Here is a 56,716-nt window from a genome sequence, read left to right on the forward strand (position 1 = left end):
GTACCAATGGTTGGCGTATTGGCTGCCATGGTGAAGGAAGCAGTGTTACATTGCTTGATACTATCCGGACCTGCATTGGCGGTGGTCGGAGTCTGGTAATTTACCAGGAAGATCTTATCTGAAACAGAGCAGACACCATTGGTAACTACCCAGAACAAGGTTGCAGTATCACCTGCTGCCAGTGTAACAGTTGCATTTACTTTATGAATATCAGCTGCTGCAATGCTTGCCTTGCTGCCACTTAACAGTGTCCAGGTACCTACTGCGGTAGAAGGTACAACTGCAGCTGCTGCCATGGTGAAGGTAGCGTTGTTACATTGTTTGATGGTATCTACACCTGCATCAACACCGCTTGGGTTGACGTAGTTGATCAATACGATATCGTCTTTGGAAGAACATGTACCATTCGTAACGGTCCATGTCAGTACAGCGGTAGTACCTACCGGTACGGTGATCACTGCATTTACCTTGCTGCTGTCGGTAGTAGCGAAGGTAGCAGTACCACTCTTCACAGACCACTTACCTGTACCGATGGTAGGCGCGGTTGCTGCCATCGTGAAGGAAGCAGTGTTACACTGTTTAATAGTATCTACACCTGCATCAGCGGTAGTTGGTGTAGCGTAGTTATACAGTTTGATATAGTCAGAAGAAGAACAAAGGCCATTTGTCACTGTCCAGATCAGGGTCGCTGTATCACCTGCGGCCATGGTAACGGTCGCATTGGTAGCGTTGAACTGACCGGCTGTGATAGTAGCCTTGCTACCTGCAAAGGTTGACCAGGTACCGGTAGCGCTAGCCGGAGAAGCAGCGGTAGCACTCATCGTAAAGGTATTGGTCGCACACTGCTGGATGTAGGCCGGACCTGCATCAGCTGCCACAGGCTGCATGTAGTTGGTCAGCGTTACTGCACTTGAGTCAGCGCAGACACCGTTGGTGATTACCCAGCGTAAGGTAGCTGTCTGACCGGCTGGTACTTTTACTGTTGCGGTGTTACCTGATGGCGTACCAACAAAGGTAGCATTGTTGCTACGGATATACCAGGTACCTGTCGCTCCTGTCATTGGTGCAGAACCGGTGACTGTAAAGATGCTGTCATTACAATGTGACTGGTTAGATCCTGCAGAAGTGGATGTTGGCTGAACATAGTTGATCAGCACAATATTGTCGGAAGATGAACAACCCGTATTAGAGATATTCCATTTCAGTACCACAGTCTGACCCGCAGTTACATTGAATGTAGCAGTCGGGTTAGTCAGCTGTGCACTGGTAATAGTATAAGAAGCAGGAGAAACCACACTCCACCATCCGGTAGCACCGGATACGGAAGGAGCGTTTGCGGACATTACAAAAGCAGCGGTGTTACACTGTTTAATAGTATCCGGACCTGCGTTGGCAGCTGCAGGAGCTACGTTGTTTACAATCCATACGGTATCCGTGCTGGAACATACTCCATTGGTGATGGTCCAGAACAGGTAGGTGCTGTCGCCTGTTGGCAGGTTCACAGTCGTAGCCGGGTTGGTAATGCTTGTGATAGTGGCTGTAGAACCGGCTGGTTTGGTCCAGATACCAGTACCTGTAGTAGCTGTATTAGCTGCCATGGTAAAGGTTGGTGTCGCACACTGGTGAATATCAGCGCCTGCATTCGCCTTGGTTGGCGTTGCGTAGTTCACCAGTTTCACATTGTCTGAAGAAGTACAGGTGCCATTGGTGATCGTCCAGGTAGCCACTACACTGTCTCCCACAGGAACTGTGATAGTAGTGGTTGGGCTGGTTGGAGCCGCTATGGTAGCTGTAGCTTTGGACACTGTCCAGATACCTGTACCAATGGTAGGCGTATTAGCTGCCATGGTGAAGGTATTGGTTGCACACTGCTTGATAGAGTCCGGACCGGCATTCGCGGTAGTCGGTGTCTGGTAATTGACCAGGAAGATCTTATCTGAAACGGAGCAGACACCATTGGTAACTACCCAGAACAGTGTTGCAGTATCACCTGCTGCCAGTGTAACTGTTGCATTTACTTTATGAATATCAGCTGCTGCAATGCTTGCCTTGCTGCCACTTAACAGGGTCCAGGTACCTACTGCGGTAGCAGGTACAACTGCAGCTGCGGCCATGGTGAAGGTAGCGTTGTTACATTGTTTGATTGTATCCACACCTGCATCAACACCGGTTGGGTTGATGTAGTTAATTAATACGATATCGTCTGTAGAAGAACATGTACCATTCGTAACAGTCCATGTCAGCACAGCGGTAGTACCTACAGGTACAGTGATGACTGCATTTACTTTGCTGCTGTCGGTAGTAGCGAAGGTAGCAGTACCACTCTTCACAGACCACTTACCGGTACCGATGGTCGGCGCAGTTGCCGCCATGGTGAAGGATGCAGTGTTACATTGTTTAATGGTATCAACACCTGCATTTGCAGTAGTAGGTGTAGCGTAGTTATAGAGTTTTACGTAGTCGGATGAAGAACAGGTACCGTTTGTCACGGTCCAGATCAGGGTCGCAGTATCACCAACAGCTAAAGTAACAGTAGCATTCGGATTGTTGGTCATGCCTGCAGTGATGGTTGCTTTACTGCCGCTAAATCTTGACCAGGTACCGGTAGCGGTAGCCGGAGAAGCAGCGGTAGCACTCATCGTGAAAGTATTGGTTGCACACTGCTGAATCATAGCCGGACCAGCATCAGCTGCTACCGGTTGCATATTATTCGTCAGTACAACTGAGGAAGAAGTCGTACAAGCGCCGTTGGTGATAGTCCATGTCAGCGTTGCAGTCTTTCCTGCCAATACAAATATTTTAGCTGTTGCGCTTGCAGAATCGGTAGTAGGGATGGTAGCAGTACCACTGGTCACTGTCCATTTACCTGCACCTACAGAAGCAGCGTTAGCAGCCATTATGAACAGGGAGTCATTACAATGTGTCTGTGCAGGACCTGCATTGGAAGTAGCAGGAGCTGTATAAACAGTGACAGTACCACTTGCACAGGCAGTCACACCACACTGGCCACTGCTTTCTACTCTTACATAATAAGTAGTAGTTGCAGTAACAGGAACGGTGATAGAAGCACCGGTACCGATGGAAGTACCTGTACCACAACCGCCTGCATACCATACATATTGGCCAGCATTGGTACCATCTGCATTTTTACCCAGGGAACCACCCACTGCTGTGAGGGTTGCTGAACCGCTGGTACAAATGCTTGGAGAACTAACTGTCACACTTGTAGGAGCAGTAGGAGGTGTTTCAACGTTTACCCTGATGGTAGTAGAGTTGGCACAACCGCCATTGTCGCTTCTGAAGCTGACAGTAAATGTATATGAACCATTGGTTACACCGGTTGGTATCGGTACAGTGATCGGCCATGAAGTGATCTGCGTTTCAGGAACAGCAGTAAAGCCAGGCATGGTACCGCTTACCCTGTAGTAAGTAGGATTACCTGTAGTAGATACAGTATCCATTTCGAAATAACCAAGCGTATTACAAACGGTATCTGGTTTGAGCACCATGGTTGGTGGCGCTGTATAATGTAATACTACAGTATCTGAGTTGGTACCGCAGGATGATGCATTCTTGATAGTCCATGCAAGTTGTACATCCTGGTACGCACCGCTCGTAATTCTTACGGTAGTATTATAGGCGTGAATATCATCGATGGTAACACCTGTTGGTGTTCCTACCACTGTCCAGGTACCAGTTTCAGCGAATTCACCTGTCAGCGATACATCTGGTTCATTACCCTGCATGGTGAATACATTGTTCGTAGCACAAAGGGTTGTATCCGGACCAGCATAAGCTTTGGTAGCACCAGTGATGAGTGTGAGGGTATCATAACCATAGCCCACACAACTACTGTTGGTTGAAGCAGTCACCATCCATTGCAGGTAAGCAGTAATACCAGGCGTGGCCAGGTTAATAACTGCATTCGGATTTCTCCGGTTCGTTACAAACGTAACATACCTGGAAAAGTCGATTACTGTGCTCGTATCTCCTGACATTCCCGGACCAGAAACGCCGGTCACTGTCCAGTAGCCGGTGGTACCTGCAATCGCAGTACGCGTCATAGTAAAATTACCGTTATCGCTCACCCCATCTTCCACACAACGGGTTACATGCTTACCAGCAGGTGGTGAAGGCACTTCCGTAATGTGTACAGTAATTGGTGCCGATGTAACGGTACAGGTATTATTTGTAACGACGACTATCCATGAGCTGTCTGCCAGGGACTCTGTATTGAACGTAATGGATGTCTGGTCATTGTATTCAGTATACAGTGTACCGGTTGCAACACTGGTACCTCTGTACCATCTGATCGTATTATTATTAGCAGGAGGATTAGGAGCCAGTCCATCCGCGATGCTCAGGGTCACCCTGTTACCAAGACACAATGCTGTATCAGAAGCCGCGATCTGCACAATTGGCTTATCGTCTTTTCCGATGAAGGCACTATTGGAATCGATACAGGTTTTACCTTCCACACCATAAGTAATATAACCATACACTTTGATGGTGGTATCACTGATGACCTTAATGGACCTGTCAGGTGTTTGGGTACCCGTACCCAGGTCACTCCAGGTAAAGTAATCGTAACCTCCGGATGCTTGTAGTATTACATTATCACCCTCACAGACCTGTGCCTTCGTAAGGTTGAGCACCGGCATCGGCAGGATGGTGATCTTGACCGATGATGAGGGGGCCGCACAGGTTGCAGCCGAGCTTCCGCTTTCAAAAATTCTGACACGGAACAGGTAATCGGCAGATACCTCTTTGGTACCTTTCAGTTCACCACTTTTAATAACCAGGGTATCCTTGGTGGCAGTGCCGTAAGGAACGTTGAACCAGGTAACACCACCATCGTCAGACATTTCCCACTGGTAAGCCGGGTTGGTAAAATAGTTGGTAGGTGTATATGACGAAACGAGGGTCGTAGCAACGCCCTCGCACAATACTTCTTTCAGGGTACTGGTAGAACCCAGGATGCCGGCAGTGATAATGGGACTACAGTACGAGAACTGGATATCATCCACTGCAATATCGTTACCACAACCACCGGGGAAATTGTTAATGATTCGTACAATTACGTCCGTAACGCCGGAAGGCACGGTGAAGGTACCACCGAACCTTTGCCATGTAGCTTTTGCGAAGTTGGGAGAAACGGCGTAAGTTCTGAAGCTGGCTAAGACCTGACTTGTATTGGCCGCATTCAGGATCTGGAAGGTCACCCCTGCGTAAATGAACCCTGACGCACAGGTACTTGTCATTACCTGGGAGCTATCCGCGTTAATGAACCATGCACTGAAGTTATAAACAGAACCACGGCACAGTCCATCTACTTCCTTTTGGAAAAAGGTGGAAGGGGAAATACCGGAGTTTGCTACCAGCATACCACCACGGGTAGTACCCGTATGGTCATTGGTAGTGATCCAGTCCCCTTTCAGGTGAGTTGTATTAGAGATCGCATAATAATTATCTGCCGGGTCACCGGATCCTGAATAAATATAGGTGATTGCAGAACTGGGAGAATAGGCCTTTCGGGAAGCATTGGTCGGCAAGGTGCCGAAGTCCTCGGTGAAACCAGGCATTTCCGCATCGCCACCACTACAAGTTGAGATCGTACAATTCACTACATAGAGACTACGTGTTGTAGTCTGCGTACTGTAGGTTGTTTTACCACCACTCGTGCTCGCGTAGGTAATAGACAATTGAAAGGTATACTTACCGGGGGTGAGGAACTGCAATGTAAGCAGGTTCGTCTGGTTCAGCAAAGTATCCTTTATAGACGATGTCCTTTGAGAATACAGAATGTTGTAATCAGCATTCGTATTATTAGGAGTCGTAATCTTCCAGTTAACTTTTGAAGCATTACCCTTCTCAAGCTGGGCGTTCATGCTGGTAAACTTGATCTGGTCCGCAGTACTACTATTTGTAGACATACAGACCGTATCCGGCATGTTCACCCACCAATTTTGGGCCTGAGCGACACCAGTAAAAAGCAACAAACAGCCGCATAATAGGATTAGAATCTTCTTCATCTTCGTACTTTTTAGAAAAAAACTATCAGAGTTCATCAGTTTCAGGCTGTTGTAACCCAATTAGCGTTTCCATAGTTTTGAGGGCGATAGTCCATCCTATTATGTCTGCAGATGGCAAGCCGGTGTTTGTAAATGTGTTTCATAGGCCAAAATGATAATTATATACGAACGAGCAAATATAAAATAAGTTTGATATATTTTATTATTTTATAATCGATAAAAGGTACTTGTAATTGATAATCAGCGTTATACAAGTTTTTAACAAATTGATAACAAACGTCAGATAGACACTAGGGAAACACTAAAAGCCTTATAAGTCAATAACTTATAAGGCTTTTTTAAAATGCAACAATTTTTATAATATTTCCGTTAGGAGATGGGAAATATGCCTTTTTGGCGGAAAAAATGGGTTTATTGTGGTAGTATATTATCAATTTAAATTACTGCCTTATTGCCTGATTGATTCTTGCACGATATTGTGCATCCTGGTAATTCCTCTTTTGTCGTCGTTACAGGATGCATACCCAATTTAATCCGCTTTCTGGGCTATTCCTGCAAATGCATGGAACAACAGGTACAAACTAATGGTACAATTTTTCATTACAATATGATTTTATTAAATATTTTTAGCATCCATAAAACCCTATTATGAGAAGATTTCTATTGATTGGCATGTTAACCGTGCAGGCATGTGTACATACGCCCACCCGGGAAGCCGGCACTGAGGTCCTAACAGATACGACCCAGGCGCAAGCGGTAACGGGTGATTCTACCGCTTCGGATGCACCGGATGATTATCCGCATGATCCAACTACTGACAGTGCTAAGATTTCCGGCGACTTTAACGGGGATGGGAAAAAGGAATATGCCTGGGCGGTTATTTCGAAAGTCGGCCATGGCAATCCTATGGAAAACGGGGTGCCTGATGAACTGTCGCTTCAGTTTTCTGATCCGTCTATACCATCATTCACCATTGGCTGCTGCGAAGTAAGGCTGATCAATGAGGGCGACCTGAATCATGACGGCGCGGACGAAATCAGCACTTTCCAGGCACCGATGAATGGGAATACCTATGACTGGACGACCTATACATTTAAAGATTATGCCTGGAAACCGTTGTTTGATTCATTCCTGATACCTACGGGGGGTGATGCGGTAGCAGATGAGGAGTTGGAGAACAGGGTTTTCATGGAGAATGACAGTGTTTTTTATTATGATACGGACTATAATGATGAAAGCTTTAAACTGATAAAAAAGCCTGTTCAGGTGAAGCTATAAGAGTTCTGGCATAATTGTTTTGCTACTTTTCACATGTATCCACTCCAAAACAGTCAGGACCTACAACCGCTCATCGACGACATCGGCAAGCGCCCTATCGTTATGCTCGGTGAAGCCACTCATGGCACCCATGAGTATTACACCTGGCGTACCGCCATTTCCAAACGCTTAATTAAGGATAAACAATTCCGCTTCATTGCCGTTGAAGGTGACTGGCCGGATTGCTATCTCATCAACAGGTATGTAAAAGGCTATGAAAACGATATCCAGGCTGTGCTCCGCCAGTTTGACCGTTGGCCTGCCTGGATGTGGGCGAACTGGGAAATTGTCGCGCTGGCTGAATGGCTGAGAGAGTACAACGCCTCGCTGCCGGATGCAGAGAAAGTTGGTTTTTACGGTCTGGATGTATACAGTCTCTGGGAATCTATGAAGATCATGATGGATTATCTCAAAGAAGAAGATCCGCAGGCGGCCCAATATGTAAAACAGGCAATCACCTGTTTTGAGCCCTTCAATGAAGATGAACAAAAATACGCCCGCCAATCCCTCGGCAGGCATTGTCGTGATGAAGTGCTGGCTTTGCTAAGGCAGATCCGGTTCCGGGTGCAGCACCTGGATAGTGACCTGGAAGCCGGCTTTAACACCGAACAGAATGCACTGATTGCCGTGAATGCTGAACGGTATTACAGAAGTATGATCAGTTTTGATAATCAGAGCTGGAATATCAGGGATCTGCACATGATGGAAACGCTAAACCGCCTGCTGGGCTTCTATGGAAAGAAAGGAATTGTCTGGGCGCACAATACACATGTTGGCGATGCCCGTGCGACTAATATGCACAAAGAAGGTATGATAAACATCGGGCAACTGGCAAGGGATCAGTATGGCGCTGAAAATGTATACCTGGCTGGCTTTGCAGGCTATAAAGGAAAAGTGATTGCAGGAGATGAATGGGGTGCTCCCATGCAGGAAATGATTGTGCCGCCGGCAATGGAAGGGAGTATTGAAGAGATCCTGCACAGTGAATTTGGGAGAAATGGATTGCTCCTTTTTGAAGATAATAAATACAGGGATAAAATAGGACACCGGGCTATCGGCGTAGTCTATAACCCTGAAAGAGAACGCCGGGGAAATTATGTGCCTTCTTTCATGGCCCACAGATATGATGCCCTGCTTTATTTTGACGATACGACTGCCGTACATCCGCTTCGTCAGGAACCGCATAATGAAAAGGTGCCGGAGACCTATCCTTTTGGGATTTAACATTTTTTCATCCTCAAAAATTAAATGTTGAAGTACATTTAATCTATGATCCTTCGCCTCCTCCAATCCTTTATTGCCTATCTTGTCCTTTCTGCAGCTACCTTCCTGATGCTGCGCATGGTCATTGATTACTCCAGCTTTCGCAGCGATATTCATTTTCTGCAATTCAAACAGGCATACATACAGATCCCTTTGTGGAAAGCGGCTTTCTACATTCATGTGTTTTCAAGTATCCTTGCACTTGCAGCCGGGTTTACACAGTTCTCCGACCACTTTCTGCAGCACTACAAAAGGCTCCATAAACTGATAGGCAACATCTACGTGATAGATATATTGATCATTAATTTCCCTGCAGGCCTGATTATGGGCGTGTATGCGAATGGATTGTGGCCATCAAAACTGGCGTTTATCCTGCTGGATTGCCTGTGGTTTTATTTTACTTATAAGGCACTGATCACTATAAAGAAAGGAGATGTTGCGGCGCACAAAAGATTCATGATCCGCAGTTATGCACTGACCTTTTCGGCCATCACTTTACGGACCTGGAAAATAATTTTATTCCATGCCTTCCATCCTGACCCACTGACGTTGTATATGATAGACGCATGGATGGGATTTGTGCCCAACCTGCTCTTTGCGGAATGGTGGATCTATCGCTGCAGGGTAAGATTGATTAACAACAGGTAGATGATCACACCCAGGACGACAAAATAACCTAACAATAATGAGAAAAACTGGTAGAGGTCCGGCCGCTTCCATCCTGCCGCCTTCACTTTGCGGAAAATAACACGGGATATAAAGTATGCCGGGATAAGCGGGGATAGCAATAAAAGGATCAGTATTACATAATTCATACAGGTAGCTTATTCATGCTAATATTAGGATTTTTTACGTTAACAATCGTTACAAATCCTCATCCTCTGATGAAATATAACTCCACGCGAGATCCAGATTGTCCAGCATCTCATCGAAAAGATCTGCATCACCCGTGCCGATGAATGCCCCGGTACAATTGCCACCTTTATCGAAAGATAAACTGATCATCGATTCATAATCACGGGTAAAGACCCTTTGCGTAGCATGAGATATCTCTTTGATTTCCTCGTAGGTATTTTGTATATAATCCACCGTTTCCCCGGGCACTGCTTCAAAAGAATTGGCGTTGAACGCAAGGCCCCCCAGGACCCCGTTGTATACCGCCATCAATAGCAAAAATGCATCTGTTGCAGCACATTCCAGGTGCCAGTCAGGCTGCATCTCATCTCCTGAATAATTTCCATATACAGGCGGATTGGGCAAGCCCAGGTCGGCCCTCTTAATACCCCAAAATACCACACCCTGATTTTCCTCGTAAAAGACCAGGTAATCATCCTGTGAAAAACCGATTTCCCCTCCCGGCTTCAAAAGCCTGTTATGTGAATAATTGATGGCTTCCTGTTTACCTAAACTGAGATAATATTCTTTCAAAATTTCAGGGAGGGGCTGATCTATTTCATGGGCTTCAAAGCCCAGCTGTTCCTGCGCGCCAATGCCATATAAATGCCTGATCTTATCGAAATATGTCATCATGGGTCTTTCTTTATTGTTGCTAATATCCTAATTTTATGCATTATGACCCTGACAATTTCCGGATATTCGACCGCCTTATTTGCTACCTGGTATTTTATTGAAGAATTAGGTTTACTGTTTGACTGTGGAGATGGTATGATAGCTGCCATGTTGCAAAAGAGCAGGAAGATTGAGCATATATTTCTCTCACATCCTGACAGGGATCACATCACAGGACTGCTCCAGGTCAATCAGCTCAATGCCAGGGAGGGTTTTCCCATTATCAGTTATCCCAGGGACTCTAATTCATTCCCGGCACTCAGAGATTTTTCTGTAAAATTTGATCCGCATGTACGTGGTACTGTCTGGCAGCCCCTGGCGGACAAAGATCGTGTATGGATAAAGAAAGATATCTACGTGGAGGCGCTGCGCAACAATCATGTTCCCGCAGCTGAGCATGTGATCAAGAGTTTAGGGTTCAGGGTAGTACAGGTAAAATACAAACTGAAAGCGGAATATCTGTCACTTCCTCCATTGGAGATAAAGAAAGCGATCGATACCCTGGGCAGGGAAGCGACGCACAACCAGGTAGAGACAATCCTGTTGTGCTATACCGGCGATACGCCTGCGGAGAACTTTGCGTATTGGAACAATGCAAAGATCCTGATTCATGAAGCGACATTCCTGGATGATGAGATGGAGATGCAATCACATAGGAACAAGCACAGTAAACTGGAGGATGTAATCAGGGGTGTAAAAGATATCCATGTAGAGACCCTGATCCTGGGACACTTTTCTTCGAGATATTCCAGGGAACAAATCGATAGCAGTATCGTTGCACTATGCCAGAAATATGAGCTGAGGATTCCTGTTTACAGGGTATTGCCGGGTCAGACGGTTTTTGATATTTTGTCAAACAAGCCGCTTACAGTCTGAGAAAATACAGGAAGGCAGATCAGTCTCCATAAAAATGCGGGACTGCCGATCATTCCATAAAAAATCAATCCCTGAACTTTACTGAACCCTTCCGGCTCCCCCAAAAATAAATCCCTTATCAATCCGTAGACGAACCTACGATTCCAACATACCATCTCTTTACTGGGTTGTAAACCGTCCAGAAATAAGTACCCCACCATTCCTTGCCCGAGTCAAAGAAATTAGAGCAATCCGTACTCCAGGCATAGATTTCCAGCTGGTGAAGATCGTCGAAGAAAAAGTTGATGAAGTCAAGTACATACTCCCCCTTCTTCAGGATACTTCTATCAAACTTCATGGAATAAGGCGGCTCAATTAAGGCATAGATAAAGGCACCATGCACCCCATCATCCGGACGGGTATGCATATATAAAATATCGGCGGGGGTCTCCTCCCCGTCATAATAAAAGTAGGAATTCAAGGTCTCGTTGCCCAGCTCTCCACGAACGATAGGTTTTAGTTTTTCGACATCAAAGCAGGGTCCCAGGAAGGTTTCCAGGTCAATCTTTGTACCACTTTCGTCCAGCATTTTGTAGTCGATCACCGGCAGGGAAGGGAAATTCTCCCGCTGGCCTTTGGGTGCCACCTTGTTGATGTGCAGGTTCCAATTATAAATGATCTTTGCCATGGTTTGACGGGCAACCATCATATGCGCCTCATACTCTTCAGGCACTTTACCCTCATAATTGGCTGATATTGAATACACAAATATCCCTAAGACACCTCCCAGTTCATCATGCTCAATAATTTTTTCCCTTACACGGGGATCGTTTACTTCCTGAATGTTAACAACCATAAGTAAATTTAGCTATTTATTATCTTTGTACACTGTTTCAATCCTGATTTATGGAGATTAAAAATTTATCGTTGACCATATCAGCGGCTCCCGGGGCCGTTTCCGCCATATGCACTCTCCCGGATAAGCCTATATGTATCCTGACACTGGCACATGGTGCCGGCGCAAATATGCATCATGCTTTTATGGAAGCACTGGCTACAGCGCTGGCAGGTGCAGGAATTGCAACGCTAAGATTTAATTTCCCGTTTACCGAACAACAAAAGAAACGACCTGATTCCCCGGCAGTTGCGCAACAGGCCATAGCGGCGGCGATTGATAAGGCCAGGGAATTGTATCCTTCCCTCCCATTGTTCGTAGCCGGCAAATCCTTTGGCGGACGCATGTCTTCTCAATATCTCTCTGTCAATCATAGGAAGGATGTCACAGGTCTCATCTTTTATGGTTTTCCCTTGCATGCCGCCGGCAAACCTTCTACCGACAGGGCAGCACATTTACAGGATGTAAAAGTACCTATGCTTTTCCTTCAGGGCAGCAAAGATACGCTGGCTACCTGGGATCTGATTGAATCTGTATGCCAATCATTAAAAAAAGCGACCCTTGTAAAGTTGGAGGGCGCAGACCACTCTTTTAAAGCCGGCAGGCACAAAGATATGATCCCTGTGCTTATGGAGGCAACGAAGGATTGGGTGAAAAAGAAAATTAAATGAGCACTATCTCCAAATGACAAGAAATATGGATTTGTTCTAAACATTTTATTTAATTGGGACAAATGTCCCGGTTTCGGATAAAAAAGATAATAGTTTTGCTTTTATGATAAAATAATAAGATTATATCATAAAGATCAGCGCACCTGGCGCAAGCGATAAATTTCACTACGCTCACTGATACACTTAGCAAAACTACTTCCGGAACAGCATGCAATCATTGAATAAAAATCTTGTTTTAGCCATTGCATCCATGGGGATATTTGTAGAAGCCCTCGATATTGCAATTGTGAACCTGGCATTGCCGAAAATTGAAGCGGACCTTGGATTGACGAATGATTCCGGGTACAAAATTCAAAGTATTTATATCCTTATTTATGGGAGTTTCCTGATTTTAGGAGGTAAATTATCCGACTACCTGGGCAGGAAAACCATCTTCATAGCAGGTTGTGCGATCTTCCTGTTTACTTCCCTGGGTGCAGGCCTGACTCATACTCTCAATCACCTGATCCTCTTCAGGGCATTGCAGGGACTGGGTGCAGCGCTGCTGATGCCTTCTGCATTTTCTATCGTCAATTACTATTTTACCGAGCCACATGAGCGGGGAAAAGCCATGGGTATCTTTGGATCCTTTGCCGCTACCGGCTCTGCAGGTGGTGTATCTGTAGGAGGTATTATTGCAAATTACTTGGGCTGGTCCTGGGTATTCCTCATCAATGTGCCTATCCTGTTGGTGATCCTGGTAATTGCTTATATCTACCTGGAGAAGGATGTAAGGACTACCAACGCTAAACTGCCTGATTTTCCCGCTGCTATTGCATTGGTATTGGGTATGCTTTGCCTGTCGAAAATTACGGAAGGGAGTTATGTGATGATAGCTATCCTGGGATTACTAATTGCTTCCTGGTTCCTTTATTATAGGCTGAAAACACAAGCCAATCCCCTGTTGGATCTTAAGGTATTGCTGCTGGCATCCCTGCGGAAAGGTACCTTGTTATTCTTCTTACTGGGAGCCTTGTTTACCGGGTATTTATTCCTGATGAGTTTTCTGGTACAGCAAAACTTTCATTTCACAGCGGCGCAATCAGGCTTTTTGATGATGCCTTTCAATATCATTTCGATGTTGTTAGGGAGATTCGGCCTGCCTGCATTGTCAAAGAAATTCACTCCTAAGACGATCGCAATAGGCGGAGCGGCGGGCATGCTCATAGGATCAATAGCATTGGTACTTGCAGTGCAGGTGCATAGTTTGTTCTTTTTATTATTTGGCGGTGCCTGTATTGCGGGTATTGGTATGACGCTTTGTTATACCGGGTATACTGTTATTGCCATGGAGCATGTGCCATCCGAACATTTGGGTATTGCGGCCAGCCTGATTAACACGGCTTACTTTGTAGGCGGTGGTATTGGGTTACCGCTGATCTCCCTTTTTATGTCCCATACATCAGCCACACTGGATAGCCGGCCAATATGGATCTTATGTATTGTGGCACTGTTTTCTATCTCGAGATTATTGTACAGTAAAAAACTGGTGTAACAAAGGATAAAATATCCGGGGTTCAATACGGGTAATTAACGCAGCATATTTTTGTATTGGTAATGCTCTCTCCGTTAAAAGTACTTTAATACACCCTTATTCTGCCAGGTTTATTTTCTCTTTTATTTTAATCAGCTCACCCAACAACAATATTTCCTTTGCCGCTGCTGCTATGCCATGCTTCTCTGCCAGTCTGAAGAGCTCAAAATTTAAGGTATCTATTTCTGTTTGCCGCCCCTTTTGGATATCCTGCAAGGTTGAAATAGATTGCCCATCTGAAGCGATGCTTATATTGATCAGACCTGTTTCTATTTCCTGCTGACTAAGCTGTACCCCCACCCTGGCTGCAATCGTGATACCTGATTGTATGAGGTTTTGTGCCAAATGAAAAGCGGCTGATTCTCTTTGAAAAACGCCGTTGTCTATCTCCAACAGGGGACAAATGGAATTAAACACCGTATTCATAATCGCTTTTTTCCAGATCACCGTTTGGATATCCGGTGTTGCTTTAAAAGGGAAATAAGGTGTATTTATCTGCTCAATGATGGCATGCAGTGTAGCCGTGTCACCTTTTATTACGCCTACAGGTGAATCTGTAACCGGCCTGAATCTAACATCTCCATTGTCAAGAACCAGACTGGTAGAGAATAATACACACCTGTAAATATGATCGTAATTGTTTTCCAGGAAAGGCGCTTCTACATTCAGGCCATTCTGAAGTATAACTATCGGGGACTGACCTGATTTTTCCTGTAGAGACAATGACAGTTCTTTATTCCCGAATGACTTGGTGGTCAGGATAACCAGGCCCTTCATCTTATCAAGGGAATTGAGTGTAACAACCGGGATCTTTTGCTGTAGTTTTGTGCCATCCGGCAGTGCAATCACCACCTCCTCTTCCGTTCTGCTCCCATCATTGATACGGCCACGGACCACACTAACATCCTTTCCCTGCAATGAGAAAAATACAGCCAGCGCCTTGCCAATTGCACCAAAGCCGACAATGTATATTTTGTTATCCTGCATATGCATCTGTATTGAAACAGGAAGTTACTAAATAGTTTTATTATGATGCTGTACTACCTGGAAATGCGGAATCTGTACCTGTTTTATAGTGCCGTTCTTCGCTTTCTTTGCTGCATCAAAATGAATAACAGATGAATTCAGGTAACACCGCTCCGTCATTATCCTTAGTCGTGATCTTATCACTCGGCACCTTTATTATATTCTTTCAGGGCTTTATGGTTGCGCCCATTTTACCGGAGCTTTCTTCTCTTTTCCAGGTATCTGTGCGCCATGTAAGTTTTATTGAACCTGCCTATCTTTTAAGTTATGGTATTTCAACTTTAATCTATGCACCCTTATCAGATAACTACGGGCGCTTCCCGGTGATTCTATTCTCAATCACCGGCTTTATCCTGCTCACGGCCTGTACGGGCTTTTCAAATTCTGTAGATCAAATGATCATCTTCAGGTTGCTGACAGGCCTCATTGCCGGTGGGGTGGCACCCACTACGATTGGCTGGATCAGTGACCAATTTCCTTATCAAACGCGTGGACATGCTTTAGGAATTTTCTTTGGTTTCATGGCCGGTGGTACGGCATTGGGATCCAGCGCCGGCGCATTGTTAACTGCTTTTGTTGGCTGGAGAATGTTGTTCTGGATGGTCGCTCTTACCGGATTTGTCATACTGGGTATTCTTCTTGCCAAACAGCATTACTTTAGCCAGGAGACGGGAGAGCATAAGGCAGATGTACGTAAAATGTTGCGTTCTTTCAGAGACATCCTGGTTGTGCCCCGTGGCTGGCGCACGTATTTATTCGTGCTTTTTAACTCGATGTTTCATAGTGGCGTATTTGCCTGGACAGGTTATTTCTTTTTCAAAAATTACCAGCTGAGTGAGAAGGGAGTTGGTTTCGCATTATTAGGGTATGGTATTCCCGGTTTATTTCTTGGCCCCTATCTGGGCAAACTGGCGGATAAGTATGGCAGAAACAGGATTATTCCAATAGGCATTACCGTAAGTGCCTGCTCCGCCATTCTGTTGGGCATGAATTATCCACTTCTGGCAGCCTGTGTTCTCGTGGCAAGTTTATCATTGGGCTTTGACTTAACACATCCACTCTTTGCGGCAATTGTTACTACATTTTCTAATCAAAAAGGAGTGGCGATCGGGCTGTTTGCTTTTGTAATGTTCAGCGGTTATGGCCTTGGAAGCCTGGTTTTTAGCCTGATTGCAGATTGGGGATTGAATAAAAGTTTCATTGCATTTGGGGGAGTGGCAGCATTGGGCGCACTGCTCTCGGTATTTGCATTTAAGAACGAAAAATAAGCCGGAAGCCAATGGCTTCCGGGCCTGTTATTTATAAGGTCACTCTCGCACCGCCCATCAGCCATCTTCCCGGCATCTGAGCACCTGTGAGGTCCGCATAATTTTTATTGAAGATATTGTCTGCTTCGACTGACAGACTCAGTTTATTCTTTATCACAAATACATCTGCTTTCACACTTGCTACGAAATATTCTTTGGTGACTACACCATTGATACCGGCTACTGACTGTGGGTCTCTCACTTTATAGAGCCCATTCACACTTACACCGAATAACTGGTTGCGGTAAGATAACATACCATTCAGCAGGAAACGTGCATGGGATGCAATATAGAATGACTGTTGCCCTTCCCGGATATCAGAATATAACCAGGTGGCACCTGCGGTGGCACTTACCGTGTGCTTCTCCCTGTAGGTCCTGGTAAACTGGATGTCTGTCTCCACACCGCTGGTCACCATTTTAGAAATGTTGGTCGCGAGGGAATAGGTACCTGTAGGTGAAAGATTGTGCTTATAAGGCATGTTAGCATACGAAGTGGTAGTCCAGTCAATCAGGTCATTGTACCTGCGCTGGAATAAGGTAGATGATACACGGAAGTATTTTCCAAAATAATCCGCACCAGCTTCATAGCTGAAGGAGCTTTCTGCTTTCAGGTCCGGGTTACCGATCTTACCACTTGTAACCAGTGTTTTGTTATTGTTGTTGTATCGTTCAGTGAAGTCTGCATTACGGATGGTTTTGCCTGCACTTCCACGAATCTGGAACTGACCAGTTTTATAACTGGCATTCAGCTGAGGTACCAGTTCTGCGCCACTGCGCTCATCCCAGTCCAAACGCAGCGCAGGACTCAGTGTCAGGGCATTCCAGACTGTTGCGGACATGGAAGCGAAACCTGCTGCCTGGTTCACAGTATGGTTACCACGGTCATTGGATACGATGCTTTTTTGCTGGAACTGACCACCTGCCACGAAGCTGATATTTTGATTGAATGTATGCTCATATACGGCGAGGGACTGATACAGCTTACTACGGTTATCGTTTGCAATGGAGACAGGATTGTATACGTAGTGGTCATTCATATTTTTATACCCTGCCATCAGGCTGAATGCATCTTTGTTTTTGCGGTATTGCAGGTTCAGTTGCTGCCACCAGGTTGAGAGCTTTTCGCTGGCGGTATCACTTGCATAAGTTGTATAAAAATTTTGTGCGGCAAACTTCCTGTCATCGTAACTCAGGCGATAAGAGAGTTTCCAGTTATCACTCAGTTTATAGCTGGCGGAACCGGAGAGGGTGTGCAGATGAAAGTATCCATCAATACCACGCTGTGGCTGACCATCGGCATTATTAGTCTGACCGCCGATATTTACAGCAAGTCTGTCTGTCGTATAGTAAGCATTCGCGTTGGCATTGAATAAGCCATATGCTCCACCGGTAGCCCCTGCAGTGATCTTAGTGGAGGGGTCGCTATGGGTATTGTGAGCAAAAGTCTTCGTGATGATGTGGATCACGCCACCTACTGCATCGGAGCCATAGATAGCGGAAGAAGCACCTTTCAGCACTTCAATATGATCGATTTCAGCTGGATTGATAGGAATATAACTGCTAAAGTGGCCGGTATTCGGGTCGTTGACCCGCATACCATCGAGGATGACTAATACCTGCTGGAAGGTACCGCCACGGATCACGATGTCGCTGCCAGCGCCCATTGGGCCTTTGGCCTGCACTTCTACACCCGGGATGTAGCGGAGCACTTCATCTATTGAGTGGACAGGCATTTTGGCAATGTCCGCTCCTTTTAGTACAAATAAGTTCCGGCCCGTCTTTGAACTTAATACCGGATTTACCGTAGCAGTAACGGTTACAGCGTCCAGTTCATTTATTTTATCCTGTGCCGGCAGCGTCATTGCATACAGGATGCTGGCGGCCATAGGTAATGCTAATTTTGGAAACATTAGGTATGGTTTACTGATTGGCCGGCAAAGGTACAGTAAAAAAAATTACTCATTTCACTCCTGATTGAATACCGGCCTGTTGGAATAGTTTTTCCAGGAGATCCAGTTTCTGATCACACATATCGCCCAAGGACATTTTCTTCCAATCGCTGAGGGTTGTATTTTTACATTCGAAACAGATCTCTATAAATTCCAGGGGTTTTCCTTTCTGATCGCGGAATATGATGGCGTTGTGTGGATCGTAGCAATCTTCTGTTTTGTAGCCCCTGGGCGGATAAGCATAGCCGTAGTTGTATAAAATACTGGTGAGTGAATCTATCTGCACGGGAGTCAGTGTTTTCGTTTCTAAAATGGGCATCTTCACAAAGTCCTTATCGACATAAAAATCCCTGCCATCCTCCGACATCCGGAGCATTCCGTCATAACCAATCATCTGAACCTGTGCTGCGACATTAAAGGGATATTTTTTCATTCTGGCAGCAAAGGAAAGGTTATTTTTCTTTACGCATTTTTGCCCAAAAGAAAGCATAGACAATAATAGGACAGGGATAAGGAGGATTTGTTTCATAGCGATAAAATTACCGCAATTGTTCCATCAGAAAAAATGGCATCGGTAAACCCTGACCCATCGCATTTGCATGCGCTGCCAGCAGGCCCAGGTCCTTCATGGGGATGTTGGAAACGAATGCCCCTGCGCCGGCCGGTGCCTGTAAGATCCTGGCACTATAGCTCTGGTAAAGCGGACTTTTAAATAACGATTGATTAAACATCTCCCACATTGCTTCCACAGGAAGACCACTTGCCCTGGCAATGGCCGTACATTCGCGTATAGCTTCTCCGGCAGCGATGATGAGGAAATTGCCACAGAGTTTGACCAGGTTGGCAGCGGCTATTTCTTCGCCAAAATCCCATACCGTCCCCCCACTATTTTCGAGGATCGTCCTGACCTGTTCTTTTACAGCAGCTGCTCCTGATACGGCATAGTTCAGTTGCCTGGCTACAGCAGCCTCAGGCCGGCCAAATACGGGAGCAGAAATGTAGTAGATTCCTTTTTCAGCATGTTGGTGTTGAAGGGTGCGGGCCAGTTCAGTCGAAATCGTGCTAAGACAAACGTGGACCTGAGGTGGACTTAGATGGTTCAATAATTCCCCTGAAATTTCCTTTACTGCCGCATCATCGAATACGATGGATAAAACAATGTCGCAGGCTTCGGCCAGCCCGGCTATAGCAGTACAAACCTTAGCCCCTTTTTCCGCCAGTGGTGCAGCCTTTGAAGCAGTGCGGTTATACACGTACAGTTCATAACCTGTAGCCAGCAGGTTCTCCGCAATGGGCAGACCTAAAAGGCCTAAGCCAATAAAACCTATCTTCATATCATTTGATTTTAATACAAAGCTATAGGTCTCAGCAGGCAGGCTGTTAAAACTATTCAAACGTAAAGTTAAGAAATTCAAACTTATCGGAAATAGCCTGGCGTGACACCAGTGTATTTCTTAAAGAAATTATTGAAGTAAGTGAGGTATTCGAAGCCCAGGCAATAGGCGATGTCGGCTATATTCCAGTTGGTATTGATCAGTAAAACCTTTGCCTCATCAATGATGCGGCCCGTGATATGGTCGGTAGTTGTTTTCCCCGTCACTTCCTTCACCGCCCTGTTCAGGGTATTGACATGTACGGAAAGGTGTGTGGCATAGTCGCTGGCCGTTCTGAGCTGTAAGATCCTTTGCGGATGTTCAATTGGGAACTGCCTGTCGAGCAGGGTCAGGAACAGGGAGGCGGTACGGGCCGCAGCCGCTTTTTTGTAGGGGAAGCAGGTAGTGGCCGGCTTTATTTTCATGGCTTCATGCAGGAGCAACATGAGGTGGTGCCGTGCCAGGTCAAATTTATGGGGGTAGTCAGAATCCAGCTCCCGCATCATGTTCCTGTAAATGCCTGAGATGTATTCCTGCTGCACCTGGTCCACGAAAAAAACCGGGTCGGCACCGATCCGGAACAAAGGCGATTCCCTTGCAGACCAGTTTTTCAGATACTCCGGCGAGAACAGGCAGAAATACCCTTCCTGCTTTGAAGACAGGGGTTCAAATGCATAAGGCACCAGCGGATTTGAGAAAATCAGGGAGGGCCTGTCGATTTCGATCTCCCTGTCGGCATAATAAAGCCTCACATTGCCCAAAATAAGCCCGATTTTGCAATAGTTACGCCTGTTATAAGGTTTGGGCCTGACAACGAAGGTACTTCTGTCAAAAACGGCTATTTGATCCGCTGGATCGACGGAAGAGAAATGCGTAGTAATTGAATCGAGGCTTTGCATGATTTAAATTTACGGAAATCAGGAGATTATTTTCTGCAATAGAACCAGGTCCAGCCATTGCCCTTTCTTACGGCCTACCTCTTTTATCTTTCCTATTCGATCAAAACCCATCTTCTCATGGAAGACGACACTCCCCTGGTTAGAGGAATCGATGACAGCTACAAATGTGTGGAAGCCCCGCTCCCTGCCATCGGCCAGCAATGTTTCCAGTAATTGTCTGCCTAATCCCCTGCCATGGAAACCGGGATGAACATAGAGACCATGTTCCGCTGAATGTGCATAGGCATTCCGCTCCCGAAACTGGCTGTAAGCACCATAGCCGACCACCTGTCCTTCTTCCTCTACAACGTAGACAGGCAGGCCCAGTTTTGCCTTCTTTTGCAGCCATTCTTCCAGGAAGGCTAAAGATTTTGGTTCATAATCATAGTTATAAGTAGTATGCAGGATATAATAGTTCCAAATCTCCCTGATGGCACTTAAGTCTGCTATCGCAGCTTGTCTGATCATGTTTTTTCTTTAAATGTAATAAGATTTCTTTTAGGCTACAATAATGTGAAATTAGGCTACAGCTACTTTCCGGCTTCTCCGGAGCTTTGCATTATCAAATTGAAACATCATGAAAATTGTATTGACCGGTTCACTGGGAAACATCGGAAAACATCTCAGCGCCGCATTGACAAAGAAGGGGCATGCGGTAACTGTCATCAGCAGTCAGGCGGAAAGAGCAAAAGACATCGAAGCATTAGGTGCCATACCAGCCATCGGCAGTATGTTCGATGCAGAGTTCTTAACCAGGACATTTCAGGGAGCAGACATCGTCTACCTCATGGAAACGATGGAGGCTGCCGGAGATATGTTTGACAAAAGCGTAGATTTTATCGCCACCATCAGCCAGATAGGTCACAACTACAGGCAGGCGGTAGAACAGGCTGGTATTAAAAAAGTCATCCACCTTAGCAGCATTGGTGCTCACCTGGAAAAAGGCAATGGTATCCTCCTGTTCCACCACAGGGTAGAAGGCATCCTGCATACATTGCCCGCTGATGTGGCTATCAAATTTATGCGTCCTGTAGGATTTTATACCAACCTATATTCCTTCATCAACAGCATCAAAAATACAGGTGCCATTATCTCCAATTATGGCGGTGATAAAAAGGAGCCATGGGTACACCCATTGGATATTGCGGCTACTATAGCAGAAGAGGTGGATATGCCATTCGAAGGCAGGAAAATTCGCTACATTGCAAGCGATGAGGTATCTCCGAATGAAATTGCAGCAGCACTGGGTACAGCCATTGGCCGTCCTGACCTGCAATGGAAAGTAATCCCTGATGAGGAACTGCTGGCCAAATGGTTGAGCATAGGGTTTAACAAACAGGTAGCAGATGGCTTTATTGAAATGCAGGCCAGCCAGGGCAGCGGTTTCTTATACGATGACTACTACCGTCATCAGCCTGTATTGGGCAAGGTAAAACTGGCAGATTTTGCAAAGGAGTTTGCAGCAGCATTTGAACAGGAATAAAAAATTGAGGATGTCTCAAAAGGAAATTCTCTTTTTTGAGACATCCTCAACTATCAAGCACATCGTATGGCAAATACAATCACACAGCGCATAAAGACTATCAGTGAATTTCACCAGCTGCGGGGGCTGCCCAAACCGGAGCATCCCCTGATCAGCGTGGTGGAATATAGTGCCATCAAGCGACCTGCGGACATCAGTGAAAAGAACTGGGTACTTGATTTTTACCAGGTATCCCTCAAGCGCGGTATCAATGCCAAATTGAAATACGGCCAGCAGGAATATGATTTTGACGAAGGGGTCATGTTTTTCATAGCTCCCAACCAGGTATTCAGGATTGAAGTGGAGGAAAATCCGGGTGCCAAACGGGCCGGATGGATGCTCCTGGTGCATCCTGATTTTCTCTGGAACACCCCGCTGGCAAGCAATATCAGGCAATATGAGTTTTTTGAATATGCAGTGAATGAAGCCTTGTTCCTGTCTGACAAGGAAGAAAAGATCATGAATGGCGTGGTACAGAATATCAGGAATGAATACCATTCCAATATCGATAAATTCTCCCAGGGCATTATTATTGCGCAGATCGACACCTTGCTGAACTATTCCGAGCGATTTTATAACAGGCAGTTTCTGACCCGGAAGATCAGCAACCACCAGGTGTTAGGCCAAATGGAGCAATTGCTGAAGGCTAATTTTGAAGCAGCGAAAGGGATCCCCACAGTGCAGTACCTGGCTGATGCCCTGCATGTATCCCCCAAATACCTGAGCGGACTGCTGAAAACGTTGACAGGCCTGACGGCACAGCAGCATATCCATGAAAAGCTGATTGAGATAGCGAAGGAAAAATTGTCTACCACGAAATTATCGGTAAGCGAGATAGCGTATGAATTGGGGTTTGAACACTCACAATCTTTTAGTAAGTTTTTTAAAACCAAGACAAGGCTTACGCCATTACAGTTCCGGGAGGCATTCAATTGACCTGAAGTTACGGTGATGATGTAGGGCAATGGCATGAACAGGAAGATAAAATTTGTGCAACTATAAAACGCTTTTGAAGCGTCTCCCTGCTATGCATGGAGACGCTTCAAAATGATACTCCCCGTTGTTTTCCTGGATTCCAGGTCCTTGTGTGCCCGCGCCGCATCTGCCAGGTCATACACCAAAGGATGTAAGTCAATTACCCCTTTCCTGATCAGGTCAAACACTTCATTCAGGGCAGTCCCACTCTTATCCTGGTAGGCAGGATAATTATTCAGTACAGCTGTTACAAAATGAATATGCCGCTCTTCCATCCAGTGATGATCCAATTCAGGCATGCCTGAAGGCCATCCGTATAATACCGCGCTGCCACCGGGTTTCAGGAGCTCCAGTGATTTGTAAAAAGTATCCCTGCCCGTGCCGTCGTACACCACATCTACCTTGTCAGTCATTTCCTCCGTTTGCAGGTCAATCACCCGCTCATACCCCCGCTGCAATGCCAGTGTTTTCTTGGCAGCACTGCCTACTGTGCCGATGACCGTGGCACCCAATGACCTGGCCCAGGCACTGAGTATGGAACCTACCCCTCCCGTCATGGCATGAATTAATACCAGCTCCCCGGCTTTTACCGGGTGACTGGATTTTAATAACATATGGGCTGTAAGACCTTTTACCATAACTGCAGCAGCCTGGTCGAAAGTGATATCATCCGGTAAACTGAACAGTTCCTTTTCATGTAGTATTCTCTTCTCAGCATAGGCACCAAAAGGACCATAGTAGGCCACCCTATCCCCGGCTTTGAAGTGCTTCACTTCTGCCCCGACCTGTTCTATTATGCCCGCGGCTTCTACCCCAACAGGTGCAGGATAAGCATTTACAGGAAAGGTACCGTTCCTGAAAAACACATCCAGGTAGTTGACTCCAATTGCGTGTTGCAGAATCAATACATCCTGTGGGCCCAGGGCAGGTAATTCTACAGACTTGTATTCCAATACATCCGGTGCTGAGATTTGAACAACATTTGTTTGCATAAGTTTCTTTTGCCTGCAAAGCTAGGGTCCCGGTTATCAGAACGGAGGCCACTTCCTGCGAGGGAAGTGTTTCCCTTACAGGAAGTATGCTATCTTTGCTGTATGGAAAACAGGCACATATCGGAGGAATGTAAAAGGCATTTTAAAGCCATCCGCGATACCCAGGAGATCCTGAGCGGGAAATGGAAAATGCTGATCATGGCAATGCTGGGAACAGGTAAAAAACGCTACCTGGAACTACAAAGGCTGCTGGAAGGGATTGGTCCGAAGATGCTGTCGAAAGAATTGCAGGACCTGGAAATCAATGGGCTCATCAGTCGTACAGTGATGCAAACAAAACCTGTTACCGTGGAATATGCGCTGACTGATTATGGCCGCTCACTGAAACCGATTATGGATGATATGGCGACATGGGGGAAAAGTCACCGTGACCGGGTGATCAAAGATCTGACTAATCAGTAATTTCAATCCATACAGGCGCATGATCGCTGGTTTTTTCCCAGGCACGAACGTGTTTATCTACTCCACCTGCTGACAAACGTTTTGCCAGGTCAGGAGATAATAAGAAATGATCCATCCGGATGCCGGCATTCCGTTTAAAAGCATTTGCAAAATAATCCCAGTACGTAAAGATTTTCTCATCAGGATAGAGCATCCTGATGGCATCTATCCAGCCTTGTTTTAATAATTTCTGAAAGGCGGCACGTGGTTCAGGAAAGAATACTGCATCATTCACCCAGCGCTCCGGTTTATGGGCATCCATGTCCGTCGGCACCGTATTATAATCGCCTACCAGGACCACAGGCACGCCCTTTTTTATCAATCGCCTTGCTTTGCTGAGCAACCTTTTATACCAGGTCATCTTATAGTCGAATTTCGGACCGGGTGCAGGGTTGCCGTTGGGCAAATAAAGACAGCAGATAATCACGCCGTTGATCTTCGCTTCAATATACCTGCTTTGTACATCTTCAGGATCACCGGGAAGTCCCTTGTCTATTGCTTCTATATGGTAGTCTTTCCGGGTCAGGATCGCCACGCCATTCCAGCTCTTTTGTCCATGCCAGATGGCAGTGTAGCCAATGGCTTTCAGACTATCTTCGGGGAACTTTTCATCAGGTGACTTCAATTCCTGCAGACATACGATATCGGGCTGCGACTCCCGGAGCCATTTAATCAGTACCGGCAGGCGGCCATTGACTCCATTCACATTGTAAGTAGCTATCTTCATAACGATTACCCCAGGATGACCGGCAATTTTTCTACAGCATATTCCACAGCTTCCACCGGCGATGTAAAGCGCTTTGCAGCACCATTTTCATCATTAAATACTTTACCGGGTTCATGTTCTTCCAGGCTATAGGAGACAGTAAAATACTCTGTAGGTATTACATCCGGCTCTCCTTCCTGTGTCGCAATAAATAAATATACATCCTGATTGTTGACCTGGATTTTCTCTGTCATAAATTTCGTTTTATCATACCACCCGCATAATTGTGCCAGATAAAATCTTTTCCACAAAACTTTCCTTCCCGTATAAAAATGTGTATACTTGGGCACATTGTTTTAAAAGTGTACTATGGAGTCGACCTCAACAGAAACATTCAGCATAAATTTGCCGCCAATTTATGAGTTTATCCGTATCGCCTGGGAAAGTATTACCGCAGAACACAGGAAAGACGATGATTATCTCTCCTTTGTAACAGTGGCACTGGAAGAGCTTAGTTTTTATAATAAATTCGAAGGGGAAGACCTCCTCTCCCGTTTCCGGGCAGGCTGCCTGGAGCAGCGTGGGGCCGTAACAGTAATAGGGGATAAAACATTGCAGGTTGCAGGTCTTAGCGCCGCCATCAGAACGGTGCATGCACCGGATGGCTATTTCTATTATTTTGGCCTGGTGATCATCAACGATACATTCGGATATTCCATAATCGGGGATTGCGATACTGTGTCCAAAGATTACTATGAACCAATCTTTGACGATACCTTTCAAAGCCTTCAATACTTTGGCAACCCGGTAGCTGCCATGGAAAAGCAAAAGGCCGGGATCGATTCGGCTCTCAATAAGTATCAAACACCTGCTGCGCCGGAACCTGCGGCAACAACATCCGAACCCTTTGAAGTACCTGCAGATGGACGGGAATACTGGCAGATTGGCACACATACTTTTGCATTGACAGGGGAATGTGAATGCAGTATTTCCGATGGAGACGGTGCCTTGTATGTGAAGATCGAAGCAAAAGCACCCCATCATATAGAAGGGCTAACCGACGATTATAGCCAGGGAAAAGTATACCTGCAATTTTATTTTAAAGGGATTTACAATGCAGGTGTACCTACGGGGAAATTCATCTTCGTGGAGGAAAGAGAAAATACATATCTCTCCTACCTCTGGAAAGGAGGATTTGATTACATTCACCGGCTTTCAGGAGAGGTTACCTTACAGGATGGCTGGTTAGGTATCAACGGCAGTTTTGAGGAATACCCGGTAAAGCTGGCGGTCAAAATCGCTGACCATCTTAACTGGGAAAAGTACCGTTTCCTCAGTGTTGAAGAAGTGAGTACTGCGCCACCTGAGATCGTACGACAGCTGTGGCTGACAGACCCCTACCCGGGTATTTTGCAGGAGACACTTTACCCCCTGACACAACTGGAAAACCTTTCCATTGATTTCAGGAATAAAAATGAATTCAAAGAAATTCCAACAGCCCTCAGGCGTTTAAAGGAACTGAAGGTGCTTGCCCTGAGCGGGGTAACAGAACTGACTAGTTTGCCACAATGGCTGGGAGACCTGAAAAAACTGGAAAGCATCCGCATCTCCAATAGCCAGATAGCAGGGATCCATCCCTACATCCTCCAGTTAGCTTCCCTGCGCAAGTTGTACCTGAGTCATAACCAGCTGCAATCCATTCATCGCGCATTGCCGGAAAAGCTGGATACACTGGTGTTGTCTCATAATAAACTCACGACCGTTCCTGATTCAGTTTTAAAGTTAGAACACCTGAATATTGAACATAATCCACTGGAGCAATTACCGCCGGAACTTGAAAATATTCCTTCCCTGGCCCTGGAACTGGAAAAGAAAATCACGCTGCTGGATTATACTTATAAGGGGGCCACGCCATATGACGACAGTCCTTTCTTTGCGAAGAACGATGCGGTCCTGTTGGAGCAGTTAACCGCACAAATCAGCGCAGCAGCACTGGATGCATACAAAGATGAATTGATAGAGCGTAGCCGTAAAGCAGTGGCACTGGATACGACGGAAGAGGATGCCTATACGGAAAAAGGCAATCATCGTTTTGGCGGGTTGCCGGATCTGCCTGCCGGTGTAACATTGCTGGAAGATGGTATGCAATTCATAGCCCAGATTAATTGTGCGGACCTTGCTCACTTGCAGGATTACCTGCCCAGAACGGGCATCCTTTATTTTTTCATCAAAGACCAGGAAGAACTGGATCCACATGTATTGTATTTCGATGGCAACCTCAATGAATTAAAATCCGCAAATGAACTGGAAATAGCAGCCGCATTCCCGCCCTTCCGTGCAGTGGCAGATGGATATGTGAGTATACCCGGTATGTACAATGCCCGGCAATTATACCCCGGGCTGGCGGACTTATCTGAAATGTGGGATGAAATGGAACAGCTGGAGACGGGGCTGCGTGCAAAGCCCAAACATAGTATCAATTCATACGTATTTAAGCAGCATGATACACCTGAAATAGAAGCTGTGGATGCAAAAAGAGGCAAGCCGGAAGACTGGATGGTATTACTGCGCGTGAGTTCAGATCACAACCCGGGATTTTGTTTTTGGGATGCAGGCGAGATTTACTTTGTTATCCATAAGAGCGACCTGGCAAAGAAAGATTTTTCAAACGTTTATTGCGGTTTAGAAAGTAGCTAATCCCCCGGTTGCGGGGGGATAATACTTTCCGCAGTATTACAGGAACCTGAGCACCTGTTTCCTGTACTCTTCAAAATCCTGCTCACTGGAAATGGTCTGGAATTTCTCCTGCTGGCCATTCCGGTTCTGTCTTACGAGGATCACATCCTGACCACCTACGATCGTGCGCTTTGCCCTGTCAAGGATCAGTTCCAGCTCAGTTCTGTCCTGCGTTAACTGCAGCTCTTCAATACGATTCACAATAATTACGTAATCTTCCATATTGCAAATGTATAGAATTGCCCGTACTCGTACACCGACTGTTCCGAATCGGACATTTTTCGGCAAACAGGGCTTCCTAATCTGCTAGAAATCACCTCCTTGCATTTTGGCATACCCATTGACGTGCCCTGGTATTACATTTGCCTATGTTCAGGAACTATTTCAAAATTGCCTTTCGCAATCTGGCGAACAACAAAGTATATTCCCTGATCAATATCGCAGGTTTAACCATTGGACTAACCTGTGCCATGCTGATCCTATTGTATGTAAAGGACGAAGTGAGTTTCGACCGTTTCAACCGGCAAAGCGCCCGGATCTTCAGGGTGGTTTATCAATATAGTAACCATGGGGAGGAACAACGGTATGTCTCTACCAGCCTTTTACAAGGCCCAAAATTCGCACAAAATATTCCCGGCATTAAGTCCTTCACCCGTATCCAGGATGGTCGCGTTGACTTTAAAAATGAGGCTGATATAGAGAGTAAAGAAGTGCTCTTTGTTGATGCTAATTTCTTCTCCACTTTTACCTTTCCCCTGATAGCCGGCGATGCCAATACCTGTCTGAAATCCCGTCACTCCGTTGTGCTGACGAAGGATGAGGCTAAGAAACAATTCGGCACCACTAACGCAGTGGGCAAGGTAATGATGGTGAATGACAAAGGATCTTTTGTACCTTATGAGGTCACTGCTGTAACTGAAAACTGTCCGCAAAACTCCTCTGTTCAATACAAGATGTTGTTACCCATCAGGGGAGCAGAAGATGCTATTAAGAACAATGGCGACTGGTTTTCTTACTACCTCAGTACCTTTGTGGTGCTGGATGAACATGCCAATCCTGATGTAGTAGCTACACAAATGCAACGTTTTTATGAGCAGGATGCGGCGCAGACATTTGCAGATATGATGGCGAAATTTGGCAATGGCAGGGATCATAATATCGGTACTTATTCATTGCAACCTTTGCTGGACATCCATATGAGTACGGACTTTGCCGCGAGCAATGGTCTTGAGAATGCCAGCAACCCGATCTATGCTTATATTCTTTCCGGTATTGCAGGTTTTGTACTGCTCATTGCCAGTATTAATTTTGTGAACCTCACAGTGGCACGTTCTGTAAGGCGTGCGAAAGAAATTGGTATCCGCAAAAGTATTGGCAGCGATCGCCGCCAGCTCATTATACAATTCCTCGGCGAGTCTTTTATATTATGTGGGATTGCTTTTGTGCTCGCTATCTTACTGGCTCAGCTGATCTTACCCATCTTCAATGAACTGGCCAATAAGAAACTGGCTATGAGCTACCTCCTTGATGCAAAGCTGATCTTCGGTTATATGGGATTGTTCCTGATTACAGGACTGCTGGCGGGTTTTTATCCTGCGCTGGTCTTATCAGGGTATAGTCCGATAGACACCCTTTATAGCCGGTTTGCACTGAAAGGGAAAGGAATGCTGCAGAAGATATTGGTGGTATTACAGTTTACGCTGGCATCTTTTCTCATAATCGCGACTTTCACGATTTACGCGCAGTTCAATTACCTGACCAGGACGGACCTGGGGTATGATGACAAAGACCTGGTAGTGGTAAGCGGGGCGAATGTGACACATGAAGAAGCTGCTACCTTTAAAAATGAATTATTAAAATCACCCGACATACTGTATGTAGCGCCTAAAAACGGGGGTCGATGGGCTACCATGGCCCGGCTCGCCAATGATTCAGCAATCAGCTTTGCCTATGAAACAGTGGATGAATCTTTTTTGCCTGCTATGAAGATTCCGTTGGTAATGGGTAGGAACTTCTCCACTCAATTTCCTGGAGACTCTGCACATGCGATATTAGTGAATGAATCATTTGTAAAGAAAGCGGGATGGAAAAATCCGCTGGGGCAATCTGTGATCTTCAACTTTAAGGATAATAAAACCTATGAAGTAATTGGTGTGGTGAAAGATTATCATTTTGCTGCGCTGAATGAAAAGATCGGTGAGCAGTTGTTCACGATGGAAAACAGTAACCCCTATGGAACCTTTTATGTGAAGATCAGGCCCAATAGTGCTTCCAGGAGTTTACAGTTTATAGCGCAAAAGTTCAGGACCTTCTTTCCGCTTAAGCCGTATAGTTATGTTTTTAAGAATGAGGCGAATTTGAAGAGTTATGAATCAGAGACACGTTGGAAACAGATCATCTTGTTTGGTGCGATCCTGACGATTTTCATTTCATGTATAGGATTGTTTGGGCTTTCGGTGCTTTCGGCGGAGAAACGGACTAAGGAGATTGGTATACGGAAGGTATTGGGTGCATCGGTACGGAGTATTGCAACGGTATTGTCGGTAGAATTTGTGAAGCTGGTGATGATTGCATTGGTCATTGCGGTGCCGCTGTCATGGATGGCGGCTAATAAATGGCTGGAGAATTATCCGTACAGGATTACGCTGGGCTGGACGATTTTTGTGGCAGCGGGTGCCCTGGTGTTGATGATAGCGGTTTGTACGGTGAGTTTTCAGGCGGTGAAGGCGGCGTATGCGAACCCGGTAAAGAGTTTGAGGAGTGAATGAGGTTTCCGGACCTGTTTTAGAATAATACAAAGCCGGGAGGTCTTACTCCCGGCTTTGCCTTTATATCCCATCGATCTCTTTCGCTACTACCACTTCCCTATTCTCCAGCATTGGCACTACCTGCCCTATCACCAGCTCCTGAAAATACGTAGCATTACGATGTACCTCTACAGCCGCTTCGCTCTTATACCCCTCATACAACAGCAGGGTATTGGCATCCTGCGTACTCTGGTGTATCTTATAAAACAAATTCCCTTCCTCTTCCCTACTCTTTCCGGCCACTACCTTCATCAATTCCAGCACCGCATGCAATTGTCCTTCTTTTACCTGCCATTTGGCAAAAACATTTATACTCATTTTATCAATTGTTTTATTTTCCTAAAATAGCGACGATCTTCTCACCTACCCCTTTTGCAGAAGCGGGGTTCTGCCCGGTCACCAGTCTGCCATCGGCAATACTATTTGCAGACCAGGGTGCTGCTGCATGAAACACTGCTCCCTGGCTGGTCAACGCAGTTTGCAGGTCAAAAGGTACATCCGCTCTTGCATAATTATCTTCTTCCTCAGTAGTAAAGGAAGTGATCTGCCTGCCATTCACGAGGTAAGAACCATCACTCAGCTTCACATTCAACAAAGATACAGGTCCATGACAAACAGCGCCTACCACAGCTCCTCTTTCATAAGTCTCAGCGATTACTTTTTTCAGTAATGGTGCTTCCGGCATGTCTACCATTGGCGCAAGCCCTCCGGGTACAAACACCGCATCATATGCGCTTACGTCAAGGGTTGACAATTTTTTTGCATGTTGCATATCGGCCCAGGCTTTCCCTGTCAGGAATCGCAGGTTAGCGGGGTCGGCTGCCTCGTTCAGGGCATCGAGGTAAGGGGTATCGCCCGTTAAACTGGCGAAATCAACCTGGTAACCTGCTTTTTCGAATTCAGCATAAGGATGTGCTACTTCAGGGAGGAAGGTACCTGTTCTTCTATTGTGGGTGCCAATTGCATTTGCATTGGAAACGATGATTAAGATTTTCATGATGTAAGTTTTAAGTTGTTTTTGATAACTCAAAATTACATCGGGGAGCAGGGGGCGGAGAAGGAGTGAGATCACTAAAAAAGTGTGATTTGGATCACACTGTTATTTAATGCCTGCGTATAGACGGCTTAGGGTTTGCCTGCTTACAGGCGGCTCAGGACTTCCCTGCGTACAGACGGCTCAGGGTTTCCCTGCTTACACCCAGGTATTCGGCTATGAACTTCTTGGGTATGCGCTCTATTAATTCGGGGTATAGTTTAGAGAATTCAGCATAGCGCTGTTGTGGGGTGCTGGAAAGCAGTAATTTAATGCGCTGTTGCAGGGCGACATATCCATTCGTCAGTTTCACCCTGAAAAAGTGTTCCATTTTATGCAGATCGGCAGAAAGCTTTTCCCTGGATGCAAGCGTGGAATAAAGTACTTCCCCTGCATCCATACATTCTATAAACATGGTCGCCTCTTTTTCCTTAAAGAAGGCATCATAGTCAGACATCCACCAGTTTTGCTGTGCAAATTGAACGATGTATTCCTTGCCTGCATTGTCTACGAAGAAGACTTTATAGATCCCGGACAGCACCAGGTATTCGTATTTAGTGTCATCTCCTTCATGAATAAGGTATTGGTTTTTGCGGACCTTTTTTAGGGTAAAGAAGGTCCTGACATAGTCAAATTCTTCATCAGTGAGCGGTGTAATTTGTTCGATATGCTTTCTTAATCTATCCATAGCTGGGTGCTAAGATAAAAAAAACGAGGGCGTATTTCCCTCGTTTTTTCGAGAATTATATCCCGGCTATTGTTCCCTTGTCTGAAGATCAATCAGGGTCCAGTTGCTGTGATCTGCCCATTCCCCGCCGTTGTATTTCTGCTTCGCTATATAATGCAATCTGAGTTTGGCCCCAAAGGAATTCTGGGCATCGACATAACTCTTTACGATATAGCTGCTATCTCCCTGGTACCCCGAAGTATAGTCAAGCGAGGGGAATTCTGCTGATCCGGGTGCCTTTAGGCCTGTTTTTACAAATTGTTGGGAAATGATAAAAGCTTCGCTGATCAGTTTAGCAGGATCCTGCTTTCCTGGTTTGTCGTCGTCAGATCCAAAGGCGAGGAATGTAAAAATGCTACAGACAAGTAGTGTCAACAGGTGCTCCCTTTACGCTATCCGGAAAATAGTTTACGCTATCCGGAAAATCTGCCTCCCCACATATACCCATGGCTGATTTTACCCTTTCTTTGCGCTCTATTCTATTCAACCAACGATCATGAAATTATTACTACCTATCTTCTTCCTCCTGTCTCTGACAGGCCATGTATACGCACAACAACATGGCAGCATCAGTGGCATCGTCACCACTAAAGACGGCAACCCTGTCGCCTACGTTACTGTTGGCCTCAAAGGAAGCTCTTACGGTGCCGCCACTACTGACAAAGGCCATTACCGTATCAATCGCGTAGCTCCCGGCACCTATACCATTACTGTCAGCGCTGTTAACATACAGCCACAGGAAAAACAGGTGACTGTCGAAGCAGGTCAGAACCAAAGCATCAATTTTGAACTCGACATCAGCAGAACCCAACTCAAAGAAGTAATGGTCAATGCAAGAAGCAATAGTGTCAAGATGGACAACCCATCTCAATCACTCCGCCTGCAGGAACCGCTCATTGAAGTGGCGCAAAATATACAGGTCGTATCCAGCCAATCCATCAAAGAACAACAGATCATCAGTATGAGCGATGGCATCATCCGCAATGTAAGCGGTGCTGTGAGACTGGAACACTGGGGTGATCTCTACACCAACATCACCATGCGTGGCTCGCAGGTGAAAGCCTTCCGCAATGGCTTCAACGTTGTCAGCTCCTACTGGGGGCCGCTCACAGAAGATATGAGTTTTGTAGACCACATCGAATTCGTAAAAGGACCTGCAGGGTTCATGATTTCATCAGGCGATCCAAGTGGTTTATATAATGTGGTCACCAAGAAACCTAGCGGTCAGTCCAAACATGAGTTCAGTTATACACTGGGTAGCTTTAACCTGAACCGTGCTACCCTGGACCTCGATGGCAAACTGAGTAAAGACGGGAAACTGCTCTATCGCCTCAACCTTTCCGGTCAGAACAAAAACTCTTTCCGTACCAATGAATTCAATGACCGGTATGCTATCGCTCCTGTCGTTTCTTACCAGGTTGACGACGCGACAAAATTGACCCTGGAATATACCTACCAGCGTGCAAATATGTCTGACGTAGGCTCTTATTATATCTTCAGTCCATTCGGCTATGGTACCTACGACAGAACCCTGAGCGATCTGCCTGCAGGCCTGAAACCTACGATCATCAATGATCATAGCTTCACGGTGAACCTTCAGCACCAGATCGATGAGAACTGGAAACTGACTGCACAGGCTGCCTACTACAACTACTCACAGGACGGATCTTCTATGTGGGCGGATTCTGTGAATGCGGATGGAAAGTATTACAGGAACGTCGGTATATGGGAAGCTACAAGCACCATGTCTTTAGGACAAGTATTCCTGAACGGGAAGGTAAGTACCGGGCCTGTAGTTCATAAGATCCTGACAGGTATTGACCTGGGCAATAAAAAATATGTTGCTGACTATGCCCAGACCCATTCCCTGGACACCGGCTCCGCGCCTTTCAATCCATTCAATCCTGTTACCCTCGACGCTCCATCCAACGGTTATCCCGTATTCGATCGCACTTTGAGCCTCGAGGCAAGAGCTGCCGCAGGCTTTGGCCTGATCAACTCCCGGTATTCCAGTTTCTACCTCCAGGATGAATTAGGTTTCCTCAATAATAAGGTGCGACTGACATTAGCAGGTCGTTATACCTATATCAACCAGGCTGATTTTGGTACCGTCAGTGAAGCCAAGCGCTTTACTCCACGCCTGGGATTGAGCGTATCTATCGACGACTATACATCCATCTATGCCTTATACGACCAGGCATTTACTCCACAGGCAGGCGTGGTAAGCGTGGGCAAATTAAAACCGCTCACCGGCAATAATACTGAGTTCGGCATTAAGAGAGACTGGATGGATGGTAAATGGAATACCACTGTTTCCGTATACCGCATCCTGAAAGAAAACGAACTGACTGCGGATCCTAATGCCCCTGCCAACTCAGGACTAAGCATAGTATTTGGTCAGCGCAGAGCCCAGGGTGTTGAATTTGACCTGCGTGGTGAAATCCTCCCGGGCCTTGACCTGACGGCCAACTATGCCCTTACTGATTCAAAAGTGAGCAAGGTAAACCCTGGTGTATCGGATGCTACCGGTATCAAAGTTGGGGATGTAGTACCAGGTTATTCCAAACATGTAGCCAATGCATGGCTCACGTACAAACTGCGGACAGGTAAATTGAGAGGTGCTGGTATTTCAGCTGGATTTACCTACCTGGCAGGTCGTGAAACTGATACCTGGAGTGTAGGTTTACAGCGATTACCCGACTATTTCAAGCTCGATGGCGGCCTGTTCTGGGAAGGCGGCAAACTGCGTATTACAGCCAATGCCTTCAATATCCTGGACAAGTATTTATATAGCGGATCATTTTATTCCTATTTAAATGCTTACTACTACCAGGCAGAAGCGCCACGCAATTACCGCTTGTCTATATCATACAAGTTCTGATCAATAAATTACCCGGGTATCAATTGCCCGGGTGATCCTCACTTTCTATCGGGAATAAATTTTCATCCACCTCCGTTCCCTGCCCGGCGACCCGACACCATCCCTCAGCACCTTTATGATATACTTCCAGGCGGCGCACTTTTATATTTACATCCCTTCCATCTACCAGCAGCTTAACATCGATAAGAAAATTAACTACTGCCATCTTTCCGTCATAAATACGGATATACTCATTGCCCGGTACAGGCTGCACTGACTTAAATACCAGCTTCTCCTTTGCCTGCACCGCCTTCCATTGCCGGAATGAAAAGGAGATATCACCTTTCGGCCCCACAGCAATAAAATCATTACAATCCAGGCGGAGCGGCTGATGAATGAGCGCTTTTAGTTCTTTCAGTTCTGCAGGATAAGAGGTAGTATCGATCTGTGCTGATACCTTAAAAGCATACAATAAAAGGATCATTGAAATTGCGAAGTGCTTCATTTGCTTTTTGGCAATAGTAGGAAAGCAGCTGTTCACTCTTATTCCAAAATCGACGGCTGTATGTACTTTAAAAATATAAGGTTTATCAGGAAGGAGGAAGTCCGTTCATCGACGACAAAAAGAATTTACCCAAGCCTCCCTTTTCTTTATATTAGCAGTATGCAACAACTGCCCTTTGTTTACTCCAACCAGCCCCGATGGATCCTTGCCCGGCATCTATCCTTCTGGCTTCTCTGGTTATTATTTCAGTTGTCTATCTATTCCGTTTCTCCCTCCAGTATTTTACAGGGCCAGTCATTATGAATGCGCCTGCGGATCATTTCGCCGGACACATTTTTATATCTTGTACCCAGTCTCTTTTTCGCATATACCCTCATGTATTTCGTCATTCCGCGGATGATCCTCCCAGAAAGGTATGTCATGGCTATCCTCAGTATTATCCTGCTGATAGGTGTGACCGCTGCTCTTGATGCGCTCTTGTCCCTGACGATCCTGGATTATGTCAGGCATCTCATTGCAGATCCTGTTTCTGCTGTAGTAGCCAGGCAAGCGCATCCTCCTTTCTATATCCAGTTCGGACTCGCTATGATAGCAGGTCTGCGGGGCAGCATTACAGTAGGTGGTGTGGCTGCCGCCATTAAACTCATGAAGTGCTTTTATGAAAAACAACAGTCGGCACTGGTACTTGAAAAGGAAAAAGTAAATGCAGAACTGCCATCGACCTTCTTTTCCTGGATATCCAGATGCCGCAGATCAGCGGAACAGATCTGATTAAAACATTGAAACAGGCACCCAAAATCATTCTCACCACCGCCTTTGAACAATACGCCGTGCAGGCCTTTGAACTGGATGTAAGTGACTACCTGGTCAAACCCATTCAGTTTGAACGCTTCCTGAAAGCCGTGATGAAAGCCCTTCCGGAAAATGAGCTCTCCCCTGCTGCTGCACCCAGGCTGCCGGCCTTTTTATACTTTCGGGCAGACCGCAAAATGGTAAAGGTCATGCTGAGTGAAATACTTTATGTAGAAAGTTTGAAAGATTATGTCAGGATCCACACTACCAAAGGGCCGGTGCTGACTAAATATGCCTTGGCATCGCTGGAAGCCATGCTACCCGAAACCGCATTTTTACGGGTCCACAGGTCCTACATAGTGGCCATCGACAAAATGGATGCTTTTACGGCAGAAGGAGTTGATATAAAGGGGCAATTCATTCCCATTGGTAAATTGTACAGGCAACAGGTTTTAAAGGTGCTAAACGGCTAAAGAACCAAGCTGCATTTTTGATGATAACAACCTGCTGCACCGGTGCCGGTAAGCCATATTCAATGCTTTGGGACCGGGCTGATAATATTATGATTTTATTAGCAAATTAAATCAAAAGGATAGTTACCTTCATAGTATGAAACGAGCCAGTCTTATTATCGCGATTTTGGTGTCTGCCCTGGTAACTAAGGCACAGCAGGGACCTTCCCTGTTCGGGCATGCGAATGATACGACCAATAATCATCATAGTAAATGGTTCCTTACAAAATATACAGGCATTTCCACTGGTTTCGTGGCATTTAAGGGTGGTGGCGGCAGCTTCTTATCTGCGCCTATGGCCCTGCAACTGAACCGTCAGCTGACTAATAACCTCTTTGCTTTTGGAAATATTTCCGCTACCCCGACCCTTTTTCATTCCAACAGTATTTTCTTCGCCCAGCCTGCCAGCGGCAAAAGCTATGGGCCTATGCGTGCCAACAATACCAATTTCGGTGTCTATCCTGCTGCACAGCTGGGTGTCATGTACATCAGCAATGACCGGACCTTCTCCATTTCCGGTAGCGTTAGCGTAAGCAGGAGTAATTATTATGGATATTCTCCTATAAATACATTTGTACAATAAATTTATATATCATATATTTGCAATGTAATTAAACCCCCTATTTCTGGTTTACCCACCAGAAGCACCTATGTTTAAGTACGAAATACCTGTAACTCAGATAATTTATTCATATATCACACTATGCTAAGGGACGAGCATAAGGGACAATCATATTCTTTAAAAACTAAAATTTATAATCAAATAACACGCACAACACTTTTGTTTCTATAATCTCCAAAATATCTATGAAAAAATCAATTCTGACTGTAGGACTGTTAATCCTCGGACTGGCTACATTTGCCCAGGACACTGACAATGACAACGAAGAGTACGAACTCAAAGGGACAGAAAAACAAGGTTACATCATTACCAAGGATGACAAAAAAATCGAAGGTATTGTAAAACTTGTTGGCGGCGCTACTGCACCCTGGAAGAATCAGAAAAAGGTAAAGTTCATTGCCAAAGAGAACATCGATCTGACTAAGAAGAAACAGAAATTTAGTAAGATGGATGTTGATGACATGAAGGAATATGTAGCTATTGAAGATAGCGTGGAAAGACATTTCCGTCTCATCAAATTTACCAACAAAAGAGAAGCTATCAGCAGCGGTGGTGGCCTTGGTGCGCAGATTAAAACCATCAAGAACCTGTCACACACCACGCACATGGCTGAAGTAATTGTAGATGGACCTATCACCATGTACCGCTTGTATGGCTACCCTGCTCCTGTAGCAGTAGGTAACAGCGACGTGGCTGAAATGGAAGCTGCAAATCAGAACCTGATCGACAACCCGGACATCCTGGTTCAGAAAGGTGATGACAAACCAAAAGAGCTGGCGGCTTCTGATATCAAGAAACTGGTAAGCGATTGTCCGGCAATAGCTGAAAAGCTGGCTAACAGTGGTTTTAGCACTTATGATCCTGCTAAGGAAGAGAAGAAAAAGAGTGCAATGGGTAAGCTGATCAAAGGTGAGTTAGACAGAGGTGGTAGCAAACTGCTGGATATGGGTACACAGATTTTCCCTGAATATAATGCGACCTGTAATACTACAGCGAGCAAATAAAATGAAAAAAGGAATTGGGCGATTGCTCAATTCCTTTTTAACATAGGTAATACCTCTTTGATCGAAGTAAGTGTCTTTAAATTAGGATGTGAGACAACTTCGTCTACACGCTCAAACTCCCAGGTCACATAATAAGGTATATGTATTGCATGCGCTCCCAATGCAAGTACCGGGATAATATCAGACTTCAGCGAGTTGCCCAGCATCAGGAATTCATCCGGCGCTACACCTAATCTTTTAATAAGTCTGCTGTAATCATTCTCATGCTTCTCACTCATTATCTCAATGTGATGAAAATAATGTTCTATTCCCGAGTTCTTTAATTTCCTTTCCTGGTCCAGCAGGTCACCTTTGGTAGCTACAGCAATGCGATATTCTGCGCGCAAAGACTGCAATACGAGTTCCACATCATCCAGCAATTCTATCGGCTTGGCAAGCATTTCCTGTGCCAGCTCTATTACCTTCTTTACATATTTACCTGAACGCTCTTCTCCTGCTATTCTGATGACTGTCTCAATCATTGACAACGAATAAGGCTTAATTCCATACCCATACAAAGAAATATTCTCACCTACTGTCTTATGCAACTCCTGGGCAGCTAATTGCGGAGGAATGAAATCCGCCATCATATCCAGGAACTGCGCATTCAGCTCCTGGAAATAAGGCTCACAGATCCATAAAGTATCATCCGCATCAAACGCAATTACTTTGACTTTATTTATCATAATTCATTAAGCTCTTGAAAGCACAAAATACTAAGGAATTATAATAAAAGGGAGCCTGTATCAAAAGTAAAAATTCAGCTGATTTGATCCGGGAAACTGAAGGAGCAAATTTTCGTTTATCCTTCCGGATTACTTTTGATACAAGCTCCTGATCCTTACTAACTACAACCATTAGTGGAATCCTGTACACCATCCCAGATCTGGTTATCAGGTACGATAAATGGTTTTTTCTCTATTGTATAAACCACCGTTGCCTGACCAGGATCAAAATTGAACCTGAGCACAATTTCTCCAATCGGCGCACTGGTAATAGCGGTAGCCTGACGGGGTAAAATATTTTTTATTTGATTATCAACAACTTGCATACTTTCATAATACCTCGTATTGCATAGTACATCCTAATACTATATATTTGCTCCTGTGAAAAATGAATTCTTAAAAAATTGGGAAACCCAATTAAAAAAGGGCCTGTTGCCATACTTCGTTCTAAAGGCGCTCGAGAGCCAGGAACGGTATGGTTACGAACTTATTCAGCATCTGAAAGATGATTTCAACACCGAGGTGACCGAAAGCACCATGTACCCCCTTCTTACCCGCTTACAGAAGGAGGACTTACTGATTTCGAAATGGATTGAACAGCCAACGGGCATTCCCCGCAAGTACTATTACATTTCAGATCATGGCAGGGCGAACCTGGCGGAGATGAAGAAATCTATAGATGAAAACCTGACAAAATAAACTTGAATGAAAGCAATTGAATTTAAAGACGCTGCCAGCCAACGGGTATACAACAGCTATATAGCACGTTGTAAGAGGGTTGTAAAGATCCTTTCCGTACAGGACCAGGAAGAGTGCCTGATGGAGGTAAATAGCTATATCTATGAGTATATAAATGACCATCACGAGGATGAGATGACAGGCCTGTTAAATATACTGGACAGGCTCGGTGACCCGGAAATAACGCTCAGGGAGGTGGTGGCCAGTAAGAAAATTGACCAGGCGATCAAGACCTATAATATCAAATACCTCTTTCAGGCGCTGTTCCTGAACCTACGGAACGGTGTTGCGTACATCCTGCTTGCATTTATGACAGTACTGCTGGTTACATTCCCGGTATTGATCGTCATGAAACTGATCACACCTTCAAAGACAGGGATCTGGGTAGGGCCGCATACTTTCTTCCTCGGCATAATATCCGGTAAGCCGGATGGCATTCGTGAAATTGCCGGCAATTACTTTATACCGATTGTGATCGTTTTAAGTATTCTTTTATACCTCCTTATCATCACGATCTTAAAAGCAATACGAAAGAAAAAACCATGAAAAAAACACTTATCACAACTTTTCTAAGCCTGCTGGTAGCCAGTACCGGCATAGCCCAACAAATCAGCGGGGACTGGAACGGGCTCCTGAAAACAGGCGGCCCGATCCAATTGCATATTACCCTCAAAATTGAAAAAACAGATACAGGCTATCAGGTAAATTTAGCGAGCCCGGACCAGGGAGCGGCCAACATCCCGGTCAGCGAATTCGTCTACAATGCACCTGCTGTTAGTTTTAAAAGTAAGGTTATAGCTGCTTCCTATACCGGCGAATTTGCATCCGATAGTATAACAGGTACCTTTACACAGGGTGGACATGCACTGCCGCTAACGTTTCACAGGGGAACAGTAGAAGGCCCCAAACGGCCCCAGGAGCCTAAATTGCCACTGCCTTACTATACAGAAGAAGTCAGCTTCGAAAATGCGGCAGCAAAGATTCAACTGGCTGGTACACTTACAATGCCACAGAAAGAGGGCTCCTACCCTGCAGTGATCCTTATCACCGGCAGCGGTGCGCAGAACAGGGATGAAGAACTGCTGGGGCACAAACCATTTCTTATTATTTCCGACTACCTGACCCGGCAGGGAATTGCGGTATTACGATATGATGATCGTGGTTTTGCAAAGTCTGGCGGCACCTTCAAAACTGCTACCTCGCTGGATTTTGCCAGTGATGTAGAGAGTGCAATCGCCTACCTGAAAACACGGAAGGAGATTAAACAAATTGGTTTAATCGGTCATAGCGAAGGAGGATTGATCGCGCCGATTGTAGCTGCGAAAAATAAAGACGTAGCATTTATTGTGATGCTTGCAGGCACAGGTATCAGGGGAGATAAATTACTGCTGCTGCAAACGGAATTGATATCCCGGGTAGAAGGCACTCCTGATAGTTCCATTGCTAAAGTAAATGCACTCAACAAAGGAGCCTTTGACATCATTGTCAATAATGAAGATGATACGATTATTAAAAAGGACCTGGGCGCTTATTTTAATAAATACGCCGTGGATCACCCGGCTGAAGTTCCCGCAGGTACTACGACAGCACAGTTTGTTGCAGCACAGGTAAAAGAAGTCATGAACCCCTGGCCATGGCTGAAGTTCCTGATAAAGTATGATCCTGTTACATCCTTGAAGAAGGTACATTGTCCGGTACTGGCACTGAATGGAGAAAAGGATTTGCAGGTGCCGCCAAAGGAGAACCTGGGGAGTATCAGGAATGCACTGAAGGGGAATAAGCATGTTACGATAAAAGAATACCCGGGATTGAATCACTTGTTCCAGGAATGTAAGACGGGCAGCCCTTCGGAGTATGCAGGGATAGAGCAGACGATTTCGCCTGTCGTGCTGGAAGATATGAGTAAATGGATAAAGACGACTATTAAGTAGTACGCAGGATCTTTTCCATCGCCTTCCCTTTTGCCAGCTCATCGACTAGTTTGTCTAAGTAGCGGACCTGTTTGGTCAGGGGATTTTCAATCTCTTCTACCCTGTAACCACAGATTACGCCTGTGATCAGCGCTGCATTAGGATGGAGAGTGGCCCGCTGAAAGAAGGTGTCAAAAGTGACTTTTTCCCTGATGAGCTGCTCTTGTTGGGTAAGATTGAAACCAGTGAGCCAGGTGATTACCTGGTCCAGCTCTTCTTTCGTCCGTCCTTTCTTTTCTACTTTGGCGAGATAAGCAGGATAGACGGAGGCAAAAGTCAGTTTTGCGATTTTTTCGTTGTGTGCCTGTGTAGGTTCCATGAATTAAAGATACTAAAATGGGCTTTTAATGAGAGATTGAAAGCCCATTTTTAGTTATGCAAATTTGAACCTGTAAGGTTATCATGCATCGTAACAAGGAACATAGGACCCAAATACAATTCTCCGGATGATAATACTTCCCATTATTAAAAGAAAAAATGTGACTTTTATAAACTGAAAGCATAATAATGCTTACTTTTCTAAAAATAAGCACATGAACAGGATCCACGCTTTCCTATTTTCCGCATGCATATACTCCTGCACCTCAGTAGTTGCACAGCAATCCCCGCCTCTCAGCGTGGTTGCACCTGGGGCTCAATTAGTAAAATTACCGGCCACCTTCGCATTTTCAGAAGGCCCTGCCGTAAATAAGAAAGGTGACATCTATTTTACTGATCAGCCTAATGACAAGATATGGAAATACGATACCAATGGTAAGCTCAGTTTATTCATGGATAAAACCGGCCGCTCCAATGGTCTTTATTTCGATAAACAAGGTAACCTGATAGCCTGTGCTGATGAAAAAGACGAGTTGTGGTCAATTACACCGAATAAAAAAGTTACGGTACTCCTGGGACTTTATGAAGGCAAACGCCTGAATGGACCCAATGACCTATGGATTGACGCAAAGGGCGGTATTTACTTCACAGATCCTTATTACCAGCGGGATTACTGGGAGCGTAAACAACCGGATATCGTGGGGCAGAAAGTCTATTATTTACCCAAAGGCAAAAACAAACCTGTCATCGTCGATGACCAGATTGTAAAACCTAATGGTATAGTAGGTACCCCGGATGGTAAGTACCTGTATGTAGCAGATATAGCTGCTAATAAAACTTATCGCTATGAGATAAATGCAGATGGCACACTGAAAGATAAACAGGAATTTGCACCCTTAGGTTCTGATGGAATGACATTGGATAGTGATGGGAATCTTTATATCACCGGCAATGGCGTAACTGTCTTTGATAAAACAGGTAAAAGAATCGGGAATATTTACGTTTCGCCGCACTGGACGGGGAATGTATGTTTTGGTGGAAAGGATAGAAAGACGCTGTTCATTACGGCATCAGAAGCCGTTTATACTTTGCAGATGAATGTGAAAGGAGTAGAATGATATACCAGTGTCGCCGATTTCATCACCTATGTCATTTTGTTTTTGTATGGTTATGTATTCATCAGCGGGCATGCGCTGGCACTGCCTGTGCTCCATAAAACTGGTACCAGGTTATTAATAACAGGAATCCTCAGTTCATTGTTACTAAGGTGCCTTCATTAAACGAAGCGGCTTTCCATCCTGAATTTTCCATCCATCATAGCATTGTTGCAGTATTACCAGGAATATCGGCTTTCAGCTGGCCGCTCTATTTTGTGAACCTCTATTCACGTAAGTTCAATAAGGGCCACAAACTACTGCCGGAACTAAACAGGAGTGTCCTGCCAGTGTATATCATTCATCAAACGATAATCGTAGTAACGGGCTACTATATCATCCGTTATGTAAGTAATGGTCTGCTGCAATTTATATTGATTGTCAGCCTGACGATTTTGCTTTCCATTCCATTTTATCTACTGGTCAAAAAATTCAGGGGGAGCAGGTTTTTATTTGGAATCAGGGGCTAAGGTGTCTTTTTTCGGCTCAATTTCCGACTTTTGCATCCGGAATCCACTTAAAACGCAAATTACAACATTGGACCAATCAATCAGTTTAAACAAATTTATCAGTGATACCGGGTATTGTTCCCGTCGGGAGGCAGACAATCTCATCACCCAGGGCCGTGTATTGTTGAACGACCGGCCGGCGACTTTGGGCAACCGCTACAAGCCAGGGGACACTGTTGAAGTGGACGGTAGCCTGATAACGGCTGCCAAAAAAGATAAATTAGTATACCTGGCACTCAACAAGCCTGCGGGTATTACTACTACTACCGAATTGCATATCAAGGATAATATTATCAGTTTTGTCAACTATCCCAAAAGGATCTTCCCTATTGGCCGCTTGGACAAAGATTCTGAGGGATTGATCTTTCTGACCAATGATGGCGACATCATCAATAAGATTCTGAGAGCCGCCAATAACCATGAGAAGGAGTATGTGGTAAGGGTGGATAAGGCGATTGATACGGCATTTTTGCAAAAGATGTCGCAGGGGGTACCTATATTGGATACCGTTACATTGCCATGTAAAGTGCAGATGGTAGGCCGGCAATCATTCCGGATTACACTGACACAGGGACTGAACCGGCAGATCAGGAGGATGTGTGAGTACCTGGGTTATACGGTGACAGGCCTGCAACGTGTGCGGATCATGAATGTGAAGTTGGATAAACTGGCATTGGGTAAATGGAGGCATTTGACGGAAACGGAACTGGCGGCTATAAAAGAAAGTATTGCAGATTCCAGCAAGGTGAGCGGTGAAGGGAAGGCAGGGACTAAAAGAGGAAAAGTGGTAGCTCCGGCTTTGGAGGAGGAGGAAGATGTAGTGGAGGAGAAGGTTAAGGATAAGGAGAAAGAGAAGGGCGAGCGTTTTTGGGAGAAGAAAAAACCGGCGGGAAATGCCTGGTGGAGTGATAAGAAGGGAGATAAGAGGCAGAAAGAGGATAATGCCGGGGATAGATCCCGGAATAAAGATAGAGATGGAAGACAGGGTGCCGGCGGGAAAAATTCCGGTGGAAGAGCTGCTGCCACAGGCAAAGCAGCTAAGAAAGATCATACCGGGAGACCAGGTGCCGCTGTGGCCGGGAAAGCAGGCAAAAAGGATCCTATTTCGGGGAGACCAGGTGCTGCCGGCAAAGCAGGCAAAAAGGACAATGCAGGGTCTAAATCCGCCCCTCAAAAAGGCAGATCTGCGGAGAAATCCCGCAACGCAGCTCCTACCCGCGCTGGCAAGCCAGCAGGTTCCGGTAAGGCAACAGGCCCTGTGAAATCCGGGAAAAATATTTCCAAACCAAACGACAAACGAGGCAAAAAAAGATAAAATGGCAGGGTCAAAACTACCTAATCAATTATGTATCAATAATTTTTTACGTAGTTTTGTTACCCAAAATTTTGTAGTATGAGTCAGAGTATAACGTTATACCGTGTTTCTCAGGAGAATTTTGAAGCAATGAAAGCTAATCCGGCAGGGACTGTGATACTGAACATCTCCAAAGAAAACCTGGTCTTTCCGCAAACTTTCGAAGGACTTAAATTTATCTTATCCAAAGAGCAGGATGAGGAGACAGTCTCCCTCCTGGAGCAGATCTTCTACCCTGAATCGTATATCAGCAAAGAGATTGATTTAGACACCCAGGAAACGCTCTCAGAGGACCTGGATTTTGAAAATACTGCTATCTATTACAACGATAAGGCAGAAGTAGCGAATATGCACGCATTCCTGAGCAATATCTCCGTCGAGCAGTTTCATCAGCTGTACGATGCAAAGGAATTGAATGAAAATGGTGTGTATCCGTATAATGTTTGGATAGAGGAAGGTGAGCCAGACAGGGCATTTACAAGGAAACACCTGGCACAGGAATTTGCAGATCTGAAAGAGTTTATAGCGGCAGCAAAGACAGATAATGATTATGTACTTTCGCTGGTTTGGTAAAAAAGCCGGTTGTAATAAAAGGAAGTTGTATCAAAAGTAATGTGATAGCATTTAGCATCAATAAAAGAAAATTCTCTCCAATTGTGATATCCGAATTAAATCCCGGAAATTTTACTTTTGATACAACCTCTTTTTTGACCAGATTACATTTCCCGAAACCAATCCGAATTACTTCGTCAGACAATACCCACTAAAATAATCGGTTATCATTTGCCATGGCCGGGGATCAGGCATGTAAGAGTAAATGGGAATGAGTTTCAGTGGGTAGTGGAGACGTAGCGTATCCTGCTTAGAATAATTGCGTTCCATCCCTCCAATTCGAAATTCCCACTCCCATCCCGCCATTCTTTCGTACCTTCATTCCAATATGATAAAAAACGACCAAAACAATCTCAGCAAATGCATCGCCTTTCTTAACAACATCGGAATCAAAACATCCTTCAGAAACCTGGACGACTCCAGCTTCCTACCCGGACTACTCATAGAAAAGGGCAACATCGTCATCGACACAGAAATGCTCCAACACCCCGGAGACATCCTTCACGAAGCAGGCCACATCGCGGTCGTATCTTCTAAAGACCGTACAGGCCTCACCGCCGACACCCTCATCAATAGAAAAAACAGGGAAGCAGAAGAAGTAATGGCCATCGCCTGGTCCTACGCAGCCTGCATACACCTGGATATTGACCCAAGTTTCGTATTCCACAAAGATGGCTACAGAGGCGGTAGCACCTCCATCATGGATAGCTGCGACAAAAATGAATATGTTGGTATGCTCATGCTCGATAGCCTTGGCATGACCTCCGCAACCTGCGAAAGCGCACCCTACCCGCATATGGAAAGATGGCTTCGCTGATAAACCAAAGCTTAATACATCCAGGCTTTATTTGTCTAATCAGCCCTCTTCTTCAGCACCTCTACCGCCGCCTTTACCCAATCCTCCCCCTTCTCCAACCCCACCATCGGTGGCACTCCCCTGAACTCATACCTCGCCTTCTCCCGCCACTTCGTAGTAGTCGTCCTCAACACAAACTTCCCACACGGCACTTCCATCTCCCTCACATCACCATACCCCATATATCCCCCGGAACCCTTCCCCATTGTCAGCACCTTACTACTCTGCAACGCATATACGATCAAACCCTCCGCCGCACTCGCCGTATTCCTGTTATAAAGAAGGGCCACCCGCTCAGGGTATGCTATCCCCTGCATAGTCTATCTCTCCTGGATCCCCGTATTCAGCGATAAGAACGTATTTAAAGGCGCTTCCTTCATCCTGGCTATCAAAGTATCATCCCGCTGCTGCCTTGCCTCAAATGCCTTTATATTGTCAGCAGTAACCCAAACACTCATCAGGTCCAATTCCAGCGGCTTTGTATACAGCAAAGGCAATAATGCAAAATAATTGCTCTCCGCTCCTCCTCCATTATCCCGCAGGTCCAGTATCAGATATTTCCGCTTCTTTATCTCCGGCAACACCACCCATACAAAGCATCCAGCTGCGGCTTCAACTCCTCCAAAAAAGACCTGATTGCCAGGTAACAGGTATTACTATCCAATACTTTAAAATCCCACTGATCCTTCAGCACCGGGCTCCCCGTCTTATAATACTCCAACTGCGGCAAATTCCCATCCACCAGACGGATCCCATCCATGTATGCCCTATTAAAATTATACCCAGGCAATCCCGTATTATAAAAACAGGAATATACATGATCCCCCTGCCTGTCCAGCGTAAGTAACACATGCCACTCCTCCGGCAAATTCGTCTTCTTCAATACAATCCGTCATAATGCCCCTTTCCATTTTCCAATAGCGCCATCCTGATATTATCACCTAATACATACAGTCCCTCCAGCTCATCCCGCGATGTATGCTTTAAGCGTTCCAATACCTCCATCGTATCTATCGTCCTTAGCTCAAAAGCCCGGTACCCCGCCGATAATTTAAAACTATCGGTCACCGCCTGCGATGAAAAAAAAATTACCCGCTGCAATTTTAAATCTATTCCACTATGATGATTCTTCAACAAATTGACATAGCGATTAAAATAAATATTGCACAAATCATTTTCCCTTTCGCCCGCCAGGCTTTTAGCGATTGCCTTTACGCTATCTTTATACTCCCTCAGCTGGCACCGATCCGATTTGATTTGCTGAAACGCAGGATTATTTTCCTCATAATATTTCCTGACAAATTCAAATTGCTGCGAACAGGTGCAATCCTGGGCAAACGAATGAATAGTAAATAAACAGCACAGAATAATACTTAGGTATCTCATACTATTAAGAGTGATCTATTTGAGTGTAGTGCAGGCCATTTCATCCCGGGCAATAAATCAGGTGCCGTCTGCTGCCGCTGGGACAAGGTAAGTTCATACTGCGGAATTGCTGTGCCATAGGATTTCAATTTAAAAATCCTCAGCTCCAATATAAATCATTCATAATTTCCCAACCCAAAAAAGATTTTTAAATTAGCATAATGGAAGCAATCACCCTTACTAAAAGCCAGGCCCGTAAAATCATTCTCGAAGCAACAGGACTAGCCCGCAAAAACCAATTCGGCAAAGGCATAGAAGCCGTGTACAACTTCATCAACCAACAGGGTTTCGTACAACTCGATACCAACTACGTAGTAGAGCGCGCCCACCACCATGCTATGTTTGCCCGCATCCCCGACTATCAGAATGAATGGCTCACAGAACTTTGCGAAGAGGGCCGCATCTTTGAATACTTTACCTCTGATTCCGGCTTTATACCCATGAGCGATTTCCGCTTCTCCCTTCCCGTAAAAGAATCCTTTAAATCACAGGCTAAACCCTACACCCCAGCCGAAAGGAACCTGATGAAACAGATGATTGACCAGGTTGAACGTGATGGTCCGGTCATGGTGGGAGACTTTGAAAACGACAGACAGGAAGCAAGCACCGGTTGGTGGGACTGGCGGCCGGCAAAGGTAGCCCTCGAAAGACTTTACTTCAATGGCACTCTCATGATCAGCCGTACGGGCAAGTTTCAAAAAGTTTATGACCTGCCGATCAATTTAATACCGCAGGATACAGATGTTACCATGCCCACACCGGAAGAATATGCCCGATTCGTTATTCTTCGTACCATAGGTGCCCTCGGTATTGCATCGTCCAAAGAAATGGCATGGCGGGCACGTAGGGTAAAAGGCAATCTCGTTAAAAAAGAACTGGTGAAAATGGTAAATTCAGGTGAAGTGAAAACCGTGACTGTCGAAGGACTGAAAGGCCCTTTCTATATGCATCCTGATCAAAAGATCAATGTCAGGATATCTAATGATGTTTTTATTTTGTCTCCCTTTGATATTATCAATGTATTCCGTCATCGCCTGAAAGACTTCTTTCATTTCGACTACCAGGTTGAATGCTTCGTACCTGCGCCAAAACGCGTGTATGGTTATTTCTCATTGCCTGTGCTGGCGGGCGAAACCTTCATTGCCAGGATGGATGCCAAGGCAGACCGTAAGCAAAAAGTACTGATCGTACACAATCTTCACTTTGAAGAAGTGAAACTTGATGAGCAGGTATTGGAGAAACTGATTCAATCACTGAAAGCATTTGTAAAATTCAATGGCTGCAGGGAAATTGTATTTACAAAATCCAATAAACCCAAATACCTGAAAACAATCAGTAAAGCGTTAACAGCTTCTACCAGGGCAGCAGGATCCTAAACCTTGCCCCCACATTCTCTTATAGCGCCGCTACCCTTAAATAGATCATTAAAAAAAACTGGAATAATTCCTCACCCCAAAAGAATCAACTGCGGTAAGGGAGCATATTGGCCCCTGGAAAGAGCTGTGAAAAGGCGCTGTGGCCATTCTTCGGGCATTTAAAGAATGGTTAGACCAGACCCTGTTTAAAATTTTAATCCCAGTTTCACTTCTTTCTAAAAATCCCGGCTTAGTACCAGGTAGGCTCATAAGGAGGGGAAGTACAAATAATTCAATTAATTGCCATGAAACAATAAAGGTTGAGAACGCCAACTATCCGGTCTAAAGCGCTAAATTTAATATATGGCTAATCTCTACAACAACACCAAAGCAGCCCTTCAAAAACACTTTGGCTTCCTCAAAGAATCTGGCTTTCCTGATTTTGAAGAAGAACAGCTGGCATACGAATATCATTTCCGGAGTAGCAATGAGCATGTTTGTATAGATCTGTATTTTGAAATCATCCTGTCTACACCCATCTGGATTGCTGTGAACGGCTACTTTATTGAACACCTGGAACCTGAGAATGAAGTATTCAACACATACCCCAGCTTGAAGTCTGCCTGCAAAGAAAACGCGGAACGCCATCAGGTAGCCAATGAGGATTTCATAAAAGAAGCCAGTGAGGTAATAAAACGACATCCCGAAATACTGGAGGGGCACCTGGAAACACTGCAAACAAACACGGAAATTTACCTTCAGAAACGGGCAGACAATGCAGCTGCAGAGAGGATGCTAAAAGGCATCTACACGGTAGAATATTCGGTCTTCTCAAATGATGACTATCATGCTTATGAAGAGTTTGACAACCTGGATACGATGCGGCAATTCATAGCCGGATTCGCGCCAGACACCTTGTACAGGATTTTAGATCCTCAAATGAATGAAGTGAAATTAACATGATGGGAATCATGCGCTATATCCAGTGATTTAATAGTAAATTCACAGTATGTCAAAATATAAAGATGTGGTGGTTGCGCTTTCCAAAAAGCACCCCCAAACAGGAGAACCCGCTCAGGCCGGTCATACATTCGTAATCGGAACCTTAGGTACCAAGAAAGGCTGGTACGAGATTGAAACCGAAAAACTGAATAAGTACAAAGATGAAGATCTGAAGATGGAGCTGTTTAAGTTGCTGCATCCCCAGACGCATCATTAAGTATGTAAAAATACGCTTATGAAGATTGATTCCACATAGCTTGCGGAAGCATAGGAAGTTATACCCTGTTAGTACAACATGAAAGTTCCAGGGCTACTAAAAAAGGTACTCTTAATACCCATTACAGCTTCAGATTAATTTTACCCCCTGTCCTGACCGCCTCATAAATCCCATCTATGATCTTCAGGTCTTTCACAGCTTCTTCTCCATCTACAGGTACTACCGGCTTTTTATTATCAAAGATAATACCTGCCATTTCATCCATTTGCACGGCCTGATGAATGGTATGTGGTTTATCCAACTCTCCTTTATTCGTCCGTCCTTTAATAGGCCCGTAATTAGTAGAGGGCTGCATTTCTGCAAATCCCTTGTCACCATTTAAAAAGAACCGGTCCAGGTTATTCATCGCATAGGTAGACAAACAGGAGGCGGTGGCCCCACTGGGAAAACCAAACTGAAACTGGATGGTCTCGTCTACTCCTTCTTTAAATTTCACATGATCGGTCTTCGTCTCCTGCGCTGTCACCCAGACAGGATCTTCACCGGTCATATACCTTGACCCATTGATGGCATAGATCCCGATATCCATCAGGGAGCCGCCACCGGCCAATTGCTTATTCAGGCGCCATTGAGATGGATCTCCGATCTTAAACCCACAGAGTCCCTGGAAGAAAAGCACTTTGCCAAAATCGCCATTATTCCGCATACGGATGACTTCGAGCGTATTCGGTTCAAAGTGCATACGGTAGCCTACCAGGAGCTTTACACCGGCCTTTTTACAGGCATCTACCATCTCCTGTCCTTCCCTGGCATTGATGGCCATGGGCTTCTCGCAAATAGCATGCTTTCCTGCTTTGGCTACGCGGATCACCTGGTCGTGGTGAAGCGCGTTTGGCGTAATCACATAGACAGCATCTATATCCGGATTGTCTTTGATCTGATCAAGGTTCTCGTAATTATAACAGTTCTTGTCTGGTATATTATATTTCGCCTGCCATTTCTTGATTTTAGAAGGCGTGCCACTGATGACACCCGTGAGTTTCACGCGGGAGCAGGACTGGATGGCTTCGGCTACACGGGAGCCGTAACCGCCAAGGCCACAAATAGCCACGCGAAGGGTTTTCTCTTCGTAGAGTTTGAAGTTGGTAAATGGAATGGCCATGGAAGCCATGGTAATGTTTTGCAGGAAGACACGACGGGAATTCATAATTGCTAAGGTTGATATGGGTTAAGTACCTAAGATAGGCAATTATTTTCAACCATTACGCAAACTCTTCCAGCAGGTTCCTCATTTCCCTCGGCCGCTTTACAAACCGCCTGTTTGCATACCACCAGTTCAGGAAATACATCCCCGCTCCCCTTGAAGCAATTATTACTACCATCCAATACCAGTCGAGCTTCGGGCTCCTTACAAACACTTTAACCCTAATAACCTTATTTTCATTACGCCCTGTTCTACTCCGCTGGCCTTTTCCAGGCCACATACAAACTGGCCGCAAAAGGAACTTTAATTATTTAACTGCACATTAACTATTGCCAGAGTAAAAAGCGCTACTTTGCCAATACTATAAAAGGTAATACCCAAAAAAATCAACACCATGCAATCAAGTAAAAACAATGCAGGATTTGAACTGAATATCGATCCTGCCAGCGCCCAAAAGCTCAATGCCCTTCTGGAAAACAAAGCATTCATGCAGATGAACATGGCCGGTCATCGTGCCGATGAAGAAGGAGAACCGGGCTATGACCAAACCCTTGGCTTCGCACCAAAACATCATCCGCTTACTATTGAATAACAAGCAGCTCGTCGCTCCCCAAAAATTCAAATGATCTCTAATACATCAAGCTGGAGAGAAGTTTCACTGGAAGTTACACTCAACAACATACAGCAAATCGCCTCATCCATTGGCATTAGTCGCGTTACTGATATCACCAGACTCGATAAAATAGGGATCCCTGTATTTTCAAGTATCCGGCCCGGTGCGGCAATAGGCTCACTTTGCGTCAATGCAGGCAAAGGTTTATACCCCCTGGAGGCAAAAGTGGGAGCTTACATGGAAGCCTTCGAATTTGCCATGGCGGAATTCAGTCCTGACAGATTTAATACCACCATTACCACACCCAGGAAAATAGCAAATCAGCCTAATGTGCACTTTGAGTTTATTGATTTGTGTCCGGTATACCAGGTCCCTGTTCAACCTGATGATAATATAGTAGCCACTAAAGCCAGCGACATTCTTACGGGAGAAAAGATCGATATACCTGCGGAGTTAGTTTATTCTCCCTTGAATATCGATGTGGGACAAAAACTATTCGGCTGCAGAACAAACGGACTTTGCTCGGGCAATACAGAAGATGAAGCCACTATTCATGGCATATGCGAAATAATAGAGAGGGACATCGAAGCTTTCAATTATATCAGGGATGCATCAAAACTGGTAACAACCGATGCACTGCCTCCAGCTGTTAAGAGTTTAGTTTCCAAAATTGAATCTGCCGGCTTTGCCCTTTACTTACGTTATACTGCGAATGTATTTGGCTTGCCTTACTTTCAGGCTTTCATTGATGAAGGCGAACAGGTACCTGTTGCGATCTCACAAGGATCGGGCCTGCACCTCTCTGCCTCCGTCGCAGCGGTCAGAGCAATTACTGAAGCCGCACAAAGCAGACTGAGTTACATTCATGGAGGACGCGACGACCTGACCGAAAGATCGGCCTGTTTTGAAAAGGATCAGGAATGGAACGCCGTAACACAACTTCGCAGGCGCATCTCAGATCCTGCTGCCGGGACCATCTGTTATTCCACCATACCGGATCTTGCCGGTATGAATAACAATACCCAATCAGTACTGGATTGCCTGATGAAGATCCTTGCCGATAATGGAATTGAGCAGGTATTAAAGGTTGCTTTAGCACCTGCACATTATCCACTAAAAGCACTCAGGATCATTATCCCCAAACTTGAATCCTTTAATTTCAAATCAAAAAGAGTGGGCCCTCGCTTGATATCTTTAATCCAAAACAATGTATTGTCATGTCCAGGGTTTTCCTCTTTGCAGGACCTTCACTATATGGATTAAACAGGGATTTAATTAGCTCCTCTTCAGTTGTTTTACTGCCACCGGCAAAGCGGGATGATATTCGCCACCTGATTGAAAAAGAATCACCAGGCGTTATTATCCTGGCTGACGGCAACTTCCATAACGTACTTGCGGTAAGTCATGTAGAATTAAGAACCGCGATAAACATGGGGTGGGATGTGTGGGGATGTTCTTCTATGGGAGCCATCAGGGCCTGCGAAATGGCGCAGCTGGGCATGAAAGGATATGGCCAGGTCTACCAATCATTTATGGATGATCCGGACTTTCGCGATGATGAAGTCGCCCTGCTTCACGGGCCGGCACCAGATTACTTTCCCGTTTCAGAACCATTGGTGAATATCCGTTTCTTCTTAAATCAATTGGTCACTAAAACACGCATAAGCACTGATCAGTCCTTACAGATCATTGGATACCTATCCGAATGCTGGTACGGAGATCGCAGTCTTTATGCATTGAAACAGTTGCTTGGAAATACTGAAGAGATGAAACACTTTGATCATTACCGGATAAAGAACATCGACCTCCAAAATATGCTTTTGGAAAGGCCCTGGCAATGGACTAAATAAGATTGTCCCCAAAAACAATCAGGTTATGCATAACATAAAACTTTGGGACGAAATGGCCCACGGTATCTTCAACACTTCCTGCCCGGTGGAAATACATCCAGGTGCAGAAGATAATATTCTTATCGCACACCCTGCCATCTGGAAGATTATCAAAGCAAATTTTGACGATACCCGTGATCTGGATGTACTTGACTTTGGCACCGGTACAGGTGGTTTTGCTAAAGAGCTCGCAGAGAATGGATACCGGCTGACCGCTACTGATACTTCCAGGGAGATGGTGGCCATGGCGAAAAAAAGAAACATTCCAGGTGCCACATTTATCTACGGGGGCTTGAGTCACATTCCTAAAAAGTCCAGCTACGACCTCATTGTTTCAATTATGGTATTCCAGTTTATCAGGAATGCGGCTGCTGTGCTGAGCAGACTATACAAGCACCTGAATAATAAAGGCCTCCTGATTATTGCTGTACACAATAAAAAATACATAGACGAATGCCTGAACCAAAATTATAAGTTTATTAAAACAGGAGATCCTGCGCTGCTTCATATCAAATTCGACAATGGAAGCATGTTCCCATTATTTGAAAGGACGACTGAAGAATATCAATCCATTTTTGAAGATCAGTTAGGCATGCAAAAATGTACGGTTACGGAACCACCTTTTACAGCTGAATACATCAGGAAATATGCCGGCCATTCGAGAGAACCCATGCAGGTACCTAAATATCTCATCTTAGGATATAAAAAAATATAAACGGTGACCACTTACCATCAAATATTCGTGAGCTTCTGTGAAGCAGACAAAGCAAAGGTTACAAAGATCGTTCGCAGTCTGGAAAAATGCAGTTTCAAATTTCACTTTGACCCGGATAATCGTTTTCCAGGTGAGGATTTCAAAGAACGCCTGAAATATGAGATCAACCGATCGAGCCTGTATCTCATTTTCTTTTCACGTAATCGTAACCCCAAGGGCATCCTGAATTTCGAAATTGATTGTATAGAAGAGGCACATAAGAAGTTAAGTACCGAGCCAAGGATCATTCCCGTTTACCTGGATGACTGTCCCATAGCTCCTCCTTATGTAAACAGGTGGATTATCAACCAGGAGCTGACCTATGTGGTCTATAAAAAAGGGCAATTCCGGCAGGCAAAAGAAGAATTATTGAAAGCGCTCGGTAAATGGGTGAACCAGTTACAAACACTGCCACCTGAAATTAGCACAGCCGCCATCATAAAAGCAGAACAGGATCTCCAATCCAAACAAACATTGAGTAATTGGATAGTTGGAAATTTACCGGTTAAACTTCCTCAACATCAATCATTCTTCATAGGATGTGGTACGACTATAATGGATATATGGGATCTTTCCTTAAGAAGCCTGGTGATGAACGGGAAATATACCGGAGAACTCCATACCAACAATGAGTTCATTCTCCACAGGGAACGGGAAATCGAAAAGAAAAATAATCCCCCGGTGTTACTAAAGCAAACCGGCGATATCCACCTAAAAGACTATGCAGCCCATCATTTTACCGATCCGGAAAAACATTTTCCGGCGATAGACTTCTCCCTGATTTCAGTATCCGGCATCAAGCTGGATCATTCAACATTCAATCTTCGTTTATGCTGGGAAGAATTGTCTGACACAATCAAACAGGTATTCTATAAAACGAATAAAGAAATAGTGATCGTAGCTGCCGGAAGAAAAATA

Annotated in this window: 61 protein-coding genes (1 of these 61 cut by a window edge); 33 read left to right on the plus strand and 28 right to left on the minus strand. The window is 45.2% G+C overall.

Going from position 1 to position 56,716, the window contains the following annotated elements; all coding sequences use genetic code 11:
• A partial coding sequence (locus DXN04_RS15795) for a beta strand repeat-containing protein (RefSeq protein ID WP_147319949.1) occupies positions 1-6,032 on the minus strand: 6,032 nt, incomplete at its 3' end.
• A 648-nt stretch (positions 6,033-6,680) separates the two neighbouring features.
• On the opposite strand from DXN04_RS15795, the gene DXN04_RS15800 reads away from it, so the two are divergent.
• Genes DXN04_RS15800 through DXN04_RS15810 form a run of 3 tightly spaced genes read left to right on the plus strand, consistent with a single transcriptional unit; the run spans position 6,681 to position 9,260 of the window.
• Entirely contained in the window at positions 6,681-7,310 is a 630-nt protein-coding gene (locus tag DXN04_RS15800) for a hypothetical protein (RefSeq protein WP_147319950.1), read from the plus strand.
• 33 nt (positions 7,311-7,343) lie between these two features.
• Entirely contained in the window at positions 7,344-8,573 is a 1,230-nt protein-coding gene (locus DXN04_RS15805) for an erythromycin esterase family protein (RefSeq protein ID WP_116854353.1), read from the plus strand.
• A gap of 45 nt (positions 8,574-8,618) precedes the next feature.
• Positions 8,619-9,260, plus strand: coding sequence for a DUF2306 domain-containing protein (locus tag DXN04_RS15810; protein ID WP_199415058.1), 642 nt, complete (start codon positions 8,619-8,621; stop codon positions 9,258-9,260).
• Here DXN04_RS15810 and DXN04_RS34560 read toward each other — a convergent pair.
• Together DXN04_RS34560 and DXN04_RS15815 are read right to left on the minus strand one after the other, a co-directional pair.
• Complete coding sequence (locus DXN04_RS34560) at positions 9,224-9,427, minus strand: hypothetical protein (RefSeq protein ID WP_147319951.1); 204 nt, start codon at positions 9,425-9,427, stop codon at positions 9,224-9,226. The two genes, DXN04_RS15810 and DXN04_RS34560, sit on opposite strands and share 37 nt — an antisense overlap.
• Positions 9,428-9,476: 49 nt before the next feature.
• Positions 9,477-10,142: an SMI1/KNR4 family protein gene (locus DXN04_RS15815; RefSeq protein WP_147319952.1), complete on the minus strand. Its 666-nt coding sequence runs from the start codon at positions 10,140-10,142 to the stop codon at positions 9,477-9,479.
• 42 nt (positions 10,143-10,184) lie between these two features.
• On the opposite strand from DXN04_RS15815, the gene DXN04_RS15820 reads away from it, so the two are divergent.
• Positions 10,185-11,057 (plus strand): MBL fold metallo-hydrolase, encoded by an 873-nt coding sequence (locus DXN04_RS15820; protein ID WP_116854355.1) that lies wholly within the window; start codon positions 10,185-10,187, stop codon positions 11,055-11,057.
• A gap of 118 nt (positions 11,058-11,175) precedes the next feature.
• On the opposite strand, the gene DXN04_RS15825 is transcribed toward DXN04_RS15820, so the two are convergent.
• Complete coding sequence (locus DXN04_RS15825) at positions 11,176-11,892, minus strand: hypothetical protein (RefSeq protein WP_116854356.1); 717 nt, start codon at positions 11,890-11,892, stop codon at positions 11,176-11,178.
• A gap of 50 nt (positions 11,893-11,942) precedes the next feature.
• On the opposite strand from DXN04_RS15825, the gene DXN04_RS15830 reads away from it, so the two are divergent.
• On the plus strand, positions 11,943-12,602 hold the full coding sequence (locus tag DXN04_RS15830) for an alpha/beta hydrolase family protein (protein WP_116854357.1): 660 nt from the start codon (positions 11,943-11,945) through the stop codon (positions 12,600-12,602).
• A 208-nt stretch (positions 12,603-12,810) separates the two neighbouring features.
• On the plus strand, positions 12,811-14,136 hold the full coding sequence (locus tag DXN04_RS15835; RefSeq protein ID WP_116854358.1) for an MFS transporter: 1,326 nt from the start codon (positions 12,811-12,813) through the stop codon (positions 14,134-14,136).
• Positions 14,137-14,232: 96 nt separating this feature from the next.
• Here DXN04_RS15835 and DXN04_RS15840 read toward each other — a convergent pair whose 3' ends face one another.
• A complete protein-coding gene (locus tag DXN04_RS15840; RefSeq protein WP_158569043.1) occupies positions 14,233-15,162 on the minus strand; it encodes a ketopantoate reductase family protein in 930 nt (309 codons plus the stop codon).
• Positions 15,163-15,293: 131 nt separating this feature from the next.
• On the opposite strand from DXN04_RS15840, the gene DXN04_RS15845 reads away from it, so the two are divergent.
• Positions 15,294-16,469 (plus strand): MFS transporter, encoded by a 1,176-nt coding sequence (locus tag DXN04_RS15845; protein WP_116854360.1) that lies wholly within the window; start codon positions 15,294-15,296, stop codon positions 16,467-16,469.
• 31 nt (positions 16,470-16,500) lie between these two features.
• Here the strand turns inward: DXN04_RS15845 and DXN04_RS15850 are convergent, their stop codons facing one another.
• The 5 genes from DXN04_RS15850 to DXN04_RS15870 all read right to left on the minus strand — a co-directional run bounded on the left by DXN04_RS15850 (position 16,501) and on the right by DXN04_RS15870 (position 21,238).
• Positions 16,501-18,420, minus strand: coding sequence for a TonB-dependent receptor plug domain-containing protein (locus DXN04_RS15850; protein WP_116854361.1), 1,920 nt, complete (start codon positions 18,418-18,420; stop codon positions 16,501-16,503).
• Between the two features lie 49 nt (positions 18,421-18,469).
• Positions 18,470-18,988, minus strand: coding sequence for a hypothetical protein (locus DXN04_RS15855; RefSeq protein ID WP_147319953.1), 519 nt, complete (start codon positions 18,986-18,988; stop codon positions 18,470-18,472).
• Between the two features lie 10 nt (positions 18,989-18,998).
• Entirely contained in the window at positions 18,999-19,793 is a 795-nt protein-coding gene (locus tag DXN04_RS15860; RefSeq protein WP_147319954.1) for an NAD(P)-dependent oxidoreductase, read from the minus strand.
• Between the two features lie 83 nt (positions 19,794-19,876).
• Positions 19,877-20,731 carry a helix-turn-helix domain-containing protein gene (locus DXN04_RS15865; RefSeq protein WP_116854364.1) on the minus strand — a complete coding sequence of 285 codons (855 nt, stop codon included), beginning with the start codon at positions 20,729-20,731 and terminating at the stop codon, positions 19,877-19,879.
• Between the two features lie 18 nt (positions 20,732-20,749).
• A complete protein-coding gene (locus DXN04_RS15870) occupies positions 20,750-21,238 on the minus strand; it encodes a GNAT family N-acetyltransferase (protein WP_116854365.1) in 489 nt (162 codons plus the stop codon).
• Between the two features lie 109 nt (positions 21,239-21,347).
• On the opposite strand from DXN04_RS15870, the gene DXN04_RS15875 reads away from it, so the two are divergent.
• A complete protein-coding gene (locus DXN04_RS15875; protein WP_116854366.1) occupies positions 21,348-22,253 on the plus strand; it encodes an SDR family oxidoreductase in 906 nt (301 codons plus the stop codon).
• A gap of 66 nt (positions 22,254-22,319) precedes the next feature.
• On the plus strand, positions 22,320-23,228 hold the full coding sequence (locus DXN04_RS15880) for a helix-turn-helix domain-containing protein (protein ID WP_116854367.1): 909 nt from the start codon (positions 22,320-22,322) through the stop codon (positions 23,226-23,228).
• Between the two features lie 89 nt (positions 23,229-23,317).
• Here DXN04_RS15880 and DXN04_RS15885 read toward each other — a convergent pair whose 3' ends face one another.
• Complete coding sequence (locus DXN04_RS15885; RefSeq protein WP_116854368.1) at positions 23,318-24,259, minus strand: quinone oxidoreductase family protein; 942 nt, start codon at positions 24,257-24,259, stop codon at positions 23,318-23,320.
• Between the two features lie 102 nt (positions 24,260-24,361).
• Between DXN04_RS15885 and DXN04_RS15890 the strand changes: the two genes are divergently transcribed.
• A complete protein-coding gene (locus tag DXN04_RS15890) occupies positions 24,362-24,721 on the plus strand; it encodes a winged helix-turn-helix transcriptional regulator (RefSeq protein ID WP_116854369.1) in 360 nt (119 codons plus the stop codon).
• Here the strand turns inward: DXN04_RS15890 and xth are convergent.
• Entirely contained in the window at positions 24,711-25,487 is a 777-nt protein-coding gene (gene xth, locus DXN04_RS15895; protein WP_116854370.1) for an exodeoxyribonuclease III, read from the minus strand. The genes DXN04_RS15890 and xth overlap by 11 nt on opposite strands.
• 5 nt (positions 25,488-25,492) lie before the next feature.
• The gene (locus DXN04_RS15900) at positions 25,493-25,720 is read right to left on the minus strand and encodes a hypothetical protein (protein ID WP_147319955.1); all 228 of its coding nucleotides are present in this window, start codon (positions 25,718-25,720) and stop codon (positions 25,493-25,495) included.
• Between the two features lie 115 nt (positions 25,721-25,835).
• Here DXN04_RS15900 and DXN04_RS15905 point away from each other — a divergent pair, with 115 nt between their 5' ends.
• Positions 25,836-28,163, plus strand: coding sequence for a DUF1963 domain-containing protein (locus tag DXN04_RS15905; RefSeq protein WP_116854372.1), 2,328 nt, complete (start codon positions 25,836-25,838; stop codon positions 28,161-28,163).
• Between the two features lie 36 nt (positions 28,164-28,199).
• Here DXN04_RS15905 and DXN04_RS15910 read toward each other — a convergent pair whose 3' ends face one another.
• A complete protein-coding gene (locus DXN04_RS15910; RefSeq protein ID WP_116854373.1) occupies positions 28,200-28,424 on the minus strand; it encodes a hypothetical protein in 225 nt (74 codons plus the stop codon).
• A 146-nt stretch (positions 28,425-28,570) separates the two neighbouring features.
• Between DXN04_RS15910 and DXN04_RS15915 the strand changes: the two genes are divergently transcribed.
• Positions 28,571-30,970: an ABC transporter permease gene (locus DXN04_RS15915; protein ID WP_116854374.1), complete on the plus strand. Its 2,400-nt coding sequence runs from the start codon at positions 28,571-28,573 to the stop codon at positions 30,968-30,970.
• Positions 30,971-31,030: 60 nt separating this feature from the next.
• On the opposite strand, the gene DXN04_RS15920 is transcribed toward DXN04_RS15915, so the two are convergent.
• The 4 genes from DXN04_RS15920 to DXN04_RS15935 form a co-directional block, all read right to left on the minus strand.
• A complete protein-coding gene (locus DXN04_RS15920) occupies positions 31,031-31,327 on the minus strand; it encodes a putative quinol monooxygenase (RefSeq protein WP_199415059.1) in 297 nt (98 codons plus the stop codon).
• Between the two features lie 13 nt (positions 31,328-31,340).
• On the minus strand, positions 31,341-32,006 hold the full coding sequence (locus DXN04_RS15925) for a type 1 glutamine amidotransferase domain-containing protein (RefSeq protein WP_116854376.1): 666 nt from the start codon (positions 32,004-32,006) through the stop codon (positions 31,341-31,343).
• A gap of 154 nt (positions 32,007-32,160) precedes the next feature.
• On the minus strand, positions 32,161-32,730 hold the full coding sequence (locus DXN04_RS15930; protein WP_116854377.1) for a Crp/Fnr family transcriptional regulator: 570 nt from the start codon (positions 32,728-32,730) through the stop codon (positions 32,161-32,163).
• 66 nt (positions 32,731-32,796) lie between these two features.
• On the minus strand, positions 32,797-33,144 hold the full coding sequence (locus DXN04_RS15935; protein ID WP_116854378.1) for a hypothetical protein: 348 nt from the start codon (positions 33,142-33,144) through the stop codon (positions 32,797-32,799).
• 121 nt (positions 33,145-33,265) lie between these two features.
• Between DXN04_RS15935 and DXN04_RS15940 the strand changes: the two genes are divergently transcribed.
• Positions 33,266-35,650 (plus strand): TonB-dependent receptor, encoded by a 2,385-nt coding sequence (locus DXN04_RS15940; protein WP_116854379.1) that lies wholly within the window; start codon positions 33,266-33,268, stop codon positions 35,648-35,650.
• A 19-nt stretch (positions 35,651-35,669) separates the two neighbouring features.
• Here the strand turns inward: DXN04_RS15940 and DXN04_RS15945 are convergent, their stop codons facing one another.
• Positions 35,670-36,134, minus strand: a complete 465-nt coding sequence (locus DXN04_RS15945) for a nuclear transport factor 2 family protein (RefSeq protein WP_147319956.1) — start codon at positions 36,132-36,134, stop codon at positions 35,670-35,672.
• Between the two features lie 420 nt (positions 36,135-36,554).
• Here DXN04_RS15945 and DXN04_RS35210 point away from each other — a divergent pair, with 420 nt between their 5' ends.
• The 4 genes from DXN04_RS35210 (at position 36,555) to DXN04_RS15965 (ending at position 39,064) form a co-directional block, all read left to right on the plus strand.
• The gene (locus DXN04_RS35210; protein ID WP_199415060.1) at positions 36,555-36,905 is read left to right on the plus strand and encodes a hypothetical protein; all 351 of its coding nucleotides are present in this window, start codon (positions 36,555-36,557) and stop codon (positions 36,903-36,905) included.
• Complete coding sequence (locus tag DXN04_RS15955; RefSeq protein WP_116854381.1) at positions 36,878-37,399, plus strand: LytR/AlgR family response regulator transcription factor; 522 nt, start codon at positions 36,878-36,880, stop codon at positions 37,397-37,399. The genes DXN04_RS35210 and DXN04_RS15955 overlap by 28 nt, the downstream gene beginning before the upstream one ends.
• 136 nt (positions 37,400-37,535) lie before the next feature.
• Positions 37,536-38,021 (plus strand): hypothetical protein, encoded by a 486-nt coding sequence (locus tag DXN04_RS15960; protein WP_116854382.1) that lies wholly within the window; start codon positions 37,536-37,538, stop codon positions 38,019-38,021.
• A 224-nt stretch (positions 38,022-38,245) separates the two neighbouring features.
• Positions 38,246-39,064: a hypothetical protein gene (locus DXN04_RS15965; RefSeq protein WP_116854383.1), complete on the plus strand. Its 819-nt coding sequence runs from the start codon at positions 38,246-38,248 to the stop codon at positions 39,062-39,064.
• Between the two features lie 26 nt (positions 39,065-39,090).
• Here the strand turns inward: DXN04_RS15965 and DXN04_RS15970 are convergent, their stop codons facing one another.
• Together DXN04_RS15970 and DXN04_RS15975 are read right to left on the minus strand one after the other, a co-directional pair.
• Positions 39,091-39,789, minus strand: coding sequence for an HAD family hydrolase (locus tag DXN04_RS15970; protein ID WP_116854384.1), 699 nt, complete (start codon positions 39,787-39,789; stop codon positions 39,091-39,093).
• Between the two features lie 158 nt (positions 39,790-39,947).
• Entirely contained in the window at positions 39,948-40,154 is a 207-nt protein-coding gene (locus DXN04_RS15975; RefSeq protein ID WP_116854385.1) for a hypothetical protein, read from the minus strand.
• A 106-nt stretch (positions 40,155-40,260) separates the two neighbouring features.
• On the opposite strand from DXN04_RS15975, the gene DXN04_RS15980 reads away from it, so the two are divergent.
• The 3 genes from DXN04_RS15980 to DXN04_RS15990 are packed head-to-tail and all read left to right on the plus strand — an operon-like array spanning position 40,261 to position 42,497.
• Positions 40,261-40,527, plus strand: coding sequence for a PadR family transcriptional regulator (locus DXN04_RS15980; RefSeq protein WP_199415061.1), 267 nt, complete (start codon positions 40,261-40,263; stop codon positions 40,525-40,527).
• A gap of 6 nt (positions 40,528-40,533) precedes the next feature.
• On the plus strand, positions 40,534-41,112 hold the full coding sequence (locus tag DXN04_RS15985; RefSeq protein ID WP_116854387.1) for a hypothetical protein: 579 nt from the start codon (positions 40,534-40,536) through the stop codon (positions 41,110-41,112).
• Positions 41,109-42,497, plus strand: coding sequence for an alpha/beta hydrolase family protein (locus DXN04_RS15990; RefSeq protein ID WP_116854388.1), 1,389 nt, complete (start codon positions 41,109-41,111; stop codon positions 42,495-42,497). The genes DXN04_RS15985 and DXN04_RS15990 overlap by 4 nt, the downstream gene beginning before the upstream one ends.
• Here DXN04_RS15990 and DXN04_RS15995 read toward each other — a convergent pair.
• Positions 42,490-42,855 carry a DUF2200 domain-containing protein gene (locus DXN04_RS15995; protein ID WP_116854389.1) on the minus strand — a complete coding sequence of 122 codons (366 nt, stop codon included), beginning with the start codon at positions 42,853-42,855 and terminating at the stop codon, positions 42,490-42,492. The genes DXN04_RS15990 and DXN04_RS15995 overlap by 8 nt on opposite strands.
• Before the next feature lie 214 nt (positions 42,856-43,069).
• Here DXN04_RS15995 and DXN04_RS16000 point away from each other — a divergent pair, with 214 nt between their 5' ends.
• From DXN04_RS16000 to DXN04_RS16020, 5 genes are all read left to right on the plus strand, one after another.
• A complete protein-coding gene (locus tag DXN04_RS16000) occupies positions 43,070-43,972 on the plus strand; it encodes an SMP-30/gluconolactonase/LRE family protein (protein ID WP_116854390.1) in 903 nt (300 codons plus the stop codon).
• A 149-nt stretch (positions 43,973-44,121) separates the two neighbouring features.
• Complete coding sequence (locus DXN04_RS16005) at positions 44,122-44,478, plus strand: hypothetical protein (RefSeq protein ID WP_116854391.1); 357 nt, start codon at positions 44,122-44,124, stop codon at positions 44,476-44,478.
• 67 nt (positions 44,479-44,545) lie between these two features.
• Complete coding sequence (gene rluF / locus DXN04_RS35415; protein ID WP_233525608.1) at positions 44,546-45,832, plus strand: 23S rRNA pseudouridine(2604) synthase RluF; 1,287 nt, start codon at positions 44,546-44,548, stop codon at positions 45,830-45,832.
• A gap of 78 nt (positions 45,833-45,910) precedes the next feature.
• A complete protein-coding gene (locus DXN04_RS16015; RefSeq protein ID WP_116854392.1) occupies positions 45,911-46,444 on the plus strand; it encodes a DUF1877 family protein in 534 nt (177 codons plus the stop codon).
• A gap of 367 nt (positions 46,445-46,811) precedes the next feature.
• Positions 46,812-47,300: a hypothetical protein gene (locus DXN04_RS16020; protein WP_116854393.1), complete on the plus strand. Its 489-nt coding sequence runs from the start codon at positions 46,812-46,814 to the stop codon at positions 47,298-47,300.
• 35 nt (positions 47,301-47,335) lie between these two features.
• Here the strand turns inward: DXN04_RS16020 and DXN04_RS16025 are convergent, their stop codons facing one another.
• From DXN04_RS16025 to DXN04_RS34565, 4 genes are read right to left on the minus strand one after another with little or no spacing between them, the layout of a single operon-like run.
• Positions 47,336-47,629 (minus strand): S41 family peptidase, encoded by a 294-nt coding sequence (locus DXN04_RS16025; RefSeq protein ID WP_158569044.1) that lies wholly within the window; start codon positions 47,627-47,629, stop codon positions 47,336-47,338.
• A gap of 30 nt (positions 47,630-47,659) precedes the next feature.
• Positions 47,660-47,920, minus strand: coding sequence for a S41 family peptidase (locus DXN04_RS16030; RefSeq protein ID WP_158569045.1), 261 nt, complete (start codon positions 47,918-47,920; stop codon positions 47,660-47,662).
• Positions 47,908-48,222 (minus strand): hypothetical protein, encoded by a 315-nt coding sequence (locus DXN04_RS16035; protein ID WP_116854396.1) that lies wholly within the window; start codon positions 48,220-48,222, stop codon positions 47,908-47,910. The genes DXN04_RS16030 and DXN04_RS16035 overlap by 13 nt, the downstream gene beginning before the upstream one ends.
• The gene (locus tag DXN04_RS34565) at positions 48,219-48,725 is read right to left on the minus strand and encodes a hypothetical protein (protein WP_147319957.1); all 507 of its coding nucleotides are present in this window, start codon (positions 48,723-48,725) and stop codon (positions 48,219-48,221) included. Before DXN04_RS34565 ends, DXN04_RS16035 begins: the two co-directional genes overlap by 4 nt.
• A gap of 200 nt (positions 48,726-48,925) precedes the next feature.
• Here DXN04_RS34565 and DXN04_RS16050 point away from each other — a divergent pair, with 200 nt between their 5' ends.
• The 3 genes from DXN04_RS16050 (at position 48,926) to DXN04_RS16060 (ending at position 51,338) form a co-directional block, all read left to right on the plus strand.
• Positions 48,926-50,140 carry a winged helix-turn-helix domain-containing protein gene (locus DXN04_RS16050; RefSeq protein WP_116854399.1) on the plus strand — a complete coding sequence of 405 codons (1,215 nt, stop codon included), beginning with the start codon at positions 48,926-48,928 and terminating at the stop codon, positions 50,138-50,140.
• Between the two features lie 342 nt (positions 50,141-50,482).
• On the plus strand, positions 50,483-51,082 hold the full coding sequence (locus DXN04_RS16055; RefSeq protein ID WP_116854400.1) for a hypothetical protein: 600 nt from the start codon (positions 50,483-50,485) through the stop codon (positions 51,080-51,082).
• A gap of 46 nt (positions 51,083-51,128) precedes the next feature.
• A complete protein-coding gene (locus DXN04_RS16060) occupies positions 51,129-51,338 on the plus strand; it encodes a hypothetical protein (RefSeq protein WP_072357455.1) in 210 nt (69 codons plus the stop codon).
• Between the two features lie 121 nt (positions 51,339-51,459).
• Here DXN04_RS16060 and DXN04_RS16065 read toward each other — a convergent pair whose 3' ends face one another.
• On the minus strand, positions 51,460-52,545 hold the full coding sequence (locus DXN04_RS16065) for a Gfo/Idh/MocA family protein (RefSeq protein ID WP_116854401.1): 1,086 nt from the start codon (positions 52,543-52,545) through the stop codon (positions 51,460-51,462).
• Positions 52,546-52,600: 55 nt separating this feature from the next.
• Positions 52,601-52,756 (minus strand): hypothetical protein, encoded by a 156-nt coding sequence (locus DXN04_RS34805; RefSeq protein WP_158569046.1) that lies wholly within the window; start codon positions 52,754-52,756, stop codon positions 52,601-52,603.
• A 180-nt stretch (positions 52,757-52,936) separates the two neighbouring features.
• On the opposite strand from DXN04_RS34805, the gene DXN04_RS16075 reads away from it, so the two are divergent.
• The 5 genes in view from DXN04_RS16075 to DXN04_RS16095 are tightly spaced (at most 30 nt apart) and all read left to right on the plus strand, a layout consistent with a single transcriptional unit that may run on beyond the window.
• Positions 52,937-53,134 (plus strand): hypothetical protein, encoded by a 198-nt coding sequence (locus DXN04_RS16075; RefSeq protein ID WP_116854403.1) that lies wholly within the window; start codon positions 52,937-52,939, stop codon positions 53,132-53,134.
• Positions 53,135-53,164: 30 nt separating this feature from the next.
• On the plus strand, positions 53,165-54,418 hold the full coding sequence (locus DXN04_RS16080; RefSeq protein ID WP_116854404.1) for a YcaO-like family protein: 1,254 nt from the start codon (positions 53,165-53,167) through the stop codon (positions 54,416-54,418).
• On the plus strand, positions 54,373-55,005 hold the full coding sequence (locus DXN04_RS16085) for a TfuA-like protein (protein ID WP_116854405.1): 633 nt from the start codon (positions 54,373-54,375) through the stop codon (positions 55,003-55,005). The genes DXN04_RS16080 and DXN04_RS16085 overlap by 46 nt, the downstream gene beginning before the upstream one ends.
• A gap of 25 nt (positions 55,006-55,030) precedes the next feature.
• Positions 55,031-55,759, plus strand: coding sequence for a class I SAM-dependent methyltransferase (locus DXN04_RS16090; RefSeq protein ID WP_116854406.1), 729 nt, complete (start codon positions 55,031-55,033; stop codon positions 55,757-55,759).
• A gap of 3 nt (positions 55,760-55,762) precedes the next feature.
• Positions 55,763-56,716, plus strand: partial view of a toll/interleukin-1 receptor domain-containing protein gene (locus DXN04_RS16095; RefSeq protein ID WP_116854407.1) — the 5' portion only. The gene runs 216 nt beyond the window's last position; 954 of the gene's 1,170 nt are visible here — the first part of the coding sequence; its start codon is at positions 55,763-55,765; its stop codon lies off the right edge, out of view.

It is taken from the genome of Chitinophaga silvisoli (genome assembly GCF_003412465.1).
GTDB lineage: Bacteria > Bacteroidota > Bacteroidia > Chitinophagales > Chitinophagaceae > Chitinophaga > Chitinophaga silvisoli.

What these genes read in the sequence shown, in the direction of transcription:
- DXN04_RS15800 (WP_147319950.1), top strand. Translation starts at nt 6,681, where the DNA reads ATGAGAAGATTTCTATTGATTGGCATGTTAACCGTGCAGGCATGTGTA.
- DXN04_RS15805 (WP_116854353.1), top strand. Translation starts at nt 7,344, where the DNA reads ATGTATCCACTCCAAAACAGTCAGGACCTACAACCGCTCATCGACGAC.
- DXN04_RS15810 (WP_199415058.1), top strand. Translation starts at nt 8,619, where the DNA reads ATGATCCTTCGCCTCCTCCAATCCTTTATTGCCTATCTTGTCCTTTCT.
- DXN04_RS34560 (WP_147319951.1), bottom strand. Translation starts at nt 9,427, where the DNA reads ATGAATTATGTAATACTGATCCTTTTATTGCTATCCCCGCTTATCCCG.
- DXN04_RS15815 (WP_147319952.1), bottom strand. Translation starts at nt 10,142, where the DNA reads ATGATGACATATTTCGATAAGATCAGGCATTTATATGGCATTGGCGCG.
- DXN04_RS15820 (WP_116854355.1), top strand. Translation starts at nt 10,185, where the DNA reads ATGACCCTGACAATTTCCGGATATTCGACCGCCTTATTTGCTACCTGG.
- DXN04_RS15825 (WP_116854356.1), bottom strand. Translation starts at nt 11,892, where the DNA reads ATGGTTGTTAACATTCAGGAAGTAAACGATCCCCGTGTAAGGGAAAAA.
- DXN04_RS15830 (WP_116854357.1), top strand. Translation starts at nt 11,943, where the DNA reads ATGGAGATTAAAAATTTATCGTTGACCATATCAGCGGCTCCCGGGGCC.
- DXN04_RS15835 (WP_116854358.1), top strand. Translation starts at nt 12,811, where the DNA reads ATGCAATCATTGAATAAAAATCTTGTTTTAGCCATTGCATCCATGGGG.
- DXN04_RS15840 (WP_158569043.1), bottom strand. Translation starts at nt 15,162, where the DNA reads ATGCAGGATAACAAAATATACATTGTCGGCTTTGGTGCAATTGGCAAG.
- DXN04_RS15845 (WP_116854360.1), top strand. Translation starts at nt 15,294, where the DNA reads ATGAATTCAGGTAACACCGCTCCGTCATTATCCTTAGTCGTGATCTTA.
- DXN04_RS15850 (WP_116854361.1), bottom strand. Translation starts at nt 18,420, where the DNA reads ATGTTTCCAAAATTAGCATTACCTATGGCCGCCAGCATCCTGTATGCA.
- DXN04_RS15855 (WP_147319953.1), bottom strand. Translation starts at nt 18,988, where the DNA reads ATGAAACAAATCCTCCTTATCCCTGTCCTATTATTGTCTATGCTTTCT.
- DXN04_RS15860 (WP_147319954.1), bottom strand. Translation starts at nt 19,793, where the DNA reads ATGAAGATAGGTTTTATTGGCTTAGGCCTTTTAGGTCTGCCCATTGCG.
- DXN04_RS15865 (WP_116854364.1), bottom strand. Translation starts at nt 20,731, where the DNA reads ATGCAAAGCCTCGATTCAATTACTACGCATTTCTCTTCCGTCGATCCA.
- DXN04_RS15870 (WP_116854365.1), bottom strand. Translation starts at nt 21,238, where the DNA reads ATGATCAGACAAGCTGCGATAGCAGACTTAAGTGCCATCAGGGAGATT.
- DXN04_RS15875 (WP_116854366.1), top strand. Translation starts at nt 21,348, where the DNA reads ATGAAAATTGTATTGACCGGTTCACTGGGAAACATCGGAAAACATCTC.
- DXN04_RS15880 (WP_116854367.1), top strand. Translation starts at nt 22,320, where the DNA reads ATGGCAAATACAATCACACAGCGCATAAAGACTATCAGTGAATTTCAC.
- DXN04_RS15885 (WP_116854368.1), bottom strand. Translation starts at nt 24,259, where the DNA reads ATGCAAACAAATGTTGTTCAAATCTCAGCACCGGATGTATTGGAATAC.
- DXN04_RS15890 (WP_116854369.1), top strand. Translation starts at nt 24,362, where the DNA reads ATGGAAAACAGGCACATATCGGAGGAATGTAAAAGGCATTTTAAAGCC.
- xth (WP_116854370.1), bottom strand. Translation starts at nt 25,487, where the DNA reads ATGAAGATAGCTACTTACAATGTGAATGGAGTCAATGGCCGCCTGCCG.
- DXN04_RS15900 (WP_147319955.1), bottom strand. Translation starts at nt 25,720, where the DNA reads ATGACAGAGAAAATCCAGGTCAACAATCAGGATGTATATTTATTTATT.
- DXN04_RS15905 (WP_116854372.1), top strand. Translation starts at nt 25,836, where the DNA reads ATGGAGTCGACCTCAACAGAAACATTCAGCATAAATTTGCCGCCAATT.
- DXN04_RS15910 (WP_116854373.1), bottom strand. Translation starts at nt 28,424, where the DNA reads ATGGAAGATTACGTAATTATTGTGAATCGTATTGAAGAGCTGCAGTTA.
- DXN04_RS15915 (WP_116854374.1), top strand. Translation starts at nt 28,571, where the DNA reads ATGTTCAGGAACTATTTCAAAATTGCCTTTCGCAATCTGGCGAACAAC.
- DXN04_RS15920 (WP_199415059.1), bottom strand. Translation starts at nt 31,327, where the DNA reads ATGAGTATAAATGTTTTTGCCAAATGGCAGGTAAAAGAAGGACAATTG.
- DXN04_RS15925 (WP_116854376.1), bottom strand. Translation starts at nt 32,006, where the DNA reads ATGAAAATCTTAATCATCGTTTCCAATGCAAATGCAATTGGCACCCAC.
- DXN04_RS15930 (WP_116854377.1), bottom strand. Translation starts at nt 32,730, where the DNA reads ATGGATAGATTAAGAAAGCATATCGAACAAATTACACCGCTCACTGAT.
- DXN04_RS15940 (WP_116854379.1), top strand. Translation starts at nt 33,266, where the DNA reads ATGAAATTATTACTACCTATCTTCTTCCTCCTGTCTCTGACAGGCCAT.
- DXN04_RS15945 (WP_147319956.1), bottom strand. Translation starts at nt 36,134, where the DNA reads ATGAAGCACTTCGCAATTTCAATGATCCTTTTATTGTATGCTTTTAAG.
- DXN04_RS35210 (WP_199415060.1), top strand. Translation starts at nt 36,555, where the DNA reads ATGGCTATCCTCAGTATTATCCTGCTGATAGGTGTGACCGCTGCTCTT.
- DXN04_RS15955 (WP_116854381.1), top strand. Translation starts at nt 36,878, where the DNA reads ATGCCGCAGATCAGCGGAACAGATCTGATTAAAACATTGAAACAGGCA.
- DXN04_RS15960 (WP_116854382.1), top strand. Translation starts at nt 37,536, where the DNA reads ATGAAACGAGCCAGTCTTATTATCGCGATTTTGGTGTCTGCCCTGGTA.
- DXN04_RS15965 (WP_116854383.1), top strand. Translation starts at nt 38,246, where the DNA reads ATGAAAAAATCAATTCTGACTGTAGGACTGTTAATCCTCGGACTGGCT.
- DXN04_RS15970 (WP_116854384.1), bottom strand. Translation starts at nt 39,789, where the DNA reads ATGATAAATAAAGTCAAAGTAATTGCGTTTGATGCGGATGATACTTTA.
- DXN04_RS15975 (WP_116854385.1), bottom strand. Translation starts at nt 40,154, where the DNA reads ATGCAAGTTGTTGATAATCAAATAAAAAATATTTTACCCCGTCAGGCT.
- DXN04_RS15985 (WP_116854387.1), top strand. Translation starts at nt 40,534, where the DNA reads ATGAAAGCAATTGAATTTAAAGACGCTGCCAGCCAACGGGTATACAAC.
- DXN04_RS15990 (WP_116854388.1), top strand. Translation starts at nt 41,109, where the DNA reads ATGAAAAAAACACTTATCACAACTTTTCTAAGCCTGCTGGTAGCCAGT.
- DXN04_RS15995 (WP_116854389.1), bottom strand. Translation starts at nt 42,855, where the DNA reads ATGGAACCTACACAGGCACACAACGAAAAAATCGCAAAACTGACTTTT.
- DXN04_RS16000 (WP_116854390.1), top strand. Translation starts at nt 43,070, where the DNA reads ATGAACAGGATCCACGCTTTCCTATTTTCCGCATGCATATACTCCTGC.
- DXN04_RS16015 (WP_116854392.1), top strand. Translation starts at nt 45,911, where the DNA reads ATGAGTCAGAGTATAACGTTATACCGTGTTTCTCAGGAGAATTTTGAA.
- DXN04_RS16020 (WP_116854393.1), top strand. Translation starts at nt 46,812, where the DNA reads ATGATAAAAAACGACCAAAACAATCTCAGCAAATGCATCGCCTTTCTT.
- DXN04_RS34565 (WP_147319957.1), bottom strand. Translation starts at nt 48,725, where the DNA reads ATGAGATACCTAAGTATTATTCTGTGCTGTTTATTTACTATTCATTCG.
- DXN04_RS16050 (WP_116854399.1), top strand. Translation starts at nt 48,926, where the DNA reads ATGGAAGCAATCACCCTTACTAAAAGCCAGGCCCGTAAAATCATTCTC.
- DXN04_RS16055 (WP_116854400.1), top strand. Translation starts at nt 50,483, where the DNA reads ATGGCTAATCTCTACAACAACACCAAAGCAGCCCTTCAAAAACACTTT.
- DXN04_RS16060 (WP_072357455.1), top strand. Translation starts at nt 51,129, where the DNA reads ATGTCAAAATATAAAGATGTGGTGGTTGCGCTTTCCAAAAAGCACCCC.
- DXN04_RS16065 (WP_116854401.1), bottom strand. Translation starts at nt 52,545, where the DNA reads ATGAATTCCCGTCGTGTCTTCCTGCAAAACATTACCATGGCTTCCATG.
- DXN04_RS16075 (WP_116854403.1), top strand. Translation starts at nt 52,937, where the DNA reads ATGCAATCAAGTAAAAACAATGCAGGATTTGAACTGAATATCGATCCT.
- DXN04_RS16080 (WP_116854404.1), top strand. Translation starts at nt 53,165, where the DNA reads ATGATCTCTAATACATCAAGCTGGAGAGAAGTTTCACTGGAAGTTACA.
- DXN04_RS16085 (WP_116854405.1), top strand. Translation starts at nt 54,373, where the DNA reads ATGTCCAGGGTTTTCCTCTTTGCAGGACCTTCACTATATGGATTAAAC.
- DXN04_RS16090 (WP_116854406.1), top strand. Translation starts at nt 55,031, where the DNA reads ATGCATAACATAAAACTTTGGGACGAAATGGCCCACGGTATCTTCAAC.